This window comes from Pseudomonas furukawaii, from assembly GCF_002355475.1.
Lineage (GTDB): Bacteria > Pseudomonadota > Gammaproteobacteria > Pseudomonadales > Pseudomonadaceae > Metapseudomonas > Metapseudomonas furukawaii.
This window is the reverse complement of sequence record NZ_AP014862.1, coordinates 3,565,261-3,620,398: the sequence shown is the minus strand read 5'-3', so window position 1 is coordinate 3,620,398 and position 55,138 is coordinate 3,565,261. Positions and strand designations below refer to the sequence as shown.

Here is a 55,138-nt window from a genome sequence, read left to right as displayed (position 1 = left end):
CACCGCCGCCGAGGCCTTCGCCGGCCGCGCCGGGGTCTGCCAGGACCACACCCACGCCTTCCTCGCCTGCGCCCGCAGCCTGGGAGTGCCGGCGCGTTTCGTCTCCGGCTACCTGTACCAGGGCAACGAACAGAACCTGGCCAGCCATGCCTGGGCCGAGGCCTGGATCGGCGACGCCTGGTACAGCTTCGACGTGACCAACAACCTGGCGCGCCCGGAGCGTCACCTGAAGCTGGCCGTGGGACTGGACTACCTGGACGCCTGCCCGGTGCGCGGCATGCGCCGAGGCGGTGGCGGCGAGCAGATGCATGCCAAGGTGGATGCGCCGCCGCTGCTCCTGGTGCAGGAGCAATAAGGACACCTGCACCCTGCGTCGCCGGCCGCTGCTTGCTGCCAGCCCCTCGGGGCCGGCGGCCGGATCTCCGACGCAGGGCGCATCGACAAGGAGAACCCCCATGACCTACTGCGTCGCCATGCACCTGGCCGATGGCCTGGTGTTCGTGTCCGATTCCCGCACCAATGCCGGCATCGACCATATCGCCACCTTCCGCAAGCTCTACAGCTTCGGTATCAGTGGCGAGCGCCTGATCGTGCTGCAGAGCGCGGGCAACCTGGCCACCTCGCAATCGGTGGTGAACCTGCTCAAGCAACGGCTGGACGGCCCGGGGCCGAACCTGCACAACGTGCCGACGCTCTACGACGCCACGGCCCTGGTGGCGGAAACCATCCGCGAGGTGATCGCCCGGGATGGCGCGCCCCTGGCGGGCAACACCGACCTGACCTGTTCCTTCCTGGTGGGCGGGCAGATCGCCGGCACCCCGCCGGACCTCTACAGCATCTATCCCCAGGGCAACTTCATCCAGGCCACCGAGGACACGCCTTTCCTGCAACTGGGGGAGAGCAAGTACGGCAAGCCGATCCTGGACCGCAACCTGGAGTACGAAACCAGCCTGGAAGAAGGACTGCGCTGCGCCCTGGTGTCCTTCGATTCCACCATCCGCAGCAACCTCTCCGTGGGCATGCCGCTGGACCTGCTGGTCTATCACCGCGACAGCCTGATCCTGCCCGTCGGCTACCGCGTCACCGAGGATGACCGCTACTTCGCCGACATCCGCCGCCAGTGGGCCGCCGGGCTGCGGGAGCTGATCGACCAGCTGCCGCCGCCGCCAGTGGAATACAACGTCTGAAGGACCAAGGGGCTGGCATTCGATGGGTTTCGATTCGCTCTACCCATCCTGCGATGTGATTCGTGGCGCCCCGTGGATGGTTTGAGCCTGCGAAGCCCATGCGGTCGTCTTTCGCAGGCTCCGATTCAGGGCGCGACCTTGCGCCCCGCCATATGCCGCAGGTAGCCGATCAGCTGCCCCAGTTCTTCATCCGTGATCGCTTCCCTGGAAAAGCCCGGCATCTTGCCCTGGGGCCAGCGGCGCAGGCTTTGCGGGTCGCGGATGTAGCGGGGCAGGAAGTCGCCCGCCAGGTACTCGGTGGGGTTGTGGGGGATGTTCAGGTCCGGGCCGAACTGGGCATCGCCGGCGCCGTTGAGGCGATGGCAGGCCAGGCAGTGCTTCTGGAACTGGGCGAAGCCGGCCTGCACCTCGGCGTCGGCTTCGGCGGCCGGGAGCAGGGCGGGGAAGCGCTCCGCCACCGCCGGCAGATAGCGGATTCGCGCCACCTGATAGGGCCATTGCTCAGGGCCAATCCGGGCCGCGCTGGGTTCGGTCCAGACCAGGTAGAAGGGGCCGGCGCTGGGCTTGCCCTGGCCTAGGGGCGGCCAGGGTTGCTTGGGGTCCTCGATGGCCAGCCAGGCGCGGGCGCCCTGTGTTGACAACAGCGGGGCGGCGGGCAGTTCGGCGGCGAAACCGTCCAGGGCCACGGCCTGCAGGTGCTGGTCCGCCTTCACGCCTTCCAGCAAGGCCGCCAGCGGCACGGCGCGGTAGTGCATGGTCGTCTTGTAGGTGACATCGCCCTGGATGGTGACGTCCCGCGCCTGGGGATGGGCGAGCAGGGTCGTCGCCTCCCAGGTGCGGGTGCCTCCCGGCAGTTCCAGGGTCAGCTCGGCGGCATGGAGCGGGGTGAAGCAGAACAGCAGGGCGAATAGCGCGTTGCGCATCGATCATTCCTTTTCGAGGGCGTCTTTCAGGTCCTGGTAGCCGCCGCCGTTGACGACGCGCGTGTAGCCCAGCGCCTCGAGGCTGTCCTGGGCGATGCTGGCGCGGCGACCGCTGCGGCAGTAGAGCACTATGGGCGTGTCCTTGTCCGGGGCGACCTCGGCGATGCGGCCCGCGATGGCCTCGTAGCCGATGAAGCGGGCGCCGGGCAAGGCGCCTTCGGCGATTTCCTCGGGGGTTCGTACGTCGATGAGGACGGCATTGGGCTGATGCAGGGTCTGGAGGGCGGAGGCCTGGTCGGTTTCGCCGGCGCTGGCCGACAGGGCGAGGGTCAAGGCGAGGGTGGCAACGAGGGTTCTCATGATGGCGGCTCCCTAGGAGGCTGTTCTGGCACGCTAGCACAATTGCCCCGCAGCGGCGCGAGCCGTTAGGATCGCGGGTTTCCGCTAACCCACGCGGGTTCCGGAGTCGCCAGTGGCTCCGGCTGCCTGTCAAGGAGAGGTCATGCTGGCCGAGTTGTTCGCCGTCATGGCGCCGGTGCTGATTGCCGCCGGCATCGGCTATGGCTGGGCCCGTTCAGGGCAGTCCTACCCCACCGAGTTCATTGCCCGGCTGGTGCTCAATATCGGCACCCCATGCCTGGTGCTGTCCACCCTTGCCCGCACCGAGATCGATCGCCACGCCTTCGGCCAACTGGCCATCGCCTGCCTGCTGGTGATGCTCGGCATGGGCCTGATCGGCACCCTGTTGAGCCGGGCGTTCCGCCAGGACTGGCGCATCCTGGTGCCCGCCTACCTCTTTCCAAACTCCGGCAACATGGGCCTGCCCATCGCCCTCTATGCCTTCGGCGAGAAGGGGCTGGCCCTGGCGGTGGCCTTCTTCCTGGTGCTCTCGGTAGGGCATTTCAGCCTGGGGCTGGCGCTGTCCGGTACCGAGCGCTCGCCGAAGAAGCTCCTGGCCAACCCCATCATCATCAGCCTGGCCCTGGCGGTGCCGCTGGTGGTCTGGGATCTCGAACTGCCGCGCTGGCTCGCGAACACCATCGGCCTGCTGGGCGGGATGACCATCCCGCTCATGCTGCTGACCCTTGGCGTATCCCTGGCCAGCATCCGCGTGCATCACCTCGGTAGCGGCATGATCCTGGGCGCGCTGCGCATCCTCTGCGGCGCGGCGTTGGGCTGGGCGGTAGGCTGGGGGCTCGGGCTCTCGGCCCTGGCCCAGGCGGTGCTGGTGATGCAGGCGTCGATGCCGGTGGCGGTGTTCAACTACCTGTTCGCGGTACGCGCCGGACGTTCGCCGGAAGCCGTGGCGAGCCTGGTGATGTGCTCGACGCTGCTGTCGTTCGCGCTGATTCCATTGCTGCTGGCCTGGTGGCTGCCCGCGCTGCGTTGACCGCCCGGGGGGCGGTGCGCAGCACAGGAGAACCAGCGGTGAAAATGACGATCAGCCGACCAGGCGGCTCAGGTTGGGAAGGATGAGAATCACTGTGGTGGCAAAGACGATCAGGCTCGCCTGCCGCATTTTCGGCTGCTTGAACATGGCCAACTGCCTTTGTTGTTGTTGGAGGCGCGTTGGTCGAGGCTCCCTACGGCCGGCCCCGTCCCTCGTCGTTCTCCGTGGCTTGGAATGACACACTCCGTTCCGGCAAACCCCGGCAACGGCTTCATACCTTTCAAACTCTAGGGCTGGGATCACAGTTCGCTTATATCGCTTGGTAACTAGCAGCCGATGCCTAGGAATCCTTGGCTATTGGGTGGGCGTCCGGCGCCCTGAGCGACCCCGAGGCCAGACAGCTCCGTTTCACCTTCGCAGGCAACTGGCCATCAACCGACCGTTCGTCTGAGCGCAGCGGTCAATGGGGCTGAGCGGATCCGTCATTGAGCCTCGGGTCCGCAGCGATAAGGTAAAGCGAGCCTGCCGGGATACCGGCGGCCCACGCACAGGAACAACAGGCACAGCCGTTGCCATCCGCTGCCCCAAGAGGACGCCATGAGCGAAGCATTCATTTTCGACGCGGTGCGCACGCCCCGCGGCAAAGGCAAGAAGGACGGCGCTCTGCACAGCGTCAAGCCGGTCAACCTCATCGCCGGGCTGCTCCGCGCCCTGGCCGAGCGCAACCGGCTGGACACCAGCCAGGTGGACGACATCGTCCTCGGCTGCGTGACCCCGGTGGGCGACCAGGGCGCCGACATCGCCAAGACCGCCGCGCTGGTGGCCGACTGGGACGAGGCCGTCTCCGGCCAGCAGATCAACCGCTTCTGCGCCTCGGGCCTGGAGGCGGTGAACCTCGCCGCGATGAAGGTGCGTTCCGGTTTCGAGGACCTGGTGGTGGCCGGTGGCGTGGAGTCCATGTCGCGTGTGCCCATGGGCTCGGACGGCGGCGCCTGGGCGATGGACCCGGAAACCAACCTGCACACCAGCTTCGTGCCCCAGGGCATCGGCGCCGACCTGATCGCCACTCTGGAGGGCTTCAGCCGCCAGGAGGTCGACGCCTTCGCCCTGCGCTCCCAGCAGAAGGCCGCCCGCGCCCGCGCCGACGGCTCGTTCGAGAAGTCCCTGGTGCCGGTCACCGACCAGAACGGCATCGTGCTGCTGGACCATGACGAATTCATCCGCGCCGACTCCACCGCCGAAGGCCTGGCCGCCCTCAAGCCCAGCTTCGAGATGATGGGCCAGATGGGCTTCGACGCCACCGCCCTGCGCAAGTACAGCTGCGTGGAGCGTATCGAGCATGTGCACACGCCGGGCAACAGCTCCGGCATCGTCGACGGCGCCGCCGCCATGCTCATCGGCTCCGCCGCCAAGGGCGAGGAACTGGGCCTCAAGCCCCGCGCGCGCATCGTCGCCACCGCCGTGACCGGCACCGACCCGACCATCATGCTCACCGGCCCGGCACCGGCCACCCGCAAGGCCCTGGCCAAGGCCGGCCTGTCGGTGGAGGACATCGACCTGTTCGAGGTCAACGAAGCCTTCGCCTCGGTGGTGATGAAGTTCATGAAGGACATGGGCGTCCCTGAAGAGAAGGTCAACGTCAACGGCGGCTCCATCGCCATGGGCCATCCCCTGGGCGCCACCGGCTGCGCCATCCTCGGCACCCTGCTGGACGAGCTGGAGAAGCGCCAGCTGCGCTACGGCCTGGCCACCCTTTGCGTGGGCGGCGGCATGGGTATCGCCACAATTATTGAGCGGGTTTGAGGCCGGAGAACAAAAATGACTGACGCCATCCGTTACGAAAAAGGCCCGGACAATATCGTCGTCCTGACCCTCGACATGCCCGGCCAGAGCGCCAACACCATGAACGCCGTGTACCGCGAGGCGATGGCCAAGACCCTGGACCGCCTGGAGGCGGAGAAGGACGCCATCGCCGGGGTGATCCTCACCTCTGCCAAGAAGACCTTCTTCGCCGGCGGCGACCTCAATGAGCTGGTCAAGGTCACCCGCGCCGATGCCGGCGACTTCTATCGCATGGTGCTGGGCATCAAGGGGCAGCTGCGCCGCCTGGAAACCCTCGGCAAGCCGGTGGTGGCCGCCATCAATGGCGCGGCCCTGGGCGGTGGCTGGGAAATCTGCCTGGCCTGCCACCACCGCATCGCCCTCGGCGAAAGCCACGTCCAGCTCGGCCTGCCGGAAGTCACCCTGGGGCTGCTGCCCGGCGGCGGTGGCGTGGTGCGCATGGTGCGCCTGCTGGGTATCGAGAAGGCGCTGCCGTACCTGGCCGAAGGCTTGAAAGTGCGCCCGGACCAGGCCCTCAAGGCCGGCCTGATCCACGACATCGCCCAGGACCGCGATGAGCTGCTGGCCAAGGCCCGCGCCTTCATCGCCGCCAACCCCGGCGCCGTGCAGCCCTGGGATATGAAGGGCTACAAGATCCCCGGCGGCACCCCATCCACCCCGGCCGTGGCGCAGATGCTGGCCATCGCCCCCAGCGTGCTGCGGGACAAGACCAGGGGCTGCTTCCCGGCGCCGGAGAAGATCCTCTGCGCCGCCGTCGAAGGCGCCCAGGTGGACTTCGACACCGCCCAGCTGATCGAGGCGCGCTACTTCACCGAGCTCACCACCGGCCAGGTGGCGAAGAACATGATCGGCACCTTCTGGTTCCAGTTGAACGAGATCAACGCCGGCGGCTCCCGTCCCAAGGGCCCGGCCCGCCATGAGACGAAGAAGGTGGGCGTGCTCGGCGCCGGCATGATGGGTGCGGGCATCGCCTACGTCTCGGCCGCCGCCGGCATCGAGGTGGTGCTCAAGGACGTCTCCATCGAAGCCGCCGAGAAGGGCAAGGCCTACTCCGCCGGCCTGCTGGACAAGCAGGTGGCGCGCGGCCACATGACGCACGATGCGCGCGACGCCTTCCTCGCCCGGATCAAGCCGACCGTGGATGACGCCGACTTCGAAGGCTGCGACCTGATCATCGAGGCGGTGTTCGAGAACCGCGAGCTCAAGGGCAAGGTCACCGCTGCCGCCGAGGCCGCCGCGTTGCCCGATGCGGTAATCGCCTCCAACACCTCGACGTTGCCGATCACCGGCCTGGCCACCGCCGTGGCCAGGCCGGAGAAGTTCATCGGCCTGCACTTCTTCAGCCCGGTCGACAAGATGCCGCTGGTGGAGATCATCCGTGGCGAGAAGACCTCGAACGAGACCCTGGCCCGTGGCTTCGACTATGTGCTGCAGATCCGGAAGACCCCGATTGTGGTCAACGACAGCCGTGGTTTTTTCACCTCACGGGTGTTCGGCACCTTCACCAACGAAGGCATCGCCATGCTCGGCGAGGGCGTGTCGGCGGCGATGATCGAGAACGAGGCCCGCAAGGCCGGCATGCCGGTGGGGCCGCTGGCGATCTCCGACGAGGTCTCCATGAGCCTGATGACCCACATCCGCAACCAGACCGCCGCCGACCTCCAGGCCGAAGGCAGGGCCATGCCGCAGCACCCGGCCTTTTCCGTGATCGACCTGATGGTCACCGAGTACCGGCGTCCGGGCAAAGCGGCGGGAGCGGGCTTCTACGACTACCCGGCGGGCGGCAGGAAGCACCTGTGGCCGGGGCTGAAGGCGCACTTCGAGAAGGCCGACCGGCAGATTCCCCAGGAAGACGTGCGCGACCGCATCCTGTTCATCCAGGCCATCGAGACCGTGCGCTGCGTGGAGGAGGGCGTGTTGCTGTCCACCGCCGACGCCAACATCGGCTCGGTCTTCGGCATCGGTTTCGCCGCCTGGACGGGGGGAGCGCTGCAGTTCATCAACCAGTACGGACTGGACGACTTCGTCGCCCGCGCCCGCTACCTGGCCGAGCAGTATGGCGAACGCTTCGAACCACCGGCGCTGTTGCTGGAAAAGGCGGCCCGGGGCGAGTCGTTCTGACCACGCCTCATCGCACAGGCGCGGGATCGCCGGGGCCGCGTAGGAGCGAGCTTGCTCGCGAACGGACCGGATCGCGTGGTTCGCCGGCAAGCCGGCTCCTACGGGGCTGGGGCAGCGCAGGAGCGAGCTTGCTCGCGAACGGGCCGAATTGTGCGGTTCGCCGGCAAGCCGGCTCCTACGGGGCTGGTGCCGCGTAGGAGCGAGCTTGCTCGCGAACGGACCGGATCGCGTGGTTCGCCGGCAAGCCGGCTTCTACGAGGCCCGACGAGCTAACCGCCCGGATCGATTCCGGGCATCGAGCCCCGGGGGATGATCGCGCCGAAGTGACCGATCACGGTGGCCGCCAGGCGATGGCCATTCTCGGCTGCATGCCGCTCGTCCAGGCCCTGGATACGGCTGGCGAGGTAGGCGGCCGCGAAGGCATCGCCGGCGGCGCAGGTGTCGACCACGCGCGGGACGGACTGGGCCGGCACTTCGAGCCAGTGATCGGGGCCGGCCAGCAGGCAGGGCTCTGCGCCACGCTTGACCACCACCTCCCCGCAGCCACTGTCCAGGGCGTTCCGGGCGACTCGGGCGGCGTCTCGAAGGCCGTGCAGCTGGCATTCGTCGTCGAGGGTCAGCAGGGCGATATCGGTCATCGCCAGCATCCGTTCCTGGGCCGCACGGGCCTCGGCGGCGTGCCAGAGTGCGGGGCGGAAATTGTTGTCGTACCAGAGCTGGCCGCCTTCGGCGCGAAAGCCTTCCAGGGCGTCGAGGAAGGCCTCGCGGCGCTGGCCTGGAAACAGCGCCAGGCTGATGCCGGAGAGGTAGAGCGCGTCGGTCCTTCGACGGTCCAGCCAGGGCGTGAAGTCTTCCACGGTGGCGAAGTGGCGGCGGGCGGCGCTGTTGTCGCGCCAGTAGAAGAAACGGCGTTCCCCGTCCGGGTCCAGTTCCACGAGGTAGAGGCCGGGAAGCTCCCCCGGTCGTACCGCCACCCGTTCGGTGTCCAGGCCTTCCTCCCGCCAGCGGGCGAGCATGTCCCGGCTGAGCGGGTCGTCCCCCAAGGCGCTGATGTAGGCCACCGGCTCGGGTTCGCTGGACAGCAGGCGGGCGAGGTAGAGCGCGGTGTTGAGGGTATCGCCGCCGAAGCGGCGCTCCAGGGGCGAACCGCTCAGTTCGATCATGCATTCCCCGAGGCAGGCGATTCTCATGCCGAGCCTCCCTTGGCGCCGGGAAGCCGGTAGGCGACGCAGTCCACTTCGACCTTGCAGTCGATCACCAGGCTGGAGACGACGCAGGCGCGGGCCGGCGGGTGCGCGCCGAAGTAGGTCTGGAAGACCTGGTTGAACGCGGCGAAGTCGCGCGGGTCGTCCAGCCAGACGCCGCAGCGAACCACGTGCTCCGGTCCGTAGCCGGCGTTCTCGAGGATCGCCAGCAGGTTGCGGATGCACTGATGCGCCTGGGGGACGATGCCGCCGTCGGCGACGATGCCGTCCTTGAGTGGCGTCTGGCCCGAAACGTACAGCCAGCCGTCGGCTTCGACGGCCTGGGCGAAGGGCAGGGGCTGGCTGCCGGTGCCCAGGGCGATGCCGTGGCGTTTGAGCGCGTTCATTGCGATTCCTCCTGGAGGATGGTCTGGCCCGGGAGGTTCTCCCGAGGCAGGAAGCGGCCGGCCCGTTGCGTCTGGGCCTGGCCATGAAGGCAGGACAGCGCGCCGTTGACCCACACCGCGTGAATGCCTGTCGCGGCGCGTCGCGGTTGCTCGAAGGTGGCGGTGTCGGACACCGTCTGCGGGTCGAAGAGCACCAGGTCGGCGTGGAAACCGGGTTCGATTCGGCCGCGTTCGCCGAGCCCGAAGCGCATGGCGCTGAGGCCGGTCATCTTGTGCACCGCCTGTTCGAGGGGGAGCAGGCGCTGTTCGCGGCAGTAGTGGCCCAGCACCCGGGGGAAGGTGCCCCAGAGTCGCGGGTGGGGGCGCGGGTCGTCGGGCAGGCCATCGGAGCCCACCATGGTCAGGGGATGGGCGAGGATGCGGCGGACGTCGGCTTCGCTCATGCAGCGGTAGACCGCACCGGCCGGCTGCAGGCGGCGAGCGGCCTCCAGCAGGGGCAGTCGCCAGCGTTGGGCGATGCGCGCCAGGGGCTGGCCGGCCTCTTCGGGATGAGGCTCCGACCAGGTGATGAGGATGTCGAAGTCTCCGGTGACCTGGTTCAGGTCCAGGGTGGAGGCGCTGGCGGCGTAGGGGTAGCAATCGCAGCCCAGGGGTTGCCGGCGGGCCGCCTGTTCGAGGCTGGCCAGGACTTCGCCGCTGCGTCCCCAGTTGCCGGCGCCGGCGCATTTGAGGTGGGAGACTATGACGGTGCAGCCGGCGTGCCGGGCGATGTCGAAGGCCTCGTCCAGGGCGTCGAGGATGCCGTCGAACTCATCCCGCAAGTGGGTAGCGTAGAGCGCCCGGCAGCGTGACAGCTCCTCCGCCAGCTGGCGGACCTCGTCGGTCGGCGCCGACGCCGCGCTGGCGTAGGCGAGGCCGCTGCTCAGGCCCAGGGCGCCGGCGTCCAGGCTGTCCGCCAGTTGCCGGCGCATGGCTGCGATTTCCGCGGGTGAGGCGGGGCGGTCGAGGCGGTCCAGGTGATTGCTACGCAGGGCGGTGTGGCCCACCAGCGCGGCGACATTGACCGCGGGCCTGGCCGCCTCCACGGCCAGGCGATAGTCGGCGAAGCGCGGGTAGCGGAAGGCGCTGGCCGGTCCGAGGAGGTTCATCGGGTCCGGTGGCGCGCCGGTGAGGCTGACCGGCGCCGCGCTGATGCCGCAATTGCCGACGATCACGGTGGTCACGCCCTGGCTCAGCTTGGGCAGCATCGAGGGCTGGCGGATCACCTGGGTGTCGTCGTGGGTGTGGACGTCGATGAAGCCCGGGGCCAGCACCAGGCCACGGGCGTCCAGTTCCCGGCGGGCCCGTGCCTGGCCCGCGTCGCCCAGCAGGGCGATGCGCTCGCCCCGGATGGCGAGGTCGGCAATGTAGGAGGCCCGGCCGCTGCCGTCGACGATGGTGGCCTGGCGAATCAGCGTGTCGAAGGTGTCCATGGCTCAGTCTCCCAGCGGCAGTCGATCGTCGCCCTGGCGATAGTCGTCCAGGGCCAGCTTCACCCGGCGCAGCAGTTCCTGGCTTGCACCGGGGTCGCGCAGCGCCAGCTCGGTGGCCAGCAGGTCGATGGCCAGCAACATGCCGTAGCGGGCGGCGGTGGGTGTGTAGATGAAGTCGGATTCCTCCAGGTGCAGGGGCAGGTGCAGGTCGGCGAGGGTCGCGAGGGGGCTGTCGGCGCGGGTGATGGCCAGCAGCCGGGCACCGTAGGAGCGCGCCAGGCGTGCGGTTTCCAGCAGGTCGGGGGTGATGCCGGTAATCGACAGCAGCACCAGCAGGTCGGACGGCCCCAGGCTGGCGGCGGCGATGCGCATCAACACCGGGTCGTGGTAGGTCGAGACGACGTGGCCGAGGCGTACCAGGCGGTACTGGATTTCGCTGGCGAACACCGTGGAACAGCCGCCCATGCCGAAGGCGACGATCTTTCCGGCCGAGGCGATGAGGTCGACCGCCTGGCGGAAGCGGGCTTCGTCAAACCCTTCGAGGTGCCGGTGCAGGCTGTGCTCGATGTCCCCCAGCACCCGTCGGAAGAAACGCGAGGTGGTCCGGGGGGCGTCGCCGGGGGCGAGAAAACGGTTACCCACGGCGGCGGCCCGCGCCAGTCGCAGACGCAGTTCGCGCAGGTCGCCGCAATCCATGAGCCTGGCGAAACGGGACATGGCGGCCTTGCTCACGCCGGCCCGCGCGGCGAGCTGGTCGATGCTGGCGGACGCCGCGAAGCCCACGTCCTCGAGGATGGCCCCGGCGATCCGGGCGGCGTTGCCCCGCAGCTGATCCCGGCGGCTGCGGATCAGGTAGAGAATGTCCATCTCAGCATGGCCTCCAGCGGTTCCGGGGCGTTCCGGCGAGCTGGGAATCGATGCGCATGGGATCTAGCCTCCCTTCGTCGAAACCGGAAGTTCGTCAGCCCGTGGCGGGTCGAACAGGCGCCTGCAGCTCGCGAAGTGATCGGGCCCGACCTGGGACTCGCGCAGGTTGGGAAGGGCGCAGAGGTCGATGGCATCCGGGCAGCGGGTCCGGAACACGCAGCCGGAGGGCGGGTCGAGCGGGCTGGGAATCTCGCCCGCGAGGGCGATCCTCGTGCGTTGGGCGCGCGGATCCGGCACCGGTGCGGCGGACAGCAGGGCGCGGGTATAGGGATGCCTCGGGTTGGCGTAGACCTGGCGGGTGGGGCCGCGTTCCATGACCCGGCCCAGGTACATCACCACCACGTCGTCGCACAGGTAGTCCACCACGGCCAGGTCGTGCGTCACGAACAGCAGGGTCAGTCCCAGGTCGCGCTGCAGGTCCTGCAGCAGGTTCAGCACCTGCGCCTGCACCGACACGTCCAGGGCGGACACGGGTTCGTCGGCCACGATGAAATCCGGCTCCACCGCCAGCGCGCGGGCGATGCCGATGCGCTGGCGCTGGCCGCCGGAGAACTCGTGGGGATAGCGGCGACCGTGGTCGGCGTCCAGGCCCACGCGCTCCAGCAATTCGCCGATGCGGGCGGCGCGGCGATGCTGTGCGAGCCGATGGGTGTCCAGGGCTTCGCCGAGGATCTCGGCCACCGTCATGCGCGGGTTGAGGCTGGCGTAGGGATCCTGGAACACAATCTGCATGCGGCGGCGCCAGGGCAGCATCTGCCTGTCGGACAGGGCGGTGATGTCGTGCCCATCGAACAGGATGCGGCCGGCGCTGGGTGTGAGCAGGCGCAGCAGCGCCCGACCGGTGGTGGTCTTGCCCGATCCTGACTCACCCACCAGGCCCAGGATCCTGTTCTTCGGTATATCGAAGCTGACACCGTCCACCGCCCGCACGACGGGCGCATGACGCGCCTGCGAGGTGGGGAAGTGGACCTTCAACTCTTCGATGCGGACCAGCGACGCGTTCGCGCGCGACCGTTGGAGGTTCGTCATATCCGATTCACCTTGATGCAGCGTGCGCGATGTCCGCTGCGCACGGGGACCAGTTCAGGCACGGCGGCGCGGCAGGCCTCGGCGGCCAGGTCGCAGCGCGGCGCGAAGGTGCAGCCCGGTGGCAGCGACAGCACGCTGGGCACGTTGCCGGGGATGGCGCGCAGCCGTTCGCCGGAGGCGAGCAGGTCCGCCGTGGGCAGGCAGGACAGCAGGCCGCGCGTGTAGGGGTGCGAGGGGCGTTCGAACAGGTCGTGGACGCCGGCGTCCTCGACCACGCGTCCGGCATACATGACCGCCACGCGATGGGCGATCTCGGCTACCACCGCCAGGTTGTGGGTGATGAACAGGATGCTCATGCCCATCTCGGCCTGCAGGCGGCGCAGCAGGTCCAGGATCTGCGCCTGCACGGTCACGTCCAGCGCGGTGGTGGGTTCGTCCGCGATCAGCACGGCCGGATCGCAGGCCAGCGCCAGCGCAATCATCACGCGCTGGCGCATGCCGCCGGACAACTGGTGGGGGTACTCGTGCACGCGCCGGTCGGCTGCGGGGATCTCCACCCGGTCCAGCATGTCGCGTGCGCGCTTCAGGGCCGCCGTCCGGCTGCCGCCCTGGTGCTGCAGCACCGCTTCCGCGATCTGGTCGCCCACGGTGTACAGCGGATTCAGGCTGGTCATGGGTTCCTGGAAGATCATGGCGATCTCGGCGCCACGGATGCGCTGCAGGGTGGCCGGGCTGGCCCGGGCCAGGTCGTGTCGCGCGCCCTGGCGGTCGCGGAACAGGATGCGACCCGCCTCGATGCGGCCCGCCGGCCTGGGCAGCAGTCCCATGATGGACAGGCTGGTGACGGACTTTCCGCAACCGGACTCGCCCACGAGGGCCAGCGTCTCGCCCCGGGCGAGATCGAAGGTCACGCCGTCAACGGACTTGGCGATGCCATCGCGGCTGTGGAACCAGGTCTTGAGTCCGTCCACGGACAGCACGACGTTTCGGGGGCTTGCCGTCATGATCACAGCTCCTTGCGCAGGCGGGGATCGAGCACGTCGCGCAGTCCATCGCCCACCAGTTGCAGCGACAGCACGGACAGCACGATGGCGATGCCCGGGAAGACCATGATCCAGTCGGCCGAGCCCATGTATTGCTGGCCGGCACTGATCATGGTTCCCCAGGTGGGGATGTCGGGCGAGACGCCCACGCCCAGGAACGACAGCCCGGCCTCGGCCAGGATGGCGTAGGCGAAGATGAAGGTGCCCTGCACCAGGATTGGGGACGCCAGGTTGCGCAGCACGTGCACCGTGACGATGCGCCAGGTGGGCACGCCCAGGGCGCGGGCCGCCTCGACGAAGGGCAGTTCGCGGATCACCAGCGTGGAAGCGCGGACGATGCGCGCCAGCCTCGGCGTGTAGACGATGCCCAACGCGATCACCACGTTGATCAGCGAGGGGCCCAGCGCGGCCACCAGGGAAATGGCCAGGAGGATGTCGGGAAACGCCATCATGGCGTCGATCAGGCGGGACACGAGCCTGTCCGCCGAGCGGAAGAATCCGGCGATCAGCCCTAGCGCGATGCCCAGCGCGCCGGACAGGACGACCACGGCGAAACCCACCATCAGGGACAGCCGGCCCCCGTGGATCACACGGCTGAACAGGTCGCGGCCGAACTCATCGGTGCCGAACCAGTGCGCCGTGCTGGGTGCCTTCAGCCGGTCCATGATGGACAGCTTGAACGGATCGTGGGGGCTGATCCAGGGCGCCAGCAGGGCGGCCGCCACCAGCACGGCCAGGAGGATCAGGCTGATTAGCACCGTCTTGCGCGAGACCAGGAGGCGCAGCACCTGCCAGCGCTCGGCGCCGATGTTCGGGGAGGTCGTGCTGGCCATATCAGTAGCGCACCCGGGGATCGACCAGCAGGTAGAGCAGGTCGATGAACAGATTGATCAGGACGTAGAGGGCCGCGATGACCAGCAGCGCGCCCTGGATGACGGGGTAGTCGCGACGCAGCACGGCCGACACCACCAGGCTGCCGACGCCCGGCAGGCCGAAGACTGTCTCGGTCACCACCGCGCCGCTGATGAGCAGGGCGGTGGTCAGGCCCAGCACCGTCAGAATGGGAATCAGCGCATTGCGCACGGCGTGCCTGAGGATGACCCTGCTCTCCGGCAGCCCCTTGGCGCGCGCGGTGCGCACATGGTCGTCACGCAGCACGTCCAGCATGCTGGCGCGGATGAAGCGCGTGATCAGCGCGGAGTTCACCAGCCCCAGTACCAGGGAGGGCAGGACCAGGTGCGACAGGCGCGTCGCCAGCGAGGCGTCCGGCCCGCCGTAACCGGCCACCGGCAGCCAGCCCAGCTTCACCGAGAACAGCTGCATCAGCAGCAGCCCCAGCCAGAAGCTGGGCACGCTGGAGAGGAACATGGAGCCGGCGAGCACCGACTGGTCCAGCGCCGTGCCGCGTCGCACCGCCGACAGAATGCCCACGGGCAGCGCGATGGCACTGGCGATCAGCAGCGACATGAGCGTGAGCAGCAGCGTGGGCTCGGCACGGTCCGCCAATGCGGCCAGTACGGGCTTGTTCATGAAGATGGACTGGCCCAGGTCGCCCTGTGCCAGCTTGCCCAGCCAGCCCAGGTATTGCAGGGCGATGGGCCGGTCCAGGCCCAGCTGTGCGCGCAGCGCGGCGATGTCCTGCTGGCTGGCCTGGGGGCCCAGCATCACGGCGGCGGGATCGCCCGGCGTGACGCGGATGATGACGAACACGATGGACGCGACGATGAACATCACGGCCACCAGCCCGACCAGTCGGTTCAAGAGGTAGCGCGGCATGATGCGGTCCTGACGTGGAGGCGCGAGGGGGGGAGACGGCAGTGCCGTTCCGGTTCAGTTGGCGGCCTTCCAGGCATTCCAGAAGAACGGCCAGGGTGCGGGCTGGGTGCCTCGCAACGACGGGGAGCGGGCCGCCAGGGCGTTGAAGTCGCCCACCTTGATGAAGGGCACTTCGTCATGCACCGCCTGCTGCACCTCGGCCCAGCGCAGGATGCGCGCCTCCTGCGTGCGCGCCTGGTTGAAGGCGTCCATCACCTGGGCGCGGCGCGGGCTGTCCCACCAGCCCGGGGAGTCCCTGGAGGGGAAGTCGATCAGGGCCGGTTCAGGCAGGAAGGCGCTGTGGGTGATGAAGACGTCCCACACGGCCGGGTCCTGGCGGCGCTGGGTCAGCGTGGCCCAGTCCACTACCTGCAGCTCCGGGGCGAAGCCGGCCGCCTTCAGGTGCTCCGCCGCCACCAGGGCCATCTTGTAGTGGAACTCGTACTGCCGGCTGGTGAGGATGCGGAGCGTTCTGTCGGTCGCGGCGGCGCTGTCGAGCAGCTTCCTGGCGGTCAGGCTGTCGGCCTTGTTGTAGACCTCGCCGCCCAGCGAGGTGGCCCAGGGGTAGCCCTCGGGGTAAAGGTCGCCGTTGAGGCTGTAGAACGCGGGGTCGCCAAAGGCGGCGAACAGCATTTCCTCTTCGTTCAGCGCCAACTGCACGGCCTGGCGCGCCGCGAGGCTGGACAGGATGCCCTGCCGGGTGTTGAGCACCAGGCGCGGCCAGCCGAAGGGCTCGAGCATGACCCGCTCGGAGCGGCTGCCCTGGAGTTTGCCCAGGGCCTCAACCGGCAGCGAGTCGACATAGTCGAACTGGCCGGCCATCGCCGCTTCGCTGCGGGTGTTGGCGTTGGCCACCGGTACGAAGCGGATCTCGTCCAGGTACTGCCTGCGGGCGCCGCCATAGCCGTTGGGCTCGCCCGGCCGCTGCCTGTAGCCGTCGAAGCGCATCAGCTGGATGTACTGGTCGGGCACGCGCGCCTTGAGCTGGTAGGGGCCGGTGCCGACGAACTCGGTCAGCACCGGGGCGATCTTGTCCTTGGGCATGATGACCGCGGCGGCGTTGTTCAGGGCGAGGAGCGCGACCAGGGGCGCATGGGGCTGCCGGAGACGGATGACGATGGTGTGGGCATCGGGTGCCTCGATGCTGCTGATGACCCTGGCTGCGGCTTTGCCTCGGCTGGCCGTGGTGGTCCAGCGCTCGAGGGAGGCGAGGACGTCGGACGCATCCATCGGGGAGCCGTCATGGAAGCGGATGTCCTGGCGCAGCGGGATGCGGTAGACCCGTCCATCGGGGCTCACCTCGGGCAGTTCTTCGGCCAGGAGCGGCGTCGGGCGCCACTCGGCGTCGAAGGTGTAGAGGGTCTCGAAGAGGTGCTGGGCCAGGGTCCCGACCAGGTCCGCGGTGCTGCTCATGGGGTCGAGGGTCGGTGGCTCGCCGATGGTGGCGACGGTGGCGATGCCCCCCGCCACTGGCGTCGCGCCGAGCGACGGGGCGAGCAGGCCGGACAGGGCCAGGGTTCCTGCAAGCAGCAGGCGACGCGCCCGGCTGCGGGATGAAGGGCTTGGAATGATCATGGCTCAGGTTCCTCGGGGGTTGAGCACGGATGGCCTGCGAACCGGATGCCGCCGGCCGATGGACTCCGTGCATGCACGACCGGCGTGGAGCGCCTAGAAGAGGGTTTCCACTGCTCCGGTGACCCGGTACTCGTCATCCACCAGCAGCAATTGCCGCCATTTGTCGAAGGTCAGGCAGGGGTGGGAAATCTCGAAGGCGAGGAGGTCGCCCACCCTGACATCGGCGTTGCCGGGCAGGGTCATGAAGGCGTGCTGGTCCATCATGCGGGTGAGGCGCCAATCCTCGGGCACGCTCCGAGGCGGGCGCTGCGCCCCCGGGCGGTGATGCAGCGCGGGTATCGGCAGGCCGGCGTCGAAGGCCGCATCGCGCTTGCCCAGGGCGACTATGGCCAGGCCGGGCTCGGGCAGGGACTGGACGTTGGCCCAGAGCTGCAGGGCCGGCAGCAGGCTTTGGCCCATCTCCCGGGCTACCGGGTTGCTGGCGAGGAAGCGCTGTTCGGCCTCCCGGTAGATGCCGGCATCGTGGGTCAGGTAGCAGCCGGGACGCAGGATGATCTGCAGCGGTTTGCCGAGGTCCTGGCCGGTGAACTCTTCGGCCACCACGTCGAACCAGGCCGATCCGGCTCCGGAGAGCAGAATCTCCGGTTCCTGGAAGTGCCCGGCGTCGGCCAGGGCACGGGTGCGTTCCAGTACATGGCGCAACAGGGCGCGAATGGCCGTTTCGTTCTGCAGCACGCCTTCGTACAGCTCGGTGCCCACCAGGCGGATGGACTGGGGCCAGCGGGTGATGGCCTCGATCAGCGCGGCTTCCTGCTGCGGGGTGCGAAGGCCCGTTCGGCCTCCTGTGGCACCGTATTCGATGAGCACCCGCAGGCGTTGTCCCGCTTCGGCGAAATAGCGGCCGAGGTCATCCAGGTTGTCGGCGGAATCCACCAGGCAGCAGAAGCTGAAGGACGGGTCCCGCTGCAGACGGGCGATGATCGCCATGTTCGCCTTGCCCACCAGTTGGTTGGCCATCAGCACCCGGCGAACGCCTCCTGCGTAGGCGGCCTGGGTCTGCGGCGCGGTGGCCAGGGTGATGCCCCAGGCGCCATGCTCCAGCTGCATTCGGAAGAGGGCGGGGCTCATGGTGGTCTTGCCGTGGGGCGCCAGCTGGACGCCGTAGCGCTGGATGAATTGCTGCATCCAGCGCAGGTTGTGGAGCATGCGGCTCTGGCGCAGGACCGCGACCGGCAGGCTCACGTCTTCATCGAGAATGCTCCAGCCCAGTTGTCCGACTCCGCCGGCCTGAAAACCGTCGGGTACCTCGCCCAGGCCCTTGCTCAACAGGTTGAGTGGCTGTTCTTGAAACTTGTTTTCAGTCATCGCGGCTATCCCCCTGAGTTCCTGAAAATAAGTATCACCGACGGCGCGTGGGTCACCAGTCGGCCGGCCGCGATTTACTCGGGTCGGTCAACAGGGTGGGAAAGGGCTGGCTGAGTCCGGCAGCAAAGGTGGAATGCCCGGTGGATTGAGGCGTTCGGCGAGACTGCTAGATCGAAGCGGGAAGGTGCCGGCAGGTGAGGGGCGCGATTCGCAGCAGGGGAGTTGGGGTTTCACGGCCCTTCTCGGACCGTGAATAAGGGCTGACAGCGCATTCCGAGGGGGGATTCGTCCGCGTCCTCAGCCGCGCGGGGAGCGCTGGCCCCTCGGGGGCAGCGCCAAGGTCAGTTGCCGGCGAAGCGGCTTTCCAGGTAGCGGATGATGTCGTTGGATTCGTACATCCAGCGGGATTCGCCGTTTTCGTCGATGCGCAGGCAGGGCACCTTGATCCGGCCGCCGCCGGCCAGCAGTTCGGCGCGACGGCCTTCATCATGCTTCGCGTCGCGCAGCTCGATGGGCAGGTTCAGCCGGTGCATGGCGCGGCGGGTCTTCACGCAGAAGGGGCAGGCGTGGAACTGGTAGAGGGCGAGGCTGGCGGTTTCCTCGGCGATCCTGGCTTGCGCCTCGGGGCTGCGGCTCAGCTTGCGCGGACGGGTGATGAAGTCGAGGAAGATGATCAATTGGCCCAGGCCGACTCGTACTGCCTTGATGAACACTGCTGCGTACCTTTGTCTGGAAAAAGGGGCGGCAGTCTACCCGAACCGCACGGCCCCGACCGCCCTTCAGGCCAGACGGCCATGAAAACCGGCGATGGAACCCAGGTCGAACAGCCGTGGCAGAGGTTGGCGACCGCTCGGCGGATTGCCCGACAGGCTCTTCAGGGCGCGTTCGGTGAGGATGCCGCGACCGATGTTGTGGTTGCACTCGATGGTCTTCGCCACGGCCCCGACGGAACCATGGCTGAAGCCCAGCAGGGAGAATCCATTGGTCATGATGGCCAATGCGGTGAGGAGAAAGAGTCGGGTCCTGTGCTGCTTCATGGTCTATCGCCTGTCCGGGTCAACCTTGGGTTCTTCCGCTGGTTTTCTTCTGGCTGGCCAGCAGCACCGGAATGCTCTGGCTGAGTTGCTGGTAGAAGCTCATCGAGGCGTCAACGGGGCTGGCGCCGACTCGCCCGCGCTCGTAGCCGAAGCTGATCGCCAGGACCACCGTCACCACGATGAAATACAGGCCGAGGCTGGCGAGGGCGCCGTTGCGGGCGTAGCGGACAGTGGCGTTCTTCATGGCATTGGCTTCGCGAGTGGGCTGGGATGGGGCGTAGATTCGCTGAAAGCATTTCGATCAAAAAGCCACGAATGGGCATGGTAAATATCGATGAAACCAATGGTTCAGAAATGCGCCGTCAATTTTTCTGGACGAGGGCCCGAGAGGCCCGTTCCAGAGACGTTGCGCTGCGGAGGGGGGATCGCTTCGGCGGGGGAATGGAGCGACGCTATCGCGCGGATGCAGGCAGGCTATCGCCAGGGGGATTCGGTGGTATTTCAATCACTTCGGTACTGTGTTAAATAAATCGCACATTTCACAACCGAGCCTCTCATCCATCAGGAACCATGAGCTAATGCCACTTCGCATCTGCATTCTCGAAACCGACATGCTCCGCCCCGAACTGGTCGACCAATACAAGGGTTACGGCCTGATGTTCGAGCAGCTGTTCGCCAAACAGCCCATCGCTGCGGAGTTCAGTGTCTACAACGTGGTGCAGGGGCATTACCCGCCTGAAGGGGAGAAGTTCGATGCGTACCTGGTGACCGGCAGCAAGGCCGACTCCTTCGGCACCGACCCCTGGATCCTCAAGCTGAAGACCTTCCTGCTGGAGCGTTACGAGGCGGGTGACAAGTTGCTGGGCGTGTGTTTCGGCCATCAGTTGCTGGCACTGCTGCTGGGCGGCCGTACCGAGCGCGCCGCCCAGGGCTGGGGCGTGGGCACCCACAGCTATCAGCTCAAGCAGAAACCGGAATGGATGTCCCCGGCCCTGGACGAGCTCACCCTTTTGATCAGCCACCAGGATCAAGTGACCCAGCTGCCGCAGAACGCCACCTTGCTCGCCTCCAGCGATTTCTGTCCCAACGCCGCCTACGCCATCGGTGACCAGGTGCTGTGCTTCCAGGGGCACCCGGAGTTCGTCCATGACTACTCCCGAGCGCTGCTGGAGCTGCGTCAGGACTTTCTCGGTGAAGCGGTGTACAGCCAGGGCGTGAGCAGCCTGGACCGCGATCACCAGGGCGCCGCCGTGGCCGAGTGGATGATGCGTTTCGTGGCCAGCGACCGCGCCGCTTGACGTCCGGCCGCGATGCAAGGAGCCCGCCTTCGCCAGGCGGGCTTTTTGTTGGAACTACAGCCAGCCGTAGTACTTGAAACTGGCGTACAGGCCCGTGCAGCCGGTGGCCACCAGGCCGAGTACGCCAAAGTACCCGTAATGCCAGGTGAGCTCGGGCATGTACTGGAAATTCATGCCGTAGATGCCCGCCACGGCTGTCGGAAAGGCCAGGATCGCCGCCCAGGCCGCGAACTTGCGTTGCACCACGCTCTGCCGCGATGACTCCAGCAACAGGCCGATCTCGATGGCGTGGTCGGCCATTTCCCGCAGCCCCGTCAGGTCCTCCAGCAGGCGTTTGACGTGAATGGCGATGTCGCGGAAGTAGGGGCGCATCTGCTTGTCGATGAAGGGGAAATCCAGGCGCTGCAGCTCCTCGCAGATTTCCCCCATGGGCCCGATGTAGCGGCGCAGGCGCAGCAGGTCGCGGCGCAGGCAGTGGATGCGCTCGACATCGGACTGGCTGAGCGGTCGCTCCAGCACGTGCTGTTCGATCTCTTCCAGCTCCGCATGGAAGCGGTCCATGAGCGGGCGGTAATTCTCCAGCACGAAGCTGAGCAGCGCATAGAGCACGAAATCCTCGCCATGCTCGAGCAGCAGCGGCCGCGCCTCGCAGCGCTGGCGCACCCTGGAGTAAGGGGCGGATTCGCCGTAGCGGGCGCTGATGATGTAGCCCTTGCCGGTGAACAGCTGGGTCTCGATGAATTGCAGCTCGCCGTTCTCCTCGATGGGCGAGTAGACCACCAGGAACAGCGCATCGCCGAAGGTTTCCAGTTTCGGCCGGGTATGGCGGGTGAGGGCATCCTCCAATGCCAGTTCGTGCAGATCGAACTGCCGCTGCAGGTTGCTCAGCTCCTCGGCGCCGGGATCATGCAGGCCGATCCAGACGAAATGTCCCGGTTTGCTGGCCCATTGCAGGCCCTCGTCCAATGTGATGTCGGTGACTTTCCTGCCCTTGGCGTATACGGCGGCGGCAACGACTCTACCCATGGCTCAGTTGGTCCTTGATCAGTTGGTCATGTGCATGACGCGGAGAGTATCGCGGTTGCTTCGCGGCGTCTTGGGGGCACCGCCCGCCGGGATGGCGGCGGACAGAAGAAAGCCCCGCGAGGCGGGGCTTTCTGGTGACGCTCTGGTCAGGCCAGGTGTTGCTTGTCCAGTTCGATGGCGGCGTCCAGGGTTTCCAGGAGCGCCTTGCGGACCTTCAGCTTGGTGTTGCGGTGGGCGGTCATGTTGATCTTCTTCAACTGCGTCGCGGCGCCTCGGGCGGCTTCCAGCAACTGCTCCTGCGGCACGACCTTGTCCAGGAATCCGGCATCCAGCGCAGCCTGCGGATCGAACATCTCGCCATTGATCACCGAGCGGTGGAAGGCTGAGCGACGCAGACGATCGCGGGCCAGCTCGATGCCGACGTGGTGCATGGTCATGCCGATCTGCACTTCGTTGAGGCCAATGCTGAACGGGCCTTCCACACCAATGCGGTAGTCCGCCGACAGCAGGATGAAGGCCCCCTTGGCCACTGCATGACCCGGGCAGGCGACGATGATGGGGTAGGGATGGGCCAGCATCCGACGCGCCAGGGTCGAACCCGCCGCGACCAGCGCGATGGCGTTCTGCGGGCCGGACGTCATCACCTTCAGGTCATAGCCACCGGAGAGGATGCCTGGCTGACCGGTGATGATGACGATGGCGCGATCCTGCTCGGCGCGGTCCAGCGCGGCATTGAAGGCGGCGATCACGTCCGGGGAGATGGCGTTCACCTTGCCGTTGCAGAGGGTCAGGGTCGCGATGCCGTCTTCGAGTTGGTAGGAGATCAGCTCACTCATGGCAGGTTCCTTGTTGAGAAGTGGGCTGACGTTAGCGAGCGCTATCGTGGAGGTAAAGCACTGAGACTGACCGCCCGGTCAGCCAATCCGTGGAGGTGACTCTATATAGAAAGGCCACAGCGGCGAAAAGTACACTTGCGCCAGTTCAGACCCCTTGACAGTGAAGTGGAAAATGGTCTGTAGGCTATCGCTCCCGTAACCGCATGAAAATTATGAAAAAAGTGCTTGCATACCGGAAAGCTCTCCCCTAAAGTACGCGCACCTCGACGAGCACAGCGTCGAAGAGGTTCCGGTGAGGTGTCCGAGCGGTTGAAGGAGCACGCCTGGAAAGTGTGTATACGGGAAACCGTATCGAGGGTTCGAATCCCTCCCTCACCGCCACTTTCCGAATAGATAAGCCCCTGATTTCTAACGAGATCAGGGGCTTTTTCTTTGTCTGCGGAAAATCGGGTGTCGAAAAAGTGTCGAAAGTGCTTCTCGCTGCTTCCGGGGTCCCCGCCGTCACGTCGTGTATAGTGAGCTCATTGCAGCTCAGGCTGCGTTCGCAGGAGAGGGAAGCTGTCATGGCTGGCCGCGCAGAAAATCATAACGGTGGAAGGGGCTTGGTCTCTCGTGACAAGCGGACTGGCCGTTTCGTGCGCGTCATCGCGAAGAAGAAGACAGTGAAACCTCAGCCTTCGCCGATCGCGCACCTCTCTGATAGCGAGTCGCGTGAATTGTCAGATGTCTTCGTTGAGCTACTGACCTCGCGATAAGGCTCCTGGTCAAGGATGACGAGGCCAAGGATAGATCGCTCCCCCGTCTTTGAAGCTGCCTGGGCAAGATCAGACCAGCGACTTCGCTCCTTCCTGGACTCCCTCGTCGATGCATTCGCTGTCTACATTCAGCGGGGCGGTCACAATCATTTCGGCCGTGACGCACCTCTGGATTGGCCCTCCAGTGCGCGCGCAGCGGCGCTCAAGCACATCCACATCATCCCGTCCTGGTCAGAATCCGCGTTTCTTTAAAGGCTGGAAGCAGAAAGAACCGTTTCGGCGTTCCTCTGACCGAATGCTTGTCTATGTGAAGGACGATCGAGGCAACTACTGCCTTCTCGCCTATCTGCATGACGATGCTCACACACTGCTCAACAAGGCATCCCTGGTTGGTCATCTGGCCGACCTGGCGGAAGAGTGGTTCCGAGAGAACGATTCGTTCCCAATGCGCGGAGTGACCCTCTTTCAAAGACAGCTCGTCCTGGAAAAGAATGACCAGCTGATTGGGCTTTGTACGAAAGGAATCAATTGAATGCGAAAGGGATCATTCCTGTTTGATGCTGGCGTGGCGCTGGTTTGCCTACTCCCTCCCACCTTGCTTTATGTAGTAGGCGCCGTAGTTGTCATGCGCATTATTCACAAGGGTCTGGTTGGTTACGGTTTCTTCTCCGCCGCAGTGATCTTGGCGGGGATTGGATTGGCGACCATGTGGTGGCTCGCCTTCAACTACCGGACCAGGACGCTCGCCAGCCTTCCTCTGCTGGTAAAACTTGGTTTGGTTTCAGGGCTTGCTGGTTTTGCGATGTTGCTCTGGCACTTCATCAGCGTAGGGCTTCTGGTCGTGATTATGACTTTGCCGTTACTCCTGCTGATAGGTTACTGCCGGAGCATGTGGAAGCCAGCGGGTTGAATTGCAGGGCATCTAGTAAGTGATCTGGCGACAAATGCGCATAACGCATCGTCATGGCCAGCGACGTATGCCCGAGGATCTTCTGCAGCGTCAGGATGTTCCCGCCGTTCATGATGAAGTGAGATGCAAAGGTGTGCCTCAGGATGTGGCTGGCCTGGCCCTGGGGCACCTTGATCTCCGTTGCGCGCAGCACACGTCGGAATGTCTCCATGCAATGCGTAAAGCGCCCGTGATGGGCCAGATGGGCCTTCAGTGCTTCCTCCAGCTCGGCGCTGATAGGAACGGTCCGCGTGCGTTTTGACTTGGTGTTGGCAAAGGTGACGGTGCCATTGCGTACCAGGGCCGGATCAAGACCTTCCACCTCGCCCCAGCGTGCTCCAGTTGCAAGGCAGACCCGGGCAATCATCGGCGGGTGAGGGGAGCTGTCTCGCGCGTCCAGGGCGGTCAGCAATACGTTGATGTCCTCCAGGCTCAGGAATGACAGGGCGCGCTCCTGGAGCTTGACTGGCCGGACTCGTTCCAAGGGATTTCGGTACTCGATCTCGCCTAGCTGGTACAGCTCGTTGAATACCGCTTTCAAGTAGCCCAGGCGGTTATTAAGCGTCTTCCCGGCTACGCCTTTTGCCATCTGCGCCCGGCGTAGTTCATTGACCTGGTTGCCGGTCAGTTCCCGGCCGACTGGATCTCGTAGCGCTTTGGCAAGGACCAGCAGTATTTCCTTGCGACGTACCCCATCCGACAGCGTGTGGCCGTGCAGGTCGAACCATTTATCAACCAACTCGGTGAGCCGGCGCTTGTCCTTGGGTTTGGGGTTCCATTCGGCGTCCTGGACGAGTCGCTGCCGAACCAGAGACTCGAAACGGACGGCTTCCGCCTTGGTCTTGAAGCGTCGGCGAAAGCGCTTCCCCTTGATAGGCTCTGGACTGTCTCTGCCTGTCGAGTCGCGGCCGCCGAACACGGCGAAAATGGGGATGACAAGGGGATGAACCCCTTGGTGTAGAGGGATGGGGGTCCAGGGGGAACGTCCCCCTGGTCGTTACTTGTGGCCGTTGTAGTAGCTGCTGCGTTCCCGCAGATCCCTGGCAATCAGCTCATCGGAAAACAGCGGCGCCGCCTTCTCGACTCGCTTCACCAGCCGCCGCTGCCGGGCCTCGCCCTTGCGTCAGGCACTCCCGTGCCGAACGGTTTCCGATTGCCGGGAGTCGAGGCTCACGCGGTCGCCCTGCGGCTGGTACCGTTTCCATGCATCGAGAATCGTGGGAGGAATCGGAGCACCTGGGCGGGTGTGTCTCGCCAGCAGCTCGCGGGGGCATGGGCATGGCCTGCGCGGCAAGCACCACTGGAGCGAGTAGCTCCACATCAGTGGCGCTGCGCGCTGGGCCATGGTGCCTCCTATGCCTGAGTTTCGTGGCTGGTGAGGATCGCCGGCAGCCAGCTCGTCCCTTCGACCAAGCGACCCGCCTCGCTGGCGAGGTCGCCTTTCTTCAGGGCGGACAGGCGAGCCACTTCGGCCGGGGCGACGACCTGCATGGCCTCCAGGGAAAGACCCTTCGGTACCTGCGCGAAGTATCTTTCTGCGGTTGGCTTCCACCAGTTCCGCATGTCGAGGCTCAGCGTGCTGGCCAGCACATCAGCGGCGCTGTCGCCCTTGGTGCCCTTGTCGCTCACCACATCGACGCCCGTACCGGCGCACACGGCAAACAGTGCGGCCAAGTCTTCCAGGGACAGTTCCAGCAGCGCCGCGAACAGCTCCTTCGGATCGGCGGGCAGGCGCTCCCGCCAGTGCGTGATCAGCTCTTCCATTGCCTGCAGGGCAAGGCCCCCTTTCAGGTCGTCGGCCAACTCGGTCAGTCCGCCGTGCGAGGTCAGACTGACACCAATCGGCAGCTTGAAATTGAAGTAATACTCGCCGTGCAGAACCCGCAGCCTTGGTGCGAGCTCAAGCGCTGATGGATGCGGCTCAGGAAAAGCTGAAACGACGCCGGTTTTCTCGACAGAATCGACCAGAGGCGCAGGTTTAATGCGGCAGCAGATCGATCGGTCAGTTCTGTCGCTTCGACTTCTACTGTGCACTCAGTCCTGGACGAACCTGAAACGAGCGCCATAGGCATTGCCCGGCAAATGGTCGGCGCCGTCACGACGCAGTCGTGAACGCAAGGTGCCGCTTTGCGCAGCCGTGCGGTACAGCCCACGCTTTTGCAGCTCCGGCACGATCAGCTCGGCGAAATCGGTGAGCGTGCCGGGGCTGATCAGTGGGTTGAGCATGTAGCCGGTGGTGCCGGAGATCCGCGCGTGCTCTTCGATCTTCTCCGCGACCTGGGCCGGTGTGCCGACCAGAATCAGATCGGTACCGCGGGTGACCCTGGCGAAGCGTTGGCGCACCTCGCCTGCGGTCAGCGGCTTGCCGCTGCCGCCGGGGCGCATGACGTAGGAGGTCATGCCTTCGGTGTGGGTGGTCAGTGGCTCGTTGTCGGCGTAGCGGTCGATGTCGATGCCGGTATCGCCGGCATAGCTGACCAGTTGAGCCTGCAGGTGATAGTTGCTCTGCAACTGATCGTATTTCTGCTGCGCCTCGATGGCCGTGGGCGCGGTGACGACCCGCAGTACGGTGAGGGATTTCACGTCATCGGCGGCACGGCCGTTGGCCACGGCCTGGCGGGCGATGTCGTCGAGCCCGGCGCGGATCTCCAGCGGGTCGGACTTGGCGGTGAAGATCAGCTCGGCGTGCTTGGCGGCGAACTGCCGTCCCCGCCCCGACCAGCCCGCCTGGATCAGCAGCGGGCTGCGTTGCGGCGAGGGTGCGGCCAGGTGCGGCCCGGCCACCCGGTAGTGGGCGCCTTCGTGGTTGATCGGTCGAACCCGCTCGCCACGGGCGTAAAGCTGCCTTGCCTTGTCAGCCACCACGGCATCATTGGCCCAGCTGCCTTCCCAGAGCTTGTAGACCACGTCCATGAACTCTTCGGCGCGTTCGTAACGGTCATCGTGGCGAATCATCCGATCCAGGCCAAAGTTACGCGCAGCGCTGGTCAGGTAGGAGGTGACAATGTTCCAGCCGATACGACCGCCGGTCAGGTGATCCAGCGTGCTGAAGCGACGTGCGTGGCTGAACGGGTGTTCGTAGGTGGTGCTGACCGTCGCACCGAAGGCGAGGTGATCGGTCAGCGCCGCCAGTGCCGGGATGTGCAGCAGCGGGTCATTGGCCGGCGCCTCGACGGCCCATTTCAGGGCGGCATCATGGTTGCCGCCATGCACGTCGTAGAAACCCAGCACTTCGGCGAAGAAGAACAGGTCGAGGTTGGCCTGCTCGGCGATGCGCGCCTGGTTCGACCAGAATTTCAGGGTGTTGATGCCCAGGCGCTCGTCGGCCGGATGCGTCCACAGGCTGGGCGCGCCGCCGCAGCCGACGCTGGCTTGTTCGTAGAGGCCAAAGAGCAGGGGAGTTGGATCGGACATGGACTTTCTCTATTGATCAATTGGGGGGCTGGCCGGCACCGAAGGCGCAAGGCCAGGTCTGAAGGCTAGCGCCGCTCCTGGAAACCCTTGCCGTAGTGCCGCTCCAGCCGTGCCTGGATCAGTTCCAGGCCGATCGACAGCAGCCAGTAGATGACCGCGGCGGCGGTCAGCAGCTCGATGTAGCGGTACGACGAGCGCCCATAGGACTGGGCCAGGAACATGATTTCCCAGACGCCCATCACCGATACCAGCGAGGAGTCCTTGAGCATGGAGATGAACTGGTTGGTGGTGGGCGGCAGGATGGTGCGCATGGCCTGCGGCAGGACGATGCGCCAGAAGATCACGCCGCGCCGCATGCCCAGTGCCAGCGCGGCCTCGCGCTGGCCGTGGGCGACACCCAGGATGCCGGCGCGGAAGATCTCGCTCAGGTAGGCGCCGTAGTTCAGCGACAGAGCCAGGATGCCGGCCGTGATCGCTCCAGGCACCAGCCCTATCTGCGGCAGCCCCAGGTAGATCAGCAGGATCTGGATCAGCAGCGGTGTGCCACGAAAGAACGAGGCGTAGAAGGTCGCGATACCAAAGGCCACGGCGCTGGAGGACAGGCGCGCCAGCGCGGCGATAAAGCCCAGCAGTACCGATACGATGATCGAGCAGACGCTGAGAAACAGGGTCAGTGCGGCGCCCTGGAGGAAACCGTTCGGCCCCAGGTCGATGCCCACCAGGTTTGGCCACTTGTCCGCGATCACCGAGAACTTCAGGTCGAAGGTCAGGAAGAATGCGACGCACAGCGCCAGTAACGCGGCCCAGGTCAGGTACAGGCGTACGCGAAAACCGAAGAGGCGTGGCAGCGCTGACAGCATGCCCGCCGCGAGGCGCGGCAGGCGGGGTGGTTGAGGGAAGGCGGTCATTGGCTGATATCGGTGCCGATCCATTTCTGCGAGATCTTCGCCAGGGTGCCGTCCTGCTTGAGTGCTGCGAATATCTCGACCAACTTGGCGTCCCACTCCGGATCACCCTTCTCGGTGGCCACGGCATTGGGTTCGCCATACAGCACCTCGCCGGTCACCTTGAAGCGCGGGTCGGCGGCGATGCGTTCCCTGGCGGTCACCAGGTTGGTGACCATGGCGTCCAGGCGAACGCCAGCGCCGAGGGCGAGATCCTGGAAGGCGACGGTCTCGTTGTCGTAGGGCGCGATCTGCACCTGGTCGAAGGGGTAGTCGATCTTCCGATCTTCGGCACCTTCGATCACCAGGTCCTTGCGCAGGTAGCTCTCGTAGGTGGAGGCGGTGATCACGCCCACTTTCCTGCCGTCCAGATCCTTGCCGCTTTGGATACGTTCGTCCGCTGCATTGACCACGATGACGGCAGGCGAGGCGTAGTAGTTGAGCGGGAAGTTGAAGACCTCGGCACGCGCCTGGCTCGGCGTCATGGAGCAGATGCACAGGTCATAGCGACCGCCCCAGCGGCCGGCGGCTATCACGTCCCAGGACGGCGTTTCCAGGCGCAGCTTGACGCCCAGGCGGTCGGCTACGGCCTTGGCGATGTCCACGTCGAAGCCGTCCAGCTGATTCTGCTCATTGAGAAAGGAGAAGGGCGGGTAGTTTTCCATCAATACGCCCACCACTTCGCCGCGCTGCTGCACGCGGTCGAGAATGGGGCCGGCAAGGGCGCTGGAGCAGGTGGTGATCAAGGCAAGGCCCAGGGTGAGCAGACTAGGTTTTTTCATTGCATCTCCGATGCGTGTTTCGAGTGGGGTGAGGAATCAGGTGCGGTGGTTGAGGCGTTTGGCCAGGCGGTCGCCGCTGAACTGGATCAGGCTGACCAGCACCACCAGGGCGACGATCACCGTGAGCATCACCTGGCTGTCGAAGCGCTGGTAACCGTAGCGGTAGGCCAGGTCGCCGAGCCCGCCCGCGCCGATGGCACCGGCCATGGCCGAGGAATTGATCATGGTCACCAGTGTGATGGTGAAGCCGCCGACGATGCCCGGCAGGGCCTCGGGCAGCAGCACGTGCCAGACGATGTGCCAGCGCCGGCAGCCCATGGCCTGGGCGGCTTCGATCAGGCCGTGGTCGACTTCACGCAGACTGACTTCGGCAATGCGAGCGAAGAACGGCGTGGCCGCGATGGTCAGTGGCACCACCGCAGCCCAGACGCCATAGGTGGTGCCGACAACCAGGCGGGTGAAGGGAATGAGCGCAACCATCAGGATCAAGAACGGGATCGAGCGGAACAGGTTGACGATGGCGCCGAGTACCTCGTTCAGCCGTGGCGCCTCGAAGATGCCGCCTTTGCTGCTGGTGACCAGGAACACTGCCAGCGGAATGCCGGCCAGCAGTGCGAGCAGCGACGATACGCCGACCATAAGCAGGGTATCGAGCAGGCCCTGCCACAGACGTTCAAGCAGCAGCGACATAGCCCAGTACCTCCAGGTGATCGGCCAGCGATCGTGCGTTGTCGAGCAGGGTGTGGTGGGGGAGCGGCGAGTGGCCGACGGCGAGGATCAGATGGCCCACCCCATGGTCCTGGATCTGCTCGAGGCTGGCGTCGAGCAGCGTCACCTGTCCACCCAGGGCCGCACCGATGGCGGGCAGGTCAGGCTCCAGGCCGCTGCCGGTGAAGTGCAGGCGCACTATCAGGTCGTCAGCGGCGCTTTCGCGTTCGCTGCGCAGACGTTCTTGCAGGCGCGCCGGCAGGGCATGCTGCAGCGGCGCGAGCAGGGTACGCGTCACCTCATGGCGCGGGGCGCCGAATACCCGCCACACCGGGCCTTGCTCGACCACCTCACCCCGCTCCAGCACCACCACGCGGTCGCAGATCTCGCGGATCACCGCCATCTCGTGGGTGATCAGGACCACGGTGAGACCCAGGCGCTGGTTGATCTCGCGCAGCAGGCCGAGTATCGACTGGGTGGTTTCCGGGTCCAGCGCGCTGGTGGCCTCGTCGCACAGCAATATCTGCGGATCGTGTACCAGGGCGCGGGCGATGCCCACGCGCTGTTTCTGCCCGCCGGAAAGCTGCGCCGGGTAGGCCCCGTGCTTGTCCTGCAGGCCGACCAGTTCGAGCAGTTCGCGCACCTTGCGCTGGCGTGCTTCGCGCGGCACGCCAGCGACCTTCAGCGGCAGCTCGACGTTCTGCCACACGGTCTTGGCCGACATCAGGTTGAAGTGCTGGAAGATCATGCCGATACGCCGGCGCAGCGCAACCAGCTGATCCTCGTCGTAGCGGGCGATGTCGATGCCGTCGATCAGCACACGGCCGCTGCTGGGCTGCTCCAGACGGTTGATGGTGCGCAGCAGCGAGGACTTGCCCGCGCCGCTGCGCCCAATGATGCCGAACACTTCGCCACGCTGGATCGCCAGGTCGATATCGCGCAATGCCTGCACTGGGCCGCTGGCGCCGTCGTAGACCTTGCCCAGGTTGTCGAAGCGCAGGTGCGCCTCGACGGCCTGGCTGGCCTGTGCGGCCTGTTGCAGATGTGGGTCGAAGCCGCTCATGTCAGCTTTCCCAGCCTGGCTGGTATAGCTTGCCGTGGGCCTTGTCCAGGGCGGCGCGCACAGCCGGCGAATGCTGGTAGATGTCGATGAACTTGAGCAGGCGGGCGTCCTTGGCCTTCGCCGGCTGAGCGACGAACTGGATGATGTACTCGGGGTTGTCCAGGCCGTCGAACAGCAGCGCCGACTCCGGGTCGTGGGTGCCGGCCAGGCGGATGTAGTGCGGGTAGCCCTGGGCCAGGTCCACTTCATCCAGGGCGCGTACCAGTTGCACGGCTTCCAGTTCGATGATGCGGATGTTCTTCGGGTTGGCGGTGATGTCGTCGAGGGTGGCCTTGTAGCCGACATCCGGCTTGAGCTCGATGAGCCCGGCCTTGCGCAGCAGTTGCAGGCCGCGTCCACCATTGATCGGGTCGTTGGCGATGGCCACCTTGGCGCCGTCCGGCAGGGTGGAGAAGTCCTTGTGCTTCTTCGAGTACAGGCCGACGTTGTTGAGCACCCCGCGCGCCACCGGCACCAGGTCGTAGCCGCCTTCCTTCTTGGCGTTCTCCAGGAAGGGAATGTGCTGGAAGTAGTTAACGTCGATGTCGCCGTTGGCCAGGCTGACATTGGGCGCGATCCAGTCGGTGAACTCCACCAGCTCCACGTCCAGCCCCTGGGCCTTGGCTTCGGCTACCGCCACTTCCAGAGGCGGGGCGAAGGCGGCGGTGGTACCCAGCTTGAGTGGCTCGTCCGCCTGGGCCAGACCGCCGGCCAGCAGCAGGCCGAAAGCGGCGGCGCGCAGGGTGAAGCTTCTGAGAGATTTACGCATGGCGGGATTCCTTTTCTTCAGTCTGTAGATTCGCTTGCCGCCAGTGGGCGGCCGGGTGGGGTGCGGCCAGTCGCGGGCCCTGGCCGAACAGCTTGTGGCGCAGGGCGCCATCGGCGTAGGCGGTCTTGTAGCGGCCGCGCTGCTGCAGCTCGGGGATCACCAGGTCGATGAAGTCGATGTAGCTCTCCGGGGTGACGGTGCGGGTGAGGTTGAAGCCATCCAGGCCGGTCTCGTCGATCCAGGCCAGCAACTGATCGGCCACCTGGCTGGGCGAGCCGACCGCCTGCGGATAGCGGCCGCCTAGGGCGTGCTGCTCCAGCAGGCGGCGCTTGGTCCACCCGCTGAAGCCCTTCACCACCGACTCGATAGCGTTGGTCTTGCGCTCGACGATGGGCTCGTCCAGGCCAAAGGCGGCCAGGTCGATACCGGTGGAGGCGGAGAAGTGCGCGATACCGGCCTCTGGGCTGGCGTGACGCCGATACTCGGCGAGCTTGTCGAGGGCCTCGGCTTCGGTCGGCGCGACTATCGCGTTGATGCCCATGAATACCTTGATCGCGTCCGCCGGGCGTCCGGCGGCCACGGCCGCGGCGCGCACCTTGTCGACCTGGGCGCGCACCGCTTCCTTGTTCTGCCCGCCGATGAACACGCACTCCGCGTGGTTGCCGGCGAACTTCAGGCCGCGCGCCGAGGAACCGGCCTGGAACAGCAGTGGCGTGCGCTGCGGCGAGGGCTGGCTGAGGTGATACCCCTCCACCCGGTAGAACTCGCCGTGGTGGCGGATCGGATGGACCTTGTCCGGCCGGGCATAGATACGCCGGCCACGGTCAGCCAACACCGCATCGTCTTCCCAGCTGCCTTCCCAGAGCTTGTAGAGCACCTCCAGGTATTCGTCGGCCTGGTCGTAGCGGCGGTCGTGCGTCTCCTGTTCGCCGTGGCCCATGGCGCGGGCGGCACTCTCCAGGTAGCCGGTGACGATGTTCCAGCCGACCCGCCCACCGGTGAGGTGGTCCAGCGTGCTCATGCGCCGGGCGAAGGTGAAGGGCGCCTCGTAGCTCAGGTTGGCGGTGACGCCGAAGCCCAGGTGCGAGGTGACGCCGGCCATGGCCGAGACCAGCAGCAGCGGGTCGTTGACCGGCAGCTGGATGCTCTCGCGCAGGGTCAGCTCGACGCCGCCCTGGTAGACGTCGTAGACGCCGAGGATGTCGGCCAGGAACAGCCCGTCGAACAGCCCGCGTTCCAGCAGGCGGGCGAGGTCGGTCCAGTAGTCCAGGCGGTTGAAGTCCACCGAGCGGTCGCGCGGGTGGGTCCACAGGCCGTGGTTGATATGGCCGACGCAGTTCATGTTGAAGGCATTGAGCAGCAGTTGCTTGGCCATCAGATGGTTCCCCGGCGCGGTGGCAGGCGGTCGTTCAGGTAGTAGTCGCCGATGGCGTGGTACTTCCAGCGCACCGGGTCGTGCAGGGTGTGGGTGCGGGCGTTGCGCCAGTGGCGGTCGAGGCCGAACTCGGCCAGCGTCGCGCGGCTGCCGGACAGCTCCAGCAGCTTGCTGCCGAGCAGCAGCGAGGTCTCGGTGCTGATCGCGCGAGCCTCGGCGACTGCGATGGAGGCAGCGGCCACGCTGTGTTCGTCCGGTGCCAACTGGGCGCGGTCGACGAACTCGCCGGCGCGTTCCAGTAGTGCTTCGGTGGCGGCCAGGCGCACGCGCAATTTCCCGATCTCCTGCTGGGTCAGCGGGTCATCGCTGGCCTTGTCGACGCCGGAGTCGATCCACGGACGTGACTTGTTCCTCACGAACTGCAGCAGGTCCTCGTAGGCGCCTCGGGCGATGCCGGTGTCGATGGCCGCATGCAGCAACTGGGCGAAGGGGCCGACGGTGGTCGGCCGGTCGAACGCGCTCTGGAACGGCACCACGTCGTCGGCTGCCACCGGCACGCTGTCGAACAGCACACTGCCGCTGCCGGTGGTGCGCTGTCCGAAGCCGCTCCAGTCGTCGATCAGCTGCAGGCCTTTGGCCTCGCGCGGGACGAAGGCGAGGAAGCCGACGCCATGCTCGTCCACGGCCAGAGTGGGGATGCGCTGGGCGAACAGCGCGCCGGTGCAGTAGAACTTGCGCCCGTCGATGCGGTAGCCGTCGTCGGTGCGGGTCAGGCGGGTGTTGCGGTCCAGCGCGGTCCTGGTGCCCAGCTCGGCCAGGGCGTTGCCGAAGCGTTTGCCGGCCAGGACCTCGGCGTACAGGCGACGCTGCTGCGCCTCGCTGCCGTTCACCCGCAGCACTTCCAGTGCGTAGAAGTGGTTCTGCGGAATCTGCCCGAGCGAGCCGTCGGCCTGGGCGATGCGGGCGATCACTTTGGTCAGGGTGACGCTGGCAAGACCAGGGCCGCCGAAGGCCTTGGGCACGGTGATGCCCCACAGGCCGGAGCGGGAGAAGTTTTCGAGTTCGGCGTGCGGCAGGCGGCGCTCGCGGTCGCGCTCAGCGGCCTCACGGGCGAAGGAGTCGGCCAGGCCTTCGGCCACGGCCAGCGCCTCGGCGGCGTCGCGTAGCAGCGGCGCGCCGGTGTTGAGGAGTGCGTTCATGGCTCAGATCCAGGAATGGCGGTTGGGGCGGCTGCCATTGAGGTGCCAGGCACCGATGGCGTGGTACTTCCAGCGCACCGGGTCGTGCAGGGTGTGGGTGCGGGCGTTGCGCCAGTGGCGGTCGAGGCCGAACTCGGCCAGCGTCGCGCGGCTGCCGGACACCTCCAGCAGCTTTTCGCTGGCGGCCAGCGATATCTCGGTGGTCAGCGCCTTGGCCTCGGCCACGGCAATGGAGGCGCGGGCGGCGCCATCGGCGTCGATGGGGGCGGCGGCGACTTCATCCAGCACGCGGCCTGCCTTGTGCAGCAGCGCCTCGGCGGCATGCAGCTCGATCTGCAGGCGGCCGACATCGGCTATCACATAGGGATCGTCGCCTGCCCGATCGACCTTGGCGTCGATCCACGGCCGCGCCTTGTCGCGTACGAAGGCGATGGCGTCACGCAGAGCGGCATCGGCGATGCCCAGGTCAATGGCGGCCTGGATCAGCTGGGAGAAGGCGCCCTGGATGCTCGGTTGCTCGGCCAGCGGCCAGAGCGGGATCAGGTTATCGGCATCCACCTCCACCTCGTTGAGCATCACGGTGCCACTGGCGGTGGTGCGCTGGCCGAAACCGGACCAGTCGTTGACGACGCGCAGGCCGGGGCGGCCGCGCTGGATGAAGGCCAGCCAGGGGCGTCCGTCTTCGTCCAGAGCCTTGGCGGCGATCCAATGGGCGAACAGGGCACCGGTGGAATAGAACTTCTCGCCGCTGAAGAGCCGACGGCCGTCGCGCTGCACCAGGCGCGCCTGGATGTCCTGGGTGTGCTTGCTGCCGCGCTCGGGGCCGCCGTTGCCGATGCGCCAGCCGGCCAGCACGCTGGCGAACAGGCGGCGTTGCTGCTCGGGGCTGGCGAAGGCGCGCAGCAGGCCGATGAGACCGAACTGGTTCTGTGGGATCTGTCCCAGAGCCGGGTCGGCGGCGGAGATGATGCGGAACACTTCGGCGATGGTGACGTGGGGTAGCTGCGGGCCGCCAAATTCGCGCGGGACAGCGATGCTGCCGAGGCCACTGATGGTGAAGCGCTCCACCAGATCCCAGGGGAGGCGGCGCTCGCGGTCACGCACTATGGCTTCGGCGTTGGCGATGCGGGCCAGTTCGTGGGCTGCTTGCAGGGCTTCGGCGTCGCTGCTGAGAACGGCGGCGGGGAGCAGGGCGGGGGCGATGTCCTGGTCGGATGAACCCAGAGCTTCGCGAGCGGTGTAACTGTCCTCAAGGGTAATCGGACTGATCATGCAAACCTCATCTTGTGGATGCGCCAGCAACGGGCACCGGGATGAGGGCGCAACGGAGCGGCGTGAAGAAAGTGCGGTGCTCCGGTGGTCCGGTCGTTTATACCGTATCGGTTTTAAATCTATTATTTAAATACGATTATGGAATATGCATGTGCCTGGAAGTTGTTTGAGGGAACGGCTTTCGGCTGGGCAGAACATGAGGGTTCGGCAGCGGCTCATTCGCTCTCGGAAGCGTTCAGGAAGGCCGTCAGACCACCCTCGATCGAGGCGACGTTGGCGTAGCCAAGGCGCTGTAGTTCGTCGGCGGCCAGGGCGCCGCGGTTGCCGCCACGGCAGTAGCAGAGGATCGGCGCCTGTTTGTCCGGCTGCAGCCGGGCGATCTGCTTGGCCAGCTCTTCGGCAGGAAGGTTGTAGGCGCCCTCGATATGGCCCTCGGCATACTCCTCGCCACTGCGCACATCCAGCAGCAGGCCGCCCTGTGTGATGCGCTGGCGTGCCTCCTCGGGCACTAGCTGCCGGATGCGTGTCTTGGCCTCGGTGGCGCGGCGCAGGAAGTCTTCATCGTGATGGGCCATTGACGTATTCCTTAGTGTGGGCGGTCACCGAGAATGGTTGCGCGGTGCATGACCCGCCGCGCCGGGCGGTAGTCGTCCACGGCATAGTGCTGGGTGATGCGGTTGTCCCAGAAGGCCAGGTCGTTCTCCTGCCAACGCCAGCGGATGGTGAATTCCGGGCGGGTGCTGTGGGCGAAGAGGAAGCGCAGCAGGGCGTCGCTTTCGGCCGGCTCCAGCTCGTTGATTCGCGTGGTGAAGCCCTCGTTGACGAACAGTCCCCTGCGTCCGGTAACGGGATGCGTGCGCACCACCGGGTGGCTTACCGGCGGGTGCTGGCGCTGCACCTCGTGGTAGCGCTCCAGCGCCTCGGGGGTGTTGCCGAAGCGTTCCAGCGGAAACGAACGGGTGAAGTCGTGGCTGGCGGTGAGGCCGTCGAGCAAGCGCTGCAGCGGCTTTGAGAGCGCCTCGAAAGCCGCGCTGCTACTTGCCCACAGGGTATCGCCGCCATACGCCGGCAGCTGCTTGGAGGCCAGCACAGCGCCGAGGGCCGGCGTTTCGAGGAAGGTCACGTCGGTGTGCCAGATGGCGTTGTCACGTACGTCAGTGACGGCCGTATCGAGCACCAGCACTTCCGGCTGCTCGGGAATGTTCGGGTAGATCGGATGGATATGCAGCTCGCCGAAGCGAGCAGCAAAAGCCGCCTGTTGGGACGGCTCGATTGGCTGGGCGCGAAAGAACAGCACCTGATGGTCGAGGAGGGCGCGTTCGATGGCCCGCTGGTCGGCGTCGGCCAGCGGCTGGCGCAGGTCGATGCCGCCGACGATGGCGCCCAGGGCCGTGCTCAGCGGAGTGACGTGGAGGCTCATGACTATTTCTTCCGAATCAGTGGGCCTGGCCATGCCAGGGCACCAGTTTGCGTTGCAGGGCGCGCAGGCCCAGTTCCAGGGCGAAGGCGATCACCGCGATCAGGAGGATGCCGAGGATGACCACGTCGGTGACCAGGAATTGCGCTGCCGCCTGCACCATGAAGCCGAGGCCGCGCTGGGCGGCGATCAGCTCGGCAGCTACCAGCGTCGACCAGCCGACACCGAGGCCGATGCGGATCCCGGTGAGGATGTCCGGCAGGGCGCTGGGCAGGATCACGTGCCGCACCAGTTGCGCCGGAGTGGCGCCGAGGGCCTGGGCGGCGCGCAGCTTGGCCGGGTCTGCGCTGCGCACGCCGGTGGCTGTGGCGATGACGATGGGGGCGAAGATTGCCAGGTAGATCAGCAGGACCTTGGACAGTTCGCCAATGCCGCACCAGATGACGATCAGCGGCAAGTACGCAAGCGGCGGTATCGGCCGGTAGAACTCGATCAGCGGATCCACCAGACCGCGTACCCGGTGGCTGCGCCCGATGGCGATGCCAAGCGGAATGGCGGTCAGCACGGCAATCAGCAGCGCCAGGCCGATGCGCCCGAGGCTTGCGCCCAGGTGCTGCCACAGGCTGGCGTCCAGGTAACCGTCGGCCAGCAGCTTCCATCCACGCGCCAGCACGGCCTGCGGGCTGGGCAGGAACAGGGGCTCGATCAGCCCGGCGGCGGTCACCGCCCACCAGGTACAGAGCAGCGTGCCGATGCTGAGCAGACCAAGGGCCAGCAGGTTGGGCTCGCGACGCGGCACGCGCTTGGCCTGCTGCTCGGCATCGCTTCTGGAGTCGACATACTCGTAGCTGCTCATTCGATTTTCCTTGTCATGCTCTGGGTCTTTGGCGCTGGGCGAAGACCTGGGCCAGCACCCGCTCGCGGGTTTCGATAAAGGCAGGGTCGGACTTGATTGCCCGCGCGCTCTCGCCGGCGGCGTAGCGGCGCCCGAAGTCGAGCTGCAGGCGCTCGGCGATGCGCCCGGGGTTGGGCTCCAGCAGCACCAGGTCGGTGGCGAGAAAAACGGCTTCCTCTATGTCGTGGGTGATCAGCAGCACCGGCTTGGCGGTGCGGCGCCAGACCTGCAACAGCAGTTCCTGCATCTGCTCGCGGGTGAAGGCGTCCAGCGCGCCGAAAGGCTCGTCCATCAGCAGCAGGCGCGGTTCGGCGGCCAGCGCGCGGGCCAGGCCGACGCGCTGTTTCTGCCCACCGGAAAGCTCCCAGATGTGGCGTTGCTCGAAACCGGCCAGATCGACCAGGGCGAGTAGTTCGCGGGCCCTGGCCTCCCGTGGTGCACGCGGTACGCCGGCCAGTTGCAGGCCGAAGGCGACGTTGGCCAGCACGTTCTGCCAGGGCAGCAGGGCATCGTCCTGGAATACCACGCCACGTTCGGCGGAGGCGCCGATGACGGGCTTGCCATCGAGACTGATGCGACCGCTGCTGGGGTTGGTGAAGCCGGCGATCAGGTTCAGCAGGCTGGTCTTGCCACTGCCGGAGGGACCAAGGGCCACCAGCAGTTGGCCGGGACCCAGCGTTAGGGAGACGTCGTGCAGTACCGGCTCGGCCGCGCCGGGGTACTGTGCGCTGATGCGCTCCAGTTCGAGTAGGGCCATGTCGTTCTCTTCAGTTGGGTGCATCCGGCGGCGGCATCCTTGCCGTCGCCGAACCTCGCCCCGTGAGGGGGAGGGCCTGATGCTCAGTTGGTGACGTACTGGTTGCTGACGTAGGGGGTGTAGTCCGGCAGCACGGCGTCGACCTTGCCCTGCTCCTTGAGGAACCTGGCGGTGTCGGTAATGGCCTGGGTGGTCGGCGCACCAAGGGCGGTGGCCTGGTCGGCGGCCAGGGGGAAGACGTTGCCCTGCAGCAGCAGCGGAATGTCCTCGGCCTTGGCACCGGAGAGTTTCACCAGCTTGGCGATGTTGTCCTGGTTGGCCAGCCAGGCTTTCGGGTCCTTGCGGTAGTCGGCGTAGGCGTCGAGGGTCACCTTGGCGAAGGCGCGGACGATTTCCGGGTGCTTCTCGGCAAAGTCCTTGCGCACGATCCAGGCATCAAAGGTCGGTGCGCCCAGCTCGCTCAGCTCGCCGGAGGTGATCAGCACCTTGCCGTTCTCCTTGGCTACGCCCAGAGCCGGGTCCCACACGTAGGTGGCGTCGATATCGCCGCGCTTCCAGGCGGAGATGATCGCCGGCGGCGCCAGGTTGAGGATCTGCACCTTGGTCGGATCGATGTTCCAGTGCTTCAGCGCGGCCAGCAGGCTGTAATGGCCGGTGGAAACGAAGGGCACTGCGACCTTCTTGCCGATCAGGTCTTCCGGCTTGCCGATGTTGCTGCCGTTCCGGGCGACCAGGGCTTCGGCTGCGCCGATCTGGGTGGCGATCAGGAAGGTCTGTATCGGCAGCTGGCGGGTGGCTGCGGCGGCCAGCGGGCTGGACCCCACGTAGCCGATCTGTACGTCACCGGAAGCCACGGCGGTAATCACTTCGGCACCGCCGTCGAATTTGCGCCAGTCGATCTCCGACTTGCTGGCTTTTTCGTAGGCGCCATCGGCCTGGGCCACCTTGGCCGGGTCAACGGTGGTCTGGTAGGCGACGGTGAAATCGGCTGCCTGGGCGGCCAGGGTCAGGCTGGAGAGGGTCAGTACAGCCAGCAGGCGGCGGGCATAAGGGATGTAGCTCATGGAAGCTCCTCGGGCGGGCAGGGCCGCAAAAGGAGCAGGCCGAGCCACAGGACAGTTGTGATCGTCTTGGTGTCCGGTGGTCCGGTGAGATGAATCTATTAGAACTTAATAGAATCGATAAATAATTTTTTAGACTATTTTTATTGCTTTTTGAAAGGGCCGCATCTCTGCGCGGGCCAGTGAGCATACGCATCGCTGATGCAGGCTTTCGCCCAGCCGTGCCAGCCTGGCCGTGCTTGCAGTGAGAGCTGCACGCACGGTTTGAAGCTTTACAGGAATTTGCCGGGAACCCTTCCCGCGCAGCCCTGCCGCACTCGACGTGCTCAGAAGGACGGCTGTTGCTGCCAGGCCTTGGGCTTGAAGAACAGCGTCTCGCCCCGGACCAGGCCCACCAGGCTGTCGTGGTCCTTGACCACCTCGGCCTCGATCAGCTCGTCCTGGCCCTCGACCTTGAGTGTTACCCGGGTGATCGCCCCCAGCGGGCGGATGTCACGCACCTGCGCCGCGCGATGCTCGTCCACCGCCAGGCGCGACAGCGACACCTCGTGGGGGCGGAACAGCAGGTGCCGGTCATCGCCCAGGTGCAGGCGGTTGGAGTCACCGAGGAAGTGGTAGACGAAGTCGCTGGCGGGCTTCTCGTAGACCTCGGCCGGCGAACCGATCTGCTCGATCGAGCCCTTGTTCATGACCACGATGCGGTCGGCCACTTCCATGGCTTCTTCCTGGTCGTGGGTGACGAACACCGAGGTCAGGTTGATCTCCTCATGCAGGCGTGCCAGCCAGCGGCGCAGCTCCTTGCGCACCTTGGCGTCCAGCGCGCCGAACGGTTCGTCCAGCAGCAGCACCTTGGGCCTCACGGCGAGGGCACGAGCCAGGGCGATGCGCTGACGCTGGCCGCCGGACAACTGCTCGGGGTAGCGGTCGGCCAGCCAGTCCAACTGCACCATGCCGAGCAGCTCGTGCACGCGCTCGGCGATCTCGCGCTCGCTCGGTCGCTCGCCCTTGGGCTTCATGCGCAGGCCGAAGGCGACGTTGTCGAACACGGTCATGTGGCGGAACAGGGCGTAGTGCTGGAACACGAAGCCGACGTTGCGGTCGCGCACGTCGTGGTTGGACACGTCCTCGCCATGGAACTGGATGCTGCCGGCATCCGGCGTTTCCAGGCCGGCGATGATGCGCAGCAGGCTGGTCTTGCCGCACCCGGACGGGCCGAGGAGGGCCACGAGCTCGCCGCTGTGGATATCCAGGTTGATGTCGTTGAGCGCGCGGAAGGCGCCGAAGGTCTTGCTGACATTACGGATTTCGATGGACATGGCTTATTCCTCCGCGTCGCTGTGACGTAGGCGGGACAGACGGGATTCGCTCCACTGCTTGAGCAGCAGGATGATCAGTGCCAGGGCCAGCAGCAGGCTGGCGACGCTGAAGGCGGCGACGTGGTTGTATTCGTTGTAGAGAATCTCGACGTGCAGCGGCAGGGTGTTGGTATAGCCGCGGATATGCCCCGAGACGACGGAGACGGCACCGAACTCGCCCATGGCCCGCGCGGCGCAGAGCACCACGCCGTAGATCAGGCCCCATTTGATGTTGGGCAGGGTCACGTGCCGGAACATCTGCCAGCCGCTGGCACCGAGCAGGCGTGCGGCTTCCTCCTCCTGGGTGCCCTGTTCCTGCATCAGCGGGATCAGCTCGCGGGCGACGAAGGGGACGGTGACGAAGATGGTGGCCAGGACGATGCCGGGCAGGGCGAAGATGATCTGTATATCGCGCTCCTGCAGCCACTCGCCGAAGAAGCCCTGGGCGCCGAACAGCAGCACGTAGATCAGGCCGGCGATCACCGGCGACACCGAGAACGGCAGGTCGATCAGGGTCACCAGCAGGCTCTTGCCGCGGAACTCGTACTTGCTCACGCACCAGGCGGCGGCCACGCCGAACACCAGGTTGAGCGGCACGGCGATGCCGACGGCGAGCAGGGTCAGCTTCAGGGCGGCAATCGCATCCGGCTCCAGCAGCGCGGCGAAGAAGGTGCCAAAGCCGAGCTTGAGGGCCTCGCTGAGCACCACGAACAGCGGTAGCAGGAGGAACAGGGTGAAGACCAGCCAAGCGCCGACGATCAGCGCATGGCGGCCGAGTGGGCTGCCCCGGCGCCGGTCATTGGCCAGGGTGGAGGAGGACAGAACGGTGCTACTCATGGCGGCCTCCTTACGGGCGTTCGATGCGGCGCTGCAGCAGGTTGATCAGCAGCAGCAGGAGGAAGGACACCACCAGCATCAGCACGCCGATGGCGGTGGCGCCGGTGTAGTCGTACTGGTCCAGCTTGACCATGATCAGCAGCGGCAGGATCTCGGTCTTCATCGGCATGTTGCCGGCGATGAAGATCACCGAGCCGTACTCGCCCACGCCCCGGGCGAAGGCCAGGGCGAAGCCGGTCAGCCAGGCGGGCAGCAGGGCCGGCAGCAGCACGTGGCGGAACACCTGCAGGGGCTTCGCGCCCAGGCAGGCGGCGGCTTCCTCGACCTCGCGCGGGATATCCGCCAGCACCGGTTGCAGGGTGCGCACCACGAAGGGCAGGGTGACGAAGGTCAGCGCCAGGGTGATGCCCAGCGGGGTATAGGCGATCTTGAAGCCGAGCCCGGTGGCGAACTGGCCAACCAGACCGGCCGGCGCATAGAGCGCGGTGAGGGCGATGCCGGCGACTGCAGTGGGCAGGGCGAAGGGCAGGTCGATCATTGCGTCGATGATCTTGCGCCCGGGGAAGCTGTAGCGCACCAGTACCCAGGCCAGCAGGGTGCCGATCACACCGTTGAGCACGGCGGCGGCGAGCGCGGTGCCGAAGCTGAGCTTGAGGGCGGCCAGCACCCGGGGTGCGCTGATGATGGCCCAGAATTCGGCCCAGCTGAGCTGGGCGGCGTGCACGAACATGGCACCCAGGGGAATCAGCACCAACAGGCTGAGGTACACCAGGGTGTAGCCCAGCGTCAGCCCGAAGCCGGGTATGACGGGGGAAATGCGGCGTGACATAAGGTCCTCGCAGTGTCAGGGGCCCGGAGGATGTCCGGGTATTTCAGCCGAAAGCCCGGCAGTGGCCGGGCCTTTATCGTTCCGCGCGTCCTGCGCGGGCTGCACAGGCTTAGTGAGCTTGGTAGATCTTGTCGAAGATGCCGCCATCGTTGAAGAACTTGGGTTGGGCGCTCTTCCAGCCGCCGAAGTCCTTGTCGATGGTCACCAGCTTCAGCTGCGGGAACTGGCTGGCGAACTCCGCGGCGACTTTCTCGTTGCGCGGGCGGTAGAAGTTCTTCGCCGCGATGCGCTGGCCTTCCTCGCTGTACAGGTACTGCAGGTAGGCCTCGGCCACCTTGCGGGTACCCTTCTTGTCGACGTTCCTGTCCACCACGGATACCGGCGGCTCGGCGAGGATCGACAGGCTGGGGGCGACGATCTCGAAGTTCTCGCCACCCTGCTCCTTGAGGGCCAGGAAGGCTTCGTTCTCCCAGGCCAGCAGCACGTCGCCGATCTGGTTGTTGACGAAGGTGATGGTCGAGCCACGGGCTCCGGTGTCCAGCACCGGGACGTTCTTGTACAGCTTCTCGACGAACTCCTGCGCCTTGGCCTCGCTGCCGTACTTCTGCTGGGCGTAGGCCCAGGCGGCGAGGAAGTTCCAGCGCGCGCCGCCGGAGGTCTTCGGGTTGGGGGTGATCACTTCCACGCCCGGCTTGATCAGGTCATCCCAATCCTTGATGCCTTCCGGGTTGCCCTTGCGCACCAGGAACACGATGGTCGAGGTGTAAGGGGTGCTGGACTGTGGCAGGCGGCTCTGCCAGTCCTCGGGAATCAGCTTGCCCAGCTTGTGCAGTTCGTCGATATCGCCGGCCAGCGCCAGGGTCACCACGTCGGCCTTCAGGCCGTCGATCACGGCACGGGCCTGCTTGCCTGAGCCGCCGTGGGATTGCTGGACCTTCACATCGTCGCCGCCCTGGGCCTTCCAATGCTTGGCGAAGGCGGCGTTGTATTCCTGGTAGAGCTCGCGGGTCGGGTCGTAGGACACGTTGAGGATCTCGGTGGCCGCGAGGGCCTGGCCGGAGAACAGGGCGGCGGCCAGGCTGGCCAGGGCGAAACGGCGGATGGACATGGAACTGCTCCTGAGAGGGCGTATGGGCTTGGCTTTTTTATTGGGGTGGGCGCTGCAGGTGTGTGCTCGCGGCCAGAAAAACGTAGTGATACGCCCTCCGGAGGTCCGGTCGGGTGGCCCTGGAATCAGGCAGGTTTGTTGGTCTGGGGTTGCAGGCGGAATTTTTCCTTGCGCTCGATCTGCACCACCTGGCCGTTGTGCACGGTGATCTCCACCGCGCCAAAGCGCAGGTTGTGCAGGGCGGCCTGGATTTCACGCAGGATGCTGGCTTCGTCCTGACCTTCGAGGCTTCTCAGCGTGACGCTCATGATCTGCTCCTTGGGATGGGGCCCGGTGCGGGCGTGGAGCGGATGGTAGGGGCAGAGCTTTTAGACTTAAAAAGAATGTTTAATGCTTTGCATATTCTCTAATTTCATATATGGGTGCCCGGAAATTTCTGTGCCACGCGGGGGGTGAGTTGGCGCTACTCCCTGATAGGTGCCAAGGTCTTGTCTGGCAGGCTGGCGACGGGCGCTTAGCCTTGTAGCCATGACGATCGACAGAGGGTCCGGGATGACCGTGGATCAAGCTGACAGAGGCCGGGAAAAACTGATCCTGGCCCTGCTGCACGACGAGTCATCTTCCCAGTGAGGCAGGTGGCAACGATTGCAATACTGTTGGCGATTAGCGACTTGTGGAATAAGTAAATAATTTCTTATTCCTTAACATGTTTTTCTGCCCTGCCTAGACTGGCCCTGAAACGCATTCGAGGAAGCCCTGCTCATGGCCAGTCAGAACACTCACTACCTGTTCCTACCAGGGTGGCAGGGTTCGCCAGACGACCACTGGCAAAGCCACTGGCAGCGCAGTCTGCCGAATTCCAGCCGGGTCGAGCAGGAGGATTGGAACAACCCTGATCCGCACGGCTGGATCGCCGCCCTGGAGCGGGAGGTGGCCGTCGCCCGAGGTCCGCTGATTCTGGTGGCCCACAGCCTCGGCTGCATCACTGTGACGCGCTGGACTGCGCAGGCGCCTTTGGCCTCGCTGCACAAGGTACGTGGCGCGCTGCTGGTGGCCCCGGCGGACGTTGAGCGGGCCAACTGCCCTGAGGCATTACGAGGCTTCGCGCCTATCTCACGCGAGTTGCTGCCCTTTCCCAGCGTGCTGGTGGGGTCGGACAACGACCACGCGGCCAGCGCGTCACGTGCTCTTCAACTGGCTCGCGACTGGGGCAGTCAGGCCGCCATTCTGCCGGGCGCCGGGCATATCAACGTGAAATCCGGCCACCAGCGCTGGGAGCAGGGCTTCGCCTACCTCTTTCGGCTGCAACGGCAGATCGAGCAATTGGAGCGCCTGCAGGCATGAGCCGTTGCCGTGTACGACGAATGCGAGGGCTACAGCGCCGCGGTCACCCCAATTCCACCTGAGCCGGCACAGTGCGTGGCTCGCAATGATCAGAGATTGTTTCATGAGCCACCCCGAACACTCGCAGCATGCGCTGCTGACCTTCGCCGAGAGCGAGAAGAGCCCGCTGAGCATACGTGCCAAGGCACTGGTATTCGTCGATCCGCATTCGCGCCAGTTGCGCGAGCAGGCCAACCACCTGGCCGCCAGCGGGCTGGCTGTGCTGATCCAGGGGGAAACCGGCACTGGGAAGGAACTGCTGGCCCGGCACATTCATCGTGAAAGCGAGCGCGGCGGCCTGTTCGTCGCGGTCAGTTGCAGTGCCATCAGTACACGCTGGGGCGAGGCGGAGTTGTTCGGCCATGTCGCCGGTGCTTATGTCGGTGGTGCCAGCAGCCGGGCAGGATGGTTCGGCTCGGCCAATGGCGGCACCCTCTATCTCGACGAAATCGGCGACCTGCCGCTTTCCCTGCAGGAGAAGCTTCTGACGGCCCTGGAGACCCGCGAGGTGCTTCGGGTCGGTAGTGCCCATGCTGCACCCGTGGACGTGCGTCTGGTGGCTGCCACCAGCATCGACTTGGCTCAGGCGGTGGCGGCCGGCAAGTTTAACGAGCGGCTGTTCCGCTACCTCGATGAAGGCCGTCTACCGCTGCCGGCGCTACGGGAAAGGCCGGGTGACATCTTGCCGCTGGCCGAATACTTTCTCGGCATCCATGCTCAGCGCCTCGGTCTGGCCATTCCACTCATCGGTGCGGAGGCCCAAGTGGTATTGGAGCAGTACCCCTGGCATGGCAATACCCGCGAACTGGAGAACGTCGTTCACTTCGCCCTTCTGGTGAGCAGCGGCGAGGAAATTCTGCCGCAGCATCTCAATCTTCCGGATAACGTGCCCTTGCGGCAGATCGAGCAATTGCTGGCGCGACTCACGGAGGCCGAGCGCGTGCAGTTGCGTCAACGCCTGCTCTGAGCCCAGGCTGCGAAGGGCGCACGGATTCAGGTGTGCATTGGTTTCCTCTGGCGCGACCTCAGCCTCGAAGGCTTTGTGTCGCGGCTGCAGTTTCCTCCAACCGCTTCCATGAAACGAAAAAAACGGGAGCCGCCGCTGCCTGGTAGCGACTCCCGTACAAAACGCCTGTTCAGGAGTACAGCGAAGGTGTTGGTGGCACGCTGCGGGTCAGCCATTGGCCTATGTCGCGTACCTTGTAGTCCAGTGGATCGTGCAGGCTGTGGACACGTACATTGCGCCAGAAGCGGTCGAATCCATAGCTCGAAGCGGTGGCGCGGGCGCCCATGGTTTCGAACACCTGGCTGGTGATTTCAAGGGAGGCGCGGGCCGAGGCGACTCGCGCCTCGGCGATCAGCAAGGCCACTTCACCGCGCTCGGCGGCGCTCAGGGCTGGTTTGTCCCAAGCCTGTTGCAGGCGCTCGGCGGCCAGTTCGGCTTGCAGCAGGGCGCCGCGATAGAGCAGCCAAAGCTCGCCGAAGCGTTTCTGGATAAAGGGATCTTCGCTGGCTTCGTTGACTCCGGTGCCGAGCCAGGGGCGCGCCTGTTCGCGCACATAACGCAGTGCGCCATCCAGAGCTGCCTGGGAATTACCCAGGTAGAGCTGGGTGAGGATCAGTTGCGATACGCAGACTCGCAGACTGCTGCGTGGGCTCTGGCCGCCGGAGACCAGCAGTTCACCACGATCGACAAAGACATTCTCGAACTGCACGGTTCCGCTGTCGGTCTGGCGTTGGCCGAAGGCGTCCCAGTCGTCGTTGATCGCCAGACCCTCGCGTTGGGTCGGCAGCACCAGGAATGCCCGCTCGTTGGTGCTGCCACCGCGTGGCGCACTGACCACCAGGGCATCGGCGCCGAGGGCGCCGGAGCAGAACGACTTGCGACCGTTCAGTTCAAAGTGTTCCTCGCGTTTCTGCAGTTGCAGCCCAAGGTCGCGGCCGTTGGTTGCGTTGCCCCAGAACCAGCGTTCGTGCGCCGCACGGCTCAGCCAATGGCGCTGCTGCTCGGTGCTTCCATGCAGGAGAATTGTCGCTACCTGCAGGTGGTTGAAGGCGAACAGATGGGCCAGGGAGCTGTCGGCCGCAGCCAGGTGGCGAACGATGCGGTAGATCTGTGGCCAGGGTTTCTCCAGCCCGTCGAAGCGCTGCGGTATGGCCAGGGCCAGCAGGCCGCTCTCACGGATCAACTCACGCTCGGCGTGCGCGTGGCCACCTTGGCGATCACGTGCGACCGCATTCTCGGCAAGCTTGCGGGCCAGGCGCTCGACCTTGGCAGTGAGATTGCCGAAATCCACAGGGAACAGGCGCACATCGAGTAGCGATTCCGCATTCTGGTGCAGTTGCCGGGCTTCACTGGGCATTTTCTGCCTCCGGCTGCCAGACGGCGACATCGTTGGCGTTCACGCGCTTGGGTAACAGCCCCTCGGCGAGGAAGGCATCGGCGATCTTCTGTTGTTCGCCGAGGCCGCTGGGTAACACCGGGCGTACTTGGTAGCTACGCCGGCTGTTGGCTTGCTGGACGATGGCCGGGTCGAGGTTCCCCCATAGCGGTCCGAGGATGTTCGCGCCTTCGACCGGATGGGTGCGCAGCCATTCACCGGCCTTGGCCAGCTCGGCATAGACGGTCTGCAGCACCTGCGGGTGCTCCTTGGCGAAGCGGGTACTGGTGAGGTAGTAGCGTTGGTAGCTGGCCAGGCCTTTGCTGTCTGCCAGGGTTCGGGTCGGCAATTGATGCTGGGCGGCGCTGAGGAAGGGCTCCCAGATTACCCAGGCATCGACCTTGCCGTTCTCGAACGCGGCACGGCCGTCGGCCGGGGTCAGGTAGGCCGGCTGGATGTCGCTGAACGTCAGATTGGCCTTGGCCAGTGCGGCGATCAGCAGGTAGTGGGCACCCGCCGCCTTGGTCACCGCCACCTTCTTGCCTTTCAGGTCGGCCAGGCTGTGCAGTGTCGAGCCGTCCTGGACGATGATCGCCTGTGCGGCCGGTGACGGCGTTTCGCGGGCGAAGTAGGTGAGCTGGGCACCAGCAGCCTGGGCGAACACCGGCACAGTGTCTGCAACATCGGCGGACAGGTCGATGTTGCCGACATTGAGTGCTTCAAGCAGCGGCTGGCCGCTGGCGAACTCATGCCAGCTGACCTTGAGGCCCTGGCTGGCCAAGGACTTTTCCAGGGAGCCCTGGCTCTTGAGCAGGCTGATCAGGGTGGAGGACTTCTGATAACCAATACGCAACTCGGTCTCGGCCTGGGCAGGCAGAGCGGCGAGCAGGCCGAGACTCAGACCAAAACCGAGCAGGCTGCGACGGGAGAATAGAGCACGGGACATGGCGGGCCTCGTCTGTGGGCGTTCCGACCATGATCGGCGACGGAACACGGAAACTTCGGGATAAAGGGAAGTCCGGTGATCCGGTGTCAACCAAGCTAAGCGATCTAAAAAGGCACTCTCAAATACTTTTTAAGAATTAGCTTATACGGCTAAAGCGATGTGTTTTTATTCTAATTAGTTATATATGGGTGACCAATAATTCTTTTTAGAGATTACAAGAAACCCCTAGATTGGCCGCCAAGCCGCCAGCGGACCACCGCACCGAGCCCGATCATTCAGGGGCTCCTCGCCAACCCGGGCCCCAGCACTAGACCAAGAACAGTATCTGGAGCATCGAGTATGAATACGTCCACCCTGGTTCTGGCCGTCGCCCTCGGCGTAGTCGCCCAGCAGGCTTCCGCCGCCGGTTTCGTCGAAGACAGCAAGGCTACCCTCGGCCTGCGCAATTTCTATATCAACCAGGACACCCGCAACGCGGACGCCAACACCCAGGAAGAATGGGGCCAGGGCTTTCAGTTCAACTACACCTCCGGCTTCACCGATGGCACTGTCGGTTTCGGCGTCGACGCCCTGGGCCTGCTCGGCGTCAAGCTGGATTCCGGCAGGGGCCGCCACGGCAACCCGGACTCCAGCAAGTACGGCGGCAGCGTTTTTCCCACCGATGAGAACGGTCGTGCGGTGGACGACTTCAGCAGTCTGGGCTTGACCGGCAAGGTGCGCATCTCCAAGACCGAGGCACGTGTCGGCACCCTGCAGCCCAAGCTGCCGGTGGTGACCTTCAACGACGGTCGTCTGCTGCCACAGACTTTCGAGGGCGGGCAGATCACCTCCACCGAGATCGACAATCTGACCCTGATCGGTGGCCAACTGGAGCACGCCAAGGGGCGCAACTCGAGCAACAACGAGGGGCTGTCCATCGGCGGCGCCAACAATGCCGAGACCGGTCAGTTCAGCAACAAGTTCTACTACGGCGGTGGCGACTACAAGGTCGGCAAGGACCTGCTGGCGCAGTACTACTACGGTAACCTGGAAGACTTCTACCAGCAGCACTTCCTCGGCCTGATCCACAACTGGGCCATTGGTCCGGGCGCGCTGAAGACCGACCTGCGCTACTTCCGCAGCGATTCCGATGGCAAGAACGGCAGTGCCGCAGGGCGCGCCGAAGGCTATCGCAGCAGTGGCTACTGGAAAGCCGGCGATGCCGACAGAGGTGAGGTCGACAACGCCACCTGGAGTGCCTTGTTCACCTACAGCCTTGCCGGCCACGCGCTGAGCGCCGGCTACCAACAGGTCGAAGGCGACAGCAACTTCCCCTTCCTTAACCAGGGCGACGGCGCTACCGCCTACCTGATCACCGATCGCCAGATCGGCAAGTTCATCTCTGCAGGCGAGCGCACCTGGCTGGCCGAGTACACCTATGACTTCGCCGGGTTCGGTGTGCCGGGCCTGAAGGCCACTGTTACCTACCTGTCCGGCGACAACATTGACTCGGCCAACGGCGAGAAGAAGGAGTGGGAGCGCGACATCCGTCTTGACTACGTGCTGCAGGAAGGAGCCTTCAAAGGCCTCGGCGTCTCCTGGCGCAACGCCACCCTGCGCGGTAACACCAGCACGGCAGACCAGGACGAGAACCGCCTGATCCTCAGCTACAGCCTGCCGATCCTCTGATCGACCGCGCACCGCCTTCTCCTGACCCGGCCGCCATCGGCCGGGAAGGTCTCACCCAGAGTCCAGGGAGATTCCCCCATGAAAAGCTTCAAGCCTCGCCAACTGCTCGCTGCGCTGTTGGCTACTACTCTGTCGATGACCACGTACGCCTCCGTGCCCAAGGAAGTCCGCCTTGACTACGCCTACTACGCACCGACCAGCCTGGTGCTGAAGGACCGGGGCATCCTGGAAAAACGCCTGGCAGCCGACGGCATTGCGGTCAAGTGGGTGCTCAGCCAGGGCAGCAACCGCTCCCTCGAATACCTCAATGGCGGCAGCATCGACTTCGCCTCCACCGCCGGCCTGGCCGCGGTGCTCAGCCGTGCCAACGGCAGCCCGGTCAAGACCGTGTACATCGCCAGCCGTCCGGAGTGGACCGCCCTGGCCGTGCCCAAGGACTCGTCGATCAAGACCCTGGCCGACCTCAAGGGCAAGAAAATCGCCGCAACCAAGGGCACCGACCCCTACCTGTTTCTCCTGCGCAGTCTGCAGACGGCCGGCCTGGACAAGGGCGATGTGGAGATCGTCCACCTGCAGCACCCCGATGGCCGTGTGGCCCTGGAGCGCGGTGACGTGGACGCCTGGTCCGGCCTAGACCCGCACCTGGCTGCCAGCCAACTGCAGGCCAGCTCGCGCCTGCTGTACCGCAATGTCGCGTTCAACAGCTATGGCGTGCTCAACGTCAGCGAGACCTTTCTCAAGGAACAGCCGCAACTGATCGGCAAGGTCATTGCTGCTTACGAGGAAGCGCGTCAGTGGGCCGTCGCCCATCCGCAACAGGCCGCCGAACTGCTTGCCCGGGAAGCCAAGCTGCCGCTTGAAGTGGCCAAGCTGCAGCTGTCGCGTACCGACTTCAGCAACCCGCAACCGGGGGCCGAGCATGTCGCTGCGCTCAAGGCTGCTGCGTCGATCCTGCTCGACGAGCAACTGGTGCGCCCCGGCACCGATGTGGCCGCTGTGGTCGACCAGCTGATCAGCCCGCAACTGGCGGCAGGCGTGATCGGTCAACCGCTAGCCAAGGCGGAGCAGTGAGCCATGCCTGCGGGTAGCCTGATCTGTGCGCATGTCAGTACCGAGGCCGCGGCGGCGGCCCGGCGTCCGTGGCTGGCCCACTGGCGCGGGCTGGTGCTGCCGATGGTGTCACTGGTGTTGCTGGAGACACTGGTGCGCCTGGGGTGGATACCGGCGCATCAGTTGCCGGCGCCCAGCCAGGTCGGCCAGACCCTCTGGTGGCTGAGTGTCGGTGGCGAGTTGTGGGGGCACATCGGTGTCAGCCTGGCGCGGGTCGCCGCAGGCTTCGCCATAGGCGCGATGCTGGCCGTGCTGATCGGCGCCTGGGTCGGCCTGAGCCGGCGCGCGGAACGGTATCTGGAGCCGAGCTTCCAGGCTCTGCGCGCCATTCCCAGCCTGGCCTGGGTGCCGCTGCTGCTCCTGTGGCTGGGCATCGACGAGACGCCCAAAGTGGTACTGATCGCACTCGGTGCCTTCTTCCCGGTGTACTTCGCGCTGCTCGCCGGCATCCGCAACGTCGACCGCAAGCTGGTTGAGGTGGGCCGCCTGCATCGTCTGTCCGCTGTTGCGCTGACCCGGCGTATTCTGCTGCCGGCGGCACTGCCGAGCCTGTTCACCGGCCTGCGCGGCGCGCTCAGTCTGAGCTGGATGTTCCTCGTCGCCGCCGAACTGATTGCCGCCACGCAAGGTCTCGGCTACCTGCTCAGTGATGGTCGCGAGACTTCCAGGCCGGACCTGGTGATCGCCGCCATCCTGCTGCTGGCCGTGCTAGGCAAGCTCAGCGACGGCCTGCTCAAACAGCTGGAAACCCGTGCGTTGGGCTGGCGTGACAGTTTCGTCGGCGCGGAGGGTTGAGGATGAGCAGTGCATTGCTGGAACTGCGTGGCATCCGCAAGTCCTTCTCCGGGCAGCACGTGCTGGACGACATAGACCTGAGTCTTGCGTCCGGCGAGATTGTCAGCCTGCTCGGCCCCAGCGGCTGCGGGAAGAGCACCCTGCTGCGCATCGCCGCCGGGCTGGATCAGGACTTCAGTGGCGGCCTGGCGCGCAACTCGCTGCTGGAGTTTGGCAGCGGCACCGGTATGGGTGTCGTTTTCCAGGAGCCGCGCCTGCTGCCCTGGCTGACGGTGGCGCAGAATATCGGTTTCGCCGACGGCCGCCGTGCCGACTTGGCGTGGATTGAGCAGTTGCTGAGCGATGTCGGTCTGGCCGGCCAGGGCGCCAAGCTGCCGAAACAGCTCTCCGGCGGCATGGCTCAGCGCGTGGCCATTGCCCGCAGCCTTTACCAACGCCCGCAGGTGCTGTTGCTGGACGAACCGTTCAGCGCGGTGGATGCCTTCACCCGCATGAAGCTGCAGGACCTGGTGGTGCACCTGGCGGACCGCTACAGCATCGCCTTGCTGCTGGTCACTCACGACCTGGACGAGGCCTTCTACCTCAGCGACAGGGTGCTGATCCTCGGCGGCAGCCCCAGTCGCATCCAGCGCGAGTTGGCCGTACCGCTGACGCGCCCGCGAGACCGCCGCGCGGCTGAGCTGGCCTACCTGCGTGGCGAGGCGCTGACCGAGCTGACGCTTTAAACGAACCTCAAGGTGGAAGCTGTTTCCGGGCCTCGTGGCCCGGTTTTTTATCCTTATGAGCAGGTTGCGCCTGTCCTGCGGTTGGATTTGTTAGGGTAGGTGCCTTCATGTCGAGCATTGGTACGGCGCACATCCATCAGATTGAACGGCCGCTCTGTGGCGTGCCGCTCCGCCTGTCTGCGTGCCTGGCTTCGGCTCATCAACCACTTCTTAGTTTTGCAGCAGGTGTACGCCCAGTCCTGCTAGCGCACAGGTCATCAGCACCTGGATCACGCCGAGCTTGTAGCGAAACAGGGCAACCGCTGCCGCCAAAGCGATCAGTGCTGACGGCCATTCGAAATGGCCGTTGAAGCCCTGCGGCCAGAGCACGTGGTAGCCGAAGAACAATGCCAGGTTGAGGGTCGCCCCCCGGCCACGGAGGCGGTCACCCGCGCCAAGTCTGTAAGTAGGTGCACCGGTGCAGGCAGCGACGAAAGAAAATGAAGGTTCGTCTCGGTATTGCACAGAATGGACTCGCGGCGTGCGGTGGCTGCTGTGACTGTAGGTTCGACCCAGGACGGCCGTAGGGAAGGGCGCAGGGCGTCACAACATCCTTGTTGTGGCACCTGGCTGCGAGCGCATTGCAGAAGTGTCCTACGAGGCGTTACTCGGCGGTGTAGACCTGGTCGAATACTCCGCCATCCTTGAAGTGGGTGGTCTGGATAACCGGCCAGTCGCCGAAGGTTTCGACCACGTTGAAGAAGCGGACCTTGGGGAAGCGGTCGGCGAATTCTGCGAGGATCTGCGGATCACGGGGGCGCAGGTAGTTGTTGGCGGCGATGCGCTGAGCCTCCGGCGACCATAGGTACTTCAGGTAGGCCTCGGCTTCGGCACGAGTGCCCTTCCTGTCTACCACCCTGTCGACCACGGCAACTGGCGGCTCGGCCTCTGCGGAGACGCTGGGGTAGACCACTTCAAAGCTGCCGCGGCCGAACTCGCGGGCGATCATTTCGGCTTCGTTCTCGAAGGTCACCAGCACGTCGCCGATCTGGTTCTGGATAAAGGTGGTAGTGGCGGCGCGACCGCCAGTGTCCAGCACCGGTGCCTGCTTGAACAGCTTGCCGACGAAGTCGCGAGCCTTGCGCTCATCGCCGCCATTTTTCAGCACATAACCCCAGGCGGAGAGGTAGGTGTAGCGGCCGTTTCCCGAGGTCTTGGGATTGGGCACCACCACTTGCACGCCGTCCTTGAGCAGATCCGGCCAGTCCTGAAGGCCCTTAGGATTGCCCTTGCGCACGATGAACACAGTGGCGGAAGTGAAGGGTGCGCTGTTGTCCGGCAGGCGCGAGGCCCAATCCCGTGGCACCAGGCCGCCGTGATCGGCCAGGGCGTTGATGTCGGTGGCCATGTTCATGGTGATCACGTCAGCCGCCAGACCGTCGATCACCGCCCGCGCCTGCTTGCTCGAACCGCCGTGGGACATCTGGAGCTGCAGCGGCTTGCCGCCATTGGCCTGCCAGTGTTTCTGGAAGGCGACGTTGTAGTCCTTATAGAAGTCGCGCATCACATCGTACGAGACGTTGAGCAGGGTCGCCGCCTGGGCGGAGGTTGCCAGTGCAAAGCCGGCGGCCAGCAGGGAGTAGGGCAGTAGGCGCTTCATCGGATGTCCTTGGTGTTTGGCTAACTGAGCTGACTATATGGAAGGTTTTTTATTCTATAAAAGAATAATTAATTAGAAGCTTATGCTTTATTGGTTCACCAATATATTCCTAAAAATAATAAGCAAAGTATTATTTATTCTTTTTGTTTCTGACTGCTCCTGAGCATAGTGAGCCCACGCAACGAACAGCCAAGGAGCAACACCATGAGCATCCGCCTGGGCGACATCGCCCCCGATTTCGAGCAGGACTCCAGCGAGGGTCGCATCCGTTTCCACGACTGGCTGGGAGACAGCTGGGGCGTATTGTTCTCCCACCCGGCCGACTTCACCCCGGTGTGCACCACCGAGTTGGGCTTCACCGCCAGGCTGAAGGACGACTTCGCCCAACGCGGTGTCAAGGTCATCGCCCTCTCCGTGGACCCTGTGGACTCGCACCTGAAGTGGATTGAGGACATCAATGAGACGCAGAGCACCCGGGTCAACTTC

The 55,138-nt window shown here is 65.5% G+C and carries 54 protein-coding genes, 1 tRNA gene and 3 pseudogenes (2 of these 58 running past the window's edge); 16 read left to right on the top strand and 42 right to left on the bottom strand.

The genetic code is table 11. The features are described from left to right. Positions 1–355, top strand: the 3' portion of a protein-coding gene (locus tag KF707C_RS16845; protein ID WP_004422064.1) for a transglutaminase family protein. The gene continues 443 nt to the left of window position 1, outside the view; only the last 355 of its 798 coding nucleotides appear in the window; the start codon falls outside the window, past its left edge; its stop codon occupies positions 353–355. A 100-nt stretch (positions 356–455) separates the two neighbouring features. Next, positions 456–1,187 carry a proteasome-type protease gene (locus KF707C_RS16840; protein WP_004422062.1) on the top strand — a complete coding sequence of 244 codons (732 nt, stop codon included), beginning with the start codon at positions 456–458 and terminating at the stop codon, positions 1,185–1,187. A gap of 125 nt (positions 1,188–1,312) precedes the next feature. On the opposite strand, the gene KF707C_RS16835 is transcribed toward KF707C_RS16840, so the two are convergent. After that, entirely contained in the window at positions 1,313–2,110 is a 798-nt protein-coding gene (locus KF707C_RS16835) for a cytochrome c (protein ID WP_004422060.1), read from the bottom strand. A gap of 3 nt (positions 2,111–2,113) precedes the next feature. After that, on the bottom strand, positions 2,114–2,470 hold the full coding sequence (locus tag KF707C_RS16830; RefSeq protein ID WP_004422058.1) for a rhodanese-like domain-containing protein: 357 nt from the start codon (positions 2,468–2,470) through the stop codon (positions 2,114–2,116). Positions 2,471–2,612: 142 nt separating this feature from the next. Here KF707C_RS16830 and KF707C_RS16825 point away from each other — a divergent pair, with 142 nt between their 5' ends. From KF707C_RS16825 to KF707C_RS16815, 3 genes are all read left to right on the top strand, one after another. Then, positions 2,613–3,500 (top strand): AEC family transporter, encoded by an 888-nt coding sequence (locus KF707C_RS16825; RefSeq protein WP_004422057.1) that lies wholly within the window; start codon positions 2,613–2,615, stop codon positions 3,498–3,500. Between the two features lie 597 nt (positions 3,501–4,097). Continuing rightward, positions 4,098–5,303 carry an acetyl-CoA C-acetyltransferase gene (locus tag KF707C_RS16820; protein ID WP_004422055.1) on the top strand — a complete coding sequence of 402 codons (1,206 nt, stop codon included), beginning with the start codon at positions 4,098–4,100 and terminating at the stop codon, positions 5,301–5,303. 15 nt (positions 5,304–5,318) lie between these two features. Beyond that, on the top strand, positions 5,319–7,463 hold the full coding sequence (locus KF707C_RS16815; protein WP_004422054.1) for a 3-hydroxyacyl-CoA dehydrogenase NAD-binding domain-containing protein: 2,145 nt from the start codon (positions 5,319–5,321) through the stop codon (positions 7,461–7,463). A gap of 269 nt (positions 7,464–7,732) precedes the next feature. Here KF707C_RS16815 and KF707C_RS16810 read toward each other — a convergent pair whose 3' ends face one another. The 13 genes from KF707C_RS16810 to KF707C_RS16750 form a co-directional block, all read right to left on the bottom strand. Then, positions 7,733–8,653: a sugar kinase gene (locus KF707C_RS16810; RefSeq protein WP_036993543.1), complete on the bottom strand. Its 921-nt coding sequence runs from the start codon at positions 8,651–8,653 to the stop codon at positions 7,733–7,735. Next, the gene (locus tag KF707C_RS16805) at positions 8,650–9,054 is read right to left on the bottom strand and encodes a RidA family protein (RefSeq protein WP_004422052.1); all 405 of its coding nucleotides are present in this window, start codon (positions 9,052–9,054) and stop codon (positions 8,650–8,652) included. Before KF707C_RS16805 ends, KF707C_RS16810 begins: the two co-directional genes overlap by 4 nt. Further along, positions 9,051–10,526 carry an N-acyl-D-amino-acid deacylase family protein gene (locus KF707C_RS16800; protein ID WP_004422050.1) on the bottom strand — a complete coding sequence of 492 codons (1,476 nt, stop codon included), beginning with the start codon at positions 10,524–10,526 and terminating at the stop codon, positions 9,051–9,053. Before KF707C_RS16800 ends, KF707C_RS16805 begins: the two co-directional genes overlap by 4 nt. Before the next feature lie 3 nt (positions 10,527–10,529). After that, positions 10,530–11,393, bottom strand: coding sequence for a MurR/RpiR family transcriptional regulator (locus KF707C_RS16795; RefSeq protein ID WP_004422049.1), 864 nt, complete (start codon positions 11,391–11,393; stop codon positions 10,530–10,532). 63 nt (positions 11,394–11,456) lie between these two features. Further along, entirely contained in the window at positions 11,457–12,482 is a 1,026-nt protein-coding gene (locus KF707C_RS16790) for an ABC transporter ATP-binding protein (protein ID WP_004422047.1), read from the bottom strand. After that, positions 12,479–13,486, bottom strand: a complete 1,008-nt coding sequence (locus KF707C_RS16785; RefSeq protein WP_004422045.1) for an ABC transporter ATP-binding protein — start codon at positions 13,484–13,486, stop codon at positions 12,479–12,481. Before KF707C_RS16785 ends, KF707C_RS16790 begins: the two co-directional genes overlap by 4 nt. Positions 13,487–13,488: 2 nt before the next feature. After that, complete coding sequence (locus tag KF707C_RS16780) at positions 13,489–14,358, bottom strand: ABC transporter permease (protein WP_004422042.1); 870 nt, start codon at positions 14,356–14,358, stop codon at positions 13,489–13,491. Position 14,359: 1 nt separating this feature from the next. Further along, the gene (locus tag KF707C_RS16775) at positions 14,360–15,301 is read right to left on the bottom strand and encodes an ABC transporter permease (protein ID WP_004422040.1); all 942 of its coding nucleotides are present in this window, start codon (positions 15,299–15,301) and stop codon (positions 14,360–14,362) included. Between the two features lie 54 nt (positions 15,302–15,355). Continuing rightward, positions 15,356–16,915, bottom strand: a complete 1,560-nt coding sequence (locus KF707C_RS16770) for an ABC transporter substrate-binding protein (protein ID WP_004422037.1) — start codon at positions 16,913–16,915, stop codon at positions 15,356–15,358. Between the two features lie 93 nt (positions 16,916–17,008). Beyond that, positions 17,009–18,280, bottom strand: coding sequence for an amino acid deaminase (locus tag KF707C_RS16765; protein ID WP_004422035.1), 1,272 nt, complete (start codon positions 18,278–18,280; stop codon positions 17,009–17,011). A 341-nt stretch (positions 18,281–18,621) separates the two neighbouring features. Continuing rightward, positions 18,622–18,993, bottom strand: a complete 372-nt coding sequence (locus KF707C_RS16760; RefSeq protein WP_004422031.1) for a glutaredoxin family protein — start codon at positions 18,991–18,993, stop codon at positions 18,622–18,624. A gap of 66 nt (positions 18,994–19,059) precedes the next feature. Beyond that, positions 19,060–19,317 carry a hypothetical protein gene (locus KF707C_RS16755; RefSeq protein ID WP_004422029.1) on the bottom strand — a complete coding sequence of 86 codons (258 nt, stop codon included), beginning with the start codon at positions 19,315–19,317 and terminating at the stop codon, positions 19,060–19,062. Between the two features lie 19 nt (positions 19,318–19,336). Beyond that, a complete protein-coding gene (locus tag KF707C_RS16750) occupies positions 19,337–19,561 on the bottom strand; it encodes a hypothetical protein (protein ID WP_004422028.1) in 225 nt (74 codons plus the stop codon). 334 nt (positions 19,562–19,895) lie between these two features. Between KF707C_RS16750 and KF707C_RS16745 the strand changes: the two genes are divergently transcribed. After that, the gene (locus KF707C_RS16745; protein WP_004422025.1) at positions 19,896–20,615 is read left to right on the top strand and encodes an amidotransferase; all 720 of its coding nucleotides are present in this window, start codon (positions 19,896–19,898) and stop codon (positions 20,613–20,615) included. A gap of 54 nt (positions 20,616–20,669) precedes the next feature. Here KF707C_RS16745 and KF707C_RS16740 read toward each other — a convergent pair whose 3' ends face one another. Together KF707C_RS16740 and KF707C_RS16735 are read right to left on the bottom strand one after the other, a co-directional pair. Beyond that, positions 20,670–21,641, bottom strand: a complete 972-nt coding sequence (locus tag KF707C_RS16740) for a magnesium and cobalt transport protein CorA (RefSeq protein ID WP_004422022.1) — start codon at positions 21,639–21,641, stop codon at positions 20,670–20,672. A gap of 146 nt (positions 21,642–21,787) precedes the next feature. Next, a complete protein-coding gene (locus tag KF707C_RS16735) occupies positions 21,788–22,477 on the bottom strand; it encodes a crotonase/enoyl-CoA hydratase family protein (protein WP_004422020.1) in 690 nt (229 codons plus the stop codon). Positions 22,478–22,768: 291 nt separating this feature from the next. On the opposite strand from KF707C_RS16735, the gene KF707C_RS16730 reads away from it, so the two are divergent. The 3 genes from KF707C_RS16730 (at position 22,769) to KF707C_RS29125 (ending at position 24,142) form a co-directional block, all read left to right on the top strand. Beyond that, a tRNA-Ser gene (locus KF707C_RS16730) sits at positions 22,769–22,858 on the top strand. Positions 22,859–23,341: 483 nt separating this feature from the next. Next, the gene (locus KF707C_RS29130) at positions 23,342–23,764 is read left to right on the top strand and encodes a type II toxin-antitoxin system YafO family toxin (protein ID WP_108703079.1); all 423 of its coding nucleotides are present in this window, start codon (positions 23,342–23,344) and stop codon (positions 23,762–23,764) included. Further along, entirely contained in the window at positions 23,765–24,142 is a 378-nt protein-coding gene (locus KF707C_RS29125) for a hypothetical protein (protein ID WP_131679693.1), read from the top strand. It begins immediately after the preceding gene. Here KF707C_RS29125 and KF707C_RS16720 read toward each other — a convergent pair. The 21 genes and pseudogenes from KF707C_RS16720 to oscA all read right to left on the bottom strand — a co-directional run bounded on the left by KF707C_RS16720 (position 24,078) and on the right by oscA (position 44,313). After that, a complete protein-coding gene (locus KF707C_RS16720) occupies positions 24,078–25,100 on the bottom strand; it encodes a phage integrase (RefSeq protein ID WP_004422018.1) in 1,023 nt (340 codons plus the stop codon). The genes KF707C_RS29125 and KF707C_RS16720 overlap by 65 nt on opposite strands. Positions 25,101–25,534: 434 nt before the next feature. After that, on the bottom strand, positions 25,535–26,215 hold the full coding sequence (locus tag KF707C_RS16715) for a DEAD/DEAH box helicase family protein (RefSeq protein WP_131679692.1): 681 nt from the start codon (positions 26,213–26,215) through the stop codon (positions 25,535–25,537). Continuing rightward, positions 26,216–27,595, bottom strand: coding sequence for an LLM class flavin-dependent oxidoreductase (locus KF707C_RS16710; RefSeq protein WP_004422014.1), 1,380 nt, complete (start codon positions 27,593–27,595; stop codon positions 26,216–26,218). 65 nt (positions 27,596–27,660) lie between these two features. Next, the gene (locus KF707C_RS16705; protein WP_036993530.1) at positions 27,661–28,503 is read right to left on the bottom strand and encodes an amino acid ABC transporter permease; all 843 of its coding nucleotides are present in this window, start codon (positions 28,501–28,503) and stop codon (positions 27,661–27,663) included. Continuing rightward, complete coding sequence (locus tag KF707C_RS16700) at positions 28,500–29,321, bottom strand: transporter substrate-binding domain-containing protein (RefSeq protein ID WP_004422010.1); 822 nt, start codon at positions 29,319–29,321, stop codon at positions 28,500–28,502. The genes KF707C_RS16705 and KF707C_RS16700 overlap by 4 nt, the downstream gene beginning before the upstream one ends. A gap of 36 nt (positions 29,322–29,357) precedes the next feature. After that, entirely contained in the window at positions 29,358–30,011 is a 654-nt protein-coding gene (locus tag KF707C_RS16695) for a methionine ABC transporter permease (protein WP_004422008.1), read from the bottom strand. Further along, a pseudogene (locus KF707C_RS16690) lies at positions 29,995–31,035 on the bottom strand (methionine ABC transporter ATP-binding protein); the annotation flags it as partial. The pseudogene KF707C_RS16690 and the gene KF707C_RS16695, both read right to left, overlap by 17 nt. A 58-nt stretch (positions 31,036–31,093) precedes the next feature. Beyond that, on the bottom strand, positions 31,094–31,900 hold the full coding sequence (locus KF707C_RS16685) for a MetQ/NlpA family ABC transporter substrate-binding protein (protein WP_003454570.1): 807 nt from the start codon (positions 31,898–31,900) through the stop codon (positions 31,094–31,096). Then, the gene (locus KF707C_RS16680; RefSeq protein WP_003454569.1) at positions 31,893–33,275 is read right to left on the bottom strand and encodes an LLM class flavin-dependent oxidoreductase; all 1,383 of its coding nucleotides are present in this window, start codon (positions 33,273–33,275) and stop codon (positions 31,893–31,895) included. Before KF707C_RS16680 ends, KF707C_RS16685 begins: the two co-directional genes overlap by 8 nt. Next, a complete protein-coding gene (locus KF707C_RS16675) occupies positions 33,275–34,474 on the bottom strand; it encodes an SfnB family sulfur acquisition oxidoreductase (protein WP_003454567.1) in 1,200 nt (399 codons plus the stop codon). Before KF707C_RS16675 ends, KF707C_RS16680 begins: the two co-directional genes overlap by 1 nt. Before the next feature lie 3 nt (positions 34,475–34,477). Beyond that, a complete protein-coding gene (locus KF707C_RS16670; protein ID WP_003454566.1) occupies positions 34,478–35,746 on the bottom strand; it encodes an SfnB family sulfur acquisition oxidoreductase in 1,269 nt (422 codons plus the stop codon). A 215-nt stretch (positions 35,747–35,961) separates the two neighbouring features. Further along, complete coding sequence (locus KF707C_RS16665; protein ID WP_003454562.1) at positions 35,962–36,321, bottom strand: rhodanese-like domain-containing protein; 360 nt, start codon at positions 36,319–36,321, stop codon at positions 35,962–35,964. Positions 36,322–36,332: 11 nt separating this feature from the next. After that, complete coding sequence (gene tauD, locus KF707C_RS16660; protein ID WP_003454556.1) at positions 36,333–37,166, bottom strand: taurine dioxygenase; 834 nt, start codon at positions 37,164–37,166, stop codon at positions 36,333–36,335. Between the two features lie 34 nt (positions 37,167–37,200). Continuing rightward, positions 37,201–38,019: pseudogene (gene tauC, locus KF707C_RS16655) on the bottom strand (taurine ABC transporter permease TauC); the annotation flags it as partial. A 13-nt stretch (positions 38,020–38,032) separates the two neighbouring features. After that, the gene (gene tauB, locus KF707C_RS16650; protein WP_036993528.1) at positions 38,033–38,815 is read right to left on the bottom strand and encodes a taurine ABC transporter ATP-binding subunit; all 783 of its coding nucleotides are present in this window, start codon (positions 38,813–38,815) and stop codon (positions 38,033–38,035) included. Positions 38,816–38,898: 83 nt separating this feature from the next. Beyond that, positions 38,899–39,879 (bottom strand): taurine ABC transporter substrate-binding protein, encoded by a 981-nt coding sequence (gene tauA, locus KF707C_RS16645; RefSeq protein WP_003454548.1) that lies wholly within the window; start codon positions 39,877–39,879, stop codon positions 38,899–38,901. 323 nt (positions 39,880–40,202) lie between these two features. Next, on the bottom strand, positions 40,203–41,192 hold the full coding sequence (locus KF707C_RS16640) for a sulfate/molybdate ABC transporter ATP-binding protein (RefSeq protein ID WP_088190621.1): 990 nt from the start codon (positions 41,190–41,192) through the stop codon (positions 40,203–40,205). Between the two features lie 3 nt (positions 41,193–41,195). Beyond that, the gene (cysW, locus tag KF707C_RS16635; RefSeq protein WP_088190620.1) at positions 41,196–42,068 is read right to left on the bottom strand and encodes a sulfate ABC transporter permease subunit CysW; all 873 of its coding nucleotides are present in this window, start codon (positions 42,066–42,068) and stop codon (positions 41,196–41,198) included. Positions 42,069–42,078: 10 nt separating this feature from the next. Continuing rightward, complete coding sequence (gene cysT, locus KF707C_RS16630) at positions 42,079–42,897, bottom strand: sulfate ABC transporter permease subunit CysT (protein WP_096368042.1); 819 nt, start codon at positions 42,895–42,897, stop codon at positions 42,079–42,081. Between the two features lie 109 nt (positions 42,898–43,006). Beyond that, positions 43,007–44,005 (bottom strand): sulfate ABC transporter substrate-binding protein, encoded by a 999-nt coding sequence (locus tag KF707C_RS16625; RefSeq protein ID WP_096368041.1) that lies wholly within the window; start codon positions 44,003–44,005, stop codon positions 43,007–43,009. Positions 44,006–44,130: 125 nt separating this feature from the next. After that, a complete protein-coding gene (gene oscA / locus KF707C_RS16620) occupies positions 44,131–44,313 on the bottom strand; it encodes a sulfur starvation response protein OscA (protein WP_003448059.1) in 183 nt (60 codons plus the stop codon). Between the two features lie 454 nt (positions 44,314–44,767). On the opposite strand from oscA, the gene KF707C_RS16615 reads away from it, so the two are divergent. Beyond that, positions 44,768–45,349 (top strand): alpha/beta hydrolase, encoded by a 582-nt coding sequence (locus KF707C_RS16615; RefSeq protein ID WP_003448060.1) that lies wholly within the window; start codon positions 44,768–44,770, stop codon positions 45,347–45,349. Positions 45,350–45,452: 103 nt separating this feature from the next. Then, positions 45,453–46,355 (top strand): sigma 54-interacting transcriptional regulator, encoded by a 903-nt coding sequence (locus KF707C_RS16610; RefSeq protein ID WP_003448061.1) that lies wholly within the window; start codon positions 45,453–45,455, stop codon positions 46,353–46,355. Positions 46,356–46,524: 169 nt separating this feature from the next. Here the strand turns inward: KF707C_RS16610 and KF707C_RS16605 are convergent, their stop codons facing one another. Next, entirely contained in the window at positions 46,525–47,751 is a 1,227-nt protein-coding gene (locus KF707C_RS16605) for an acyl-CoA dehydrogenase family protein (RefSeq protein WP_003448062.1), read from the bottom strand. Continuing rightward, complete coding sequence (locus KF707C_RS16600; RefSeq protein WP_003448063.1) at positions 47,741–48,715, bottom strand: aliphatic sulfonate ABC transporter substrate-binding protein; 975 nt, start codon at positions 48,713–48,715, stop codon at positions 47,741–47,743. The genes KF707C_RS16605 and KF707C_RS16600 overlap by 11 nt, the downstream gene beginning before the upstream one ends. Positions 48,716–49,054: 339 nt before the next feature. On the opposite strand from KF707C_RS16600, the gene KF707C_RS16595 reads away from it, so the two are divergent. The 4 genes from KF707C_RS16595 (at position 49,055) to KF707C_RS16580 (ending at position 53,013) form a co-directional block, all read left to right on the top strand. Then, positions 49,055–50,383, top strand: coding sequence for an OprD family porin (locus KF707C_RS16595; RefSeq protein ID WP_003448064.1), 1,329 nt, complete (start codon positions 49,055–49,057; stop codon positions 50,381–50,383). Between the two features lie 78 nt (positions 50,384–50,461). Continuing rightward, on the top strand, positions 50,462–51,454 hold the full coding sequence (locus KF707C_RS16590) for an aliphatic sulfonate ABC transporter substrate-binding protein (RefSeq protein WP_003448065.1): 993 nt from the start codon (positions 50,462–50,464) through the stop codon (positions 51,452–51,454). Between the two features lie 3 nt (positions 51,455–51,457). Beyond that, positions 51,458–52,288, top strand: coding sequence for an ABC transporter permease (locus KF707C_RS16585; RefSeq protein ID WP_003448066.1), 831 nt, complete (start codon positions 51,458–51,460; stop codon positions 52,286–52,288). 2 nt (positions 52,289–52,290) lie between these two features. After that, complete coding sequence (locus tag KF707C_RS16580) at positions 52,291–53,013, top strand: ABC transporter ATP-binding protein (RefSeq protein WP_003448067.1); 723 nt, start codon at positions 52,291–52,293, stop codon at positions 53,011–53,013. 210 nt (positions 53,014–53,223) lie between these two features. Here KF707C_RS16580 and KF707C_RS16575 read toward each other — a convergent pair. Both KF707C_RS16575 and KF707C_RS16570 read right to left on the bottom strand, forming a co-directional pair. Beyond that, a pseudogene (locus KF707C_RS16575) lies at positions 53,224–53,421 on the bottom strand (chromate efflux transporter); the annotation flags it as partial. A 235-nt stretch (positions 53,422–53,656) separates the two neighbouring features. Further along, complete coding sequence (locus tag KF707C_RS16570) at positions 53,657–54,652, bottom strand: sulfate ABC transporter substrate-binding protein (RefSeq protein WP_003448069.1); 996 nt, start codon at positions 54,650–54,652, stop codon at positions 53,657–53,659. A gap of 204 nt (positions 54,653–54,856) precedes the next feature. Between KF707C_RS16570 and KF707C_RS16565 the strand changes: the two genes are divergently transcribed. Further along, a protein-coding gene (locus KF707C_RS16565) for a peroxiredoxin (protein ID WP_003448070.1) crosses the window boundary here: on the top strand, positions 54,857–55,138 show its beginning. Its footprint extends 357 nt past the window's final position; only the first 282 of its 639 coding nucleotides appear in the window; it begins with the start codon at positions 54,857–54,859; its stop codon lies beyond the right edge, outside the window.

Excerpts from the sequence above, each read along its gene's own strand:
- KF707C_RS16825 (WP_004422057.1), top strand. The coding sequence starts at position 2,613 with ATGCTGGCCGAGTTGTTCGCCGTCATGGCGCCGGTGCTGATTGCCGCC.
- KF707C_RS16775 (WP_004422040.1), bottom strand. The coding sequence starts at position 15,301 with ATGCCGCGCTACCTCTTGAACCGACTGGTCGGGCTGGTGGCCGTGATG.
- KF707C_RS16580 (WP_003448067.1), top strand. The coding sequence starts at position 52,291 with ATGAGCAGTGCATTGCTGGAACTGCGTGGCATCCGCAAGTCCTTCTCC.
- KF707C_RS29130 (WP_108703079.1), top strand. The coding sequence starts at position 23,342 with ATGCATTCGCTGTCTACATTCAGCGGGGCGGTCACAATCATTTCGGCC.
- KF707C_RS16735 (WP_004422020.1), bottom strand. The coding sequence starts at position 22,477 with ATGAGTGAGCTGATCTCCTACCAACTCGAAGACGGCATCGCGACCCTG.
- KF707C_RS16785 (WP_004422045.1), bottom strand. The coding sequence starts at position 13,486 with ATGACGGCAAGCCCCCGAAACGTCGTGCTGTCCGTGGACGGACTCAAG.
- KF707C_RS16705 (WP_036993530.1), bottom strand. The coding sequence starts at position 28,503 with ATGACCGCCTTCCCTCAACCACCCCGCCTGCCGCGCCTCGCGGCGGGC.
- KF707C_RS16670 (WP_003454566.1), bottom strand. The coding sequence starts at position 35,746 with ATGATCAGTCCGATTACCCTTGAGGACAGTTACACCGCTCGCGAAGCT.
- KF707C_RS16610 (WP_003448061.1), top strand. The coding sequence starts at position 45,453 with ATGAGCCACCCCGAACACTCGCAGCATGCGCTGCTGACCTTCGCCGAG.
- KF707C_RS16740 (WP_004422022.1), bottom strand. The coding sequence starts at position 21,641 with ATGGGTAGAGTCGTTGCCGCCGCCGTATACGCCAAGGGCAGGAAAGTC.
- KF707C_RS16590 (WP_003448065.1), top strand. The coding sequence starts at position 50,462 with ATGAAAAGCTTCAAGCCTCGCCAACTGCTCGCTGCGCTGTTGGCTACT.
- KF707C_RS16805 (WP_004422052.1), bottom strand. The coding sequence starts at position 9,054 with ATGAACGCGCTCAAACGCCACGGCATCGCCCTGGGCACCGGCAGCCAG.
- KF707C_RS16600 (WP_003448063.1), bottom strand. The coding sequence starts at position 48,715 with ATGTCCCGTGCTCTATTCTCCCGTCGCAGCCTGCTCGGTTTTGGTCTG.
- KF707C_RS16830 (WP_004422058.1), bottom strand. The coding sequence starts at position 2,470 with ATGAGAACCCTCGTTGCCACCCTCGCCTTGACCCTCGCCCTGTCGGCC.
- KF707C_RS16755 (WP_004422029.1), bottom strand. The coding sequence starts at position 19,317 with ATGAAGCAGCACAGGACCCGACTCTTTCTCCTCACCGCATTGGCCATC.
- KF707C_RS16745 (WP_004422025.1), top strand. The coding sequence starts at position 19,896 with ATGCCACTTCGCATCTGCATTCTCGAAACCGACATGCTCCGCCCCGAA.
- KF707C_RS16570 (WP_003448069.1), bottom strand. The coding sequence starts at position 54,652 with ATGAAGCGCCTACTGCCCTACTCCCTGCTGGCCGCCGGCTTTGCACTG.
- KF707C_RS16595 (WP_003448064.1), top strand. The coding sequence starts at position 49,055 with ATGAATACGTCCACCCTGGTTCTGGCCGTCGCCCTCGGCGTAGTCGCC.
- KF707C_RS16615 (WP_003448060.1), top strand. The coding sequence starts at position 44,768 with ATGGCCAGTCAGAACACTCACTACCTGTTCCTACCAGGGTGGCAGGGT.
- KF707C_RS16770 (WP_004422037.1), bottom strand. The coding sequence starts at position 16,915 with ATGATCATTCCAAGCCCTTCATCCCGCAGCCGGGCGCGTCGCCTGCTG.
- KF707C_RS16665 (WP_003454562.1), bottom strand. The coding sequence starts at position 36,321 with ATGGCCCATCACGATGAAGACTTCCTGCGCCGCGCCACCGAGGCCAAG.
- KF707C_RS16780 (WP_004422042.1), bottom strand. The coding sequence starts at position 14,358 with ATGGCCAGCACGACCTCCCCGAACATCGGCGCCGAGCGCTGGCAGGTG.
- cysT (WP_096368042.1), bottom strand. The coding sequence starts at position 42,897 with ATGTCACGCCGCATTTCCCCCGTCATACCCGGCTTCGGGCTGACGCTG.
- KF707C_RS16695 (WP_004422008.1), bottom strand. The coding sequence starts at position 30,011 with ATGTCGCTGCTGCTTGAACGTCTGTGGCAGGGCCTGCTCGATACCCTG.
- KF707C_RS16640 (WP_088190621.1), bottom strand. The coding sequence starts at position 41,192 with ATGTCCATCGAAATCCGTAATGTCAGCAAGACCTTCGGCGCCTTCCGC.
- KF707C_RS16765 (WP_004422035.1), bottom strand. The coding sequence starts at position 18,280 with ATGACTGAAAACAAGTTTCAAGAACAGCCACTCAACCTGTTGAGCAAG.
- KF707C_RS16605 (WP_003448062.1), bottom strand. The coding sequence starts at position 47,751 with ATGCCCAGTGAAGCCCGGCAACTGCACCAGAATGCGGAATCGCTACTC.
- KF707C_RS16820 (WP_004422055.1), top strand. The coding sequence starts at position 4,098 with ATGAGCGAAGCATTCATTTTCGACGCGGTGCGCACGCCCCGCGGCAAA.
- KF707C_RS16585 (WP_003448066.1), top strand. The coding sequence starts at position 51,458 with ATGCCTGCGGGTAGCCTGATCTGTGCGCATGTCAGTACCGAGGCCGCG.
- KF707C_RS16840 (WP_004422062.1), top strand. The coding sequence starts at position 456 with ATGACCTACTGCGTCGCCATGCACCTGGCCGATGGCCTGGTGTTCGTG.
- tauD (WP_003454556.1), bottom strand. The coding sequence starts at position 37,166 with ATGAGCCTCCACGTCACTCCGCTGAGCACGGCCCTGGGCGCCATCGTC.
- KF707C_RS16800 (WP_004422050.1), bottom strand. The coding sequence starts at position 10,526 with ATGGACACCTTCGACACGCTGATTCGCCAGGCCACCATCGTCGACGGC.
- KF707C_RS16790 (WP_004422047.1), bottom strand. The coding sequence starts at position 12,482 with ATGACGAACCTCCAACGGTCGCGCGCGAACGCGTCGCTGGTCCGCATC.
- KF707C_RS16685 (WP_003454570.1), bottom strand. The coding sequence starts at position 31,900 with ATGCGTAAATCTCTCAGAAGCTTCACCCTGCGCGCCGCCGCTTTCGGC.
- KF707C_RS16750 (WP_004422028.1), bottom strand. The coding sequence starts at position 19,561 with ATGAAGAACGCCACTGTCCGCTACGCCCGCAACGGCGCCCTCGCCAGC.
- KF707C_RS16810 (WP_036993543.1), bottom strand. The coding sequence starts at position 8,653 with ATGAGAATCGCCTGCCTCGGGGAATGCATGATCGAACTGAGCGGTTCG.
- KF707C_RS16795 (WP_004422049.1), bottom strand. The coding sequence starts at position 11,393 with ATGGACATTCTCTACCTGATCCGCAGCCGCCGGGATCAGCTGCGGGGC.
- tauA (WP_003454548.1), bottom strand. The coding sequence starts at position 39,879 with ATGAGCTACATCCCTTATGCCCGCCGCCTGCTGGCTGTACTGACCCTC.
- KF707C_RS16815 (WP_004422054.1), top strand. The coding sequence starts at position 5,319 with ATGACTGACGCCATCCGTTACGAAAAAGGCCCGGACAATATCGTCGTC.
- KF707C_RS16625 (WP_096368041.1), bottom strand. The coding sequence starts at position 44,005 with ATGTCCATCCGCCGTTTCGCCCTGGCCAGCCTGGCCGCCGCCCTGTTC.
- tauB (WP_036993528.1), bottom strand. The coding sequence starts at position 38,815 with ATGGCCCTACTCGAACTGGAGCGCATCAGCGCACAGTACCCCGGCGCG.
- KF707C_RS16835 (WP_004422060.1), bottom strand. The coding sequence starts at position 2,110 with ATGCGCAACGCGCTATTCGCCCTGCTGTTCTGCTTCACCCCGCTCCAT.
- KF707C_RS16710 (WP_004422014.1), bottom strand. The coding sequence starts at position 27,595 with ATGTCCGATCCAACTCCCCTGCTCTTTGGCCTCTACGAACAAGCCAGC.
- oscA (WP_003448059.1), bottom strand. The coding sequence starts at position 44,313 with ATGAGCGTCACGCTGAGAAGCCTCGAAGGTCAGGACGAAGCCAGCATC.
- KF707C_RS16680 (WP_003454569.1), bottom strand. The coding sequence starts at position 33,275 with ATGGCCAAGCAACTGCTGCTCAATGCCTTCAACATGAACTGCGTCGGC.
- KF707C_RS29125 (WP_131679693.1), top strand. The coding sequence starts at position 23,765 with ATGCGAAAGGGATCATTCCTGTTTGATGCTGGCGTGGCGCTGGTTTGC.
- KF707C_RS16700 (WP_004422010.1), bottom strand. The coding sequence starts at position 29,321 with ATGAAAAAACCTAGTCTGCTCACCCTGGGCCTTGCCTTGATCACCACC.
- KF707C_RS16675 (WP_003454567.1), bottom strand. The coding sequence starts at position 34,474 with ATGAACGCACTCCTCAACACCGGCGCGCCGCTGCTACGCGACGCCGCC.
- cysW (WP_088190620.1), bottom strand. The coding sequence starts at position 42,068 with ATGAGTAGCACCGTTCTGTCCTCCTCCACCCTGGCCAATGACCGGCGC.